This is a genomic window from Stenotrophomonas sp. STEN023 (assembly GCF_056760135.1).
The window spans coordinates 1-55,166 of the sequence record NZ_JBRREF010000008.1 but is presented as its reverse complement, the minus strand read 5'-3'; the positions used below and the strand labels follow the sequence as shown (position 1 = coordinate 55,166).

The 55,166-nt window shown below is 62.4% G+C and carries 62 protein-coding genes (1 of these 62 running past the window's edge); 10 read left to right on the top strand and 52 right to left on the bottom strand.

The window, feature by feature from the left end; translation table 11 throughout:
- Both ACVOLV_RS03825 and ACVOLV_RS03820 read right to left on the bottom strand, forming a co-directional pair.
- A protein-coding gene (locus tag ACVOLV_RS03825; protein WP_481553216.1) for a helicase HerA-like domain-containing protein crosses the window boundary here: on the bottom strand, positions 1-1,233 show its 5' portion. Its footprint begins 645 nt before the window's first position; only the first 1,233 of its 1,878 coding nucleotides appear in the window; its start codon is at positions 1,231-1,233; the stop codon falls past the left edge of the window.
- Complete coding sequence (locus ACVOLV_RS03820; RefSeq protein ID WP_481553215.1) at positions 1,211-1,975, bottom strand: ankyrin repeat domain-containing protein; 765 nt, start codon at positions 1,973-1,975, stop codon at positions 1,211-1,213. Before ACVOLV_RS03820 ends, ACVOLV_RS03825 begins: the two co-directional genes overlap by 23 nt.
- Positions 1,976-2,445: 470 nt before the next feature.
- Between ACVOLV_RS03820 and ACVOLV_RS03815 the strand changes: the two genes are divergently transcribed.
- Positions 2,446-4,734 carry an N-6 DNA methylase gene (locus tag ACVOLV_RS03815; RefSeq protein ID WP_481553214.1) on the top strand — a complete coding sequence of 763 codons (2,289 nt, stop codon included), beginning with the start codon at positions 2,446-2,448 and terminating at the stop codon, positions 4,732-4,734.
- Here the strand turns inward: ACVOLV_RS03815 and ACVOLV_RS03810 are convergent.
- From ACVOLV_RS03810 to ACVOLV_RS03775, 8 genes are all read right to left on the bottom strand, one after another.
- Positions 4,731-5,579, bottom strand: a complete 849-nt coding sequence (locus tag ACVOLV_RS03810) for a hypothetical protein (RefSeq protein WP_481553213.1) — start codon at positions 5,577-5,579, stop codon at positions 4,731-4,733. The two genes, ACVOLV_RS03815 and ACVOLV_RS03810, sit on opposite strands and share 4 nt — an antisense overlap.
- Positions 5,580-5,893: 314 nt before the next feature.
- A complete protein-coding gene (locus tag ACVOLV_RS03805) occupies positions 5,894-6,082 on the bottom strand; it encodes a hypothetical protein (protein WP_277434281.1) in 189 nt (62 codons plus the stop codon).
- A gap of 148 nt (positions 6,083-6,230) precedes the next feature.
- The gene (locus ACVOLV_RS03800) at positions 6,231-6,749 is read right to left on the bottom strand and encodes a hypothetical protein (protein ID WP_481553212.1); all 519 of its coding nucleotides are present in this window, start codon (positions 6,747-6,749) and stop codon (positions 6,231-6,233) included.
- An 88-nt stretch (positions 6,750-6,837) separates the two neighbouring features.
- Positions 6,838-9,789: a TraM recognition domain-containing protein gene (locus ACVOLV_RS03795; protein WP_481553211.1), complete on the bottom strand. Its 2,952-nt coding sequence runs from the start codon at positions 9,787-9,789 to the stop codon at positions 6,838-6,840.
- A 15-nt stretch (positions 9,790-9,804) separates the two neighbouring features.
- A complete protein-coding gene (locus ACVOLV_RS03790) occupies positions 9,805-10,140 on the bottom strand; it encodes a hypothetical protein (protein ID WP_481553210.1) in 336 nt (111 codons plus the stop codon).
- A 65-nt stretch (positions 10,141-10,205) separates the two neighbouring features.
- Positions 10,206-11,399, bottom strand: coding sequence for a hypothetical protein (locus tag ACVOLV_RS03785; RefSeq protein WP_481553209.1), 1,194 nt, complete (start codon positions 11,397-11,399; stop codon positions 10,206-10,208).
- 61 nt (positions 11,400-11,460) lie between these two features.
- Complete coding sequence (locus ACVOLV_RS03780) at positions 11,461-12,105, bottom strand: hypothetical protein (protein WP_481553208.1); 645 nt, start codon at positions 12,103-12,105, stop codon at positions 11,461-11,463.
- A gap of 28 nt (positions 12,106-12,133) precedes the next feature.
- Entirely contained in the window at positions 12,134-12,532 is a 399-nt protein-coding gene (locus ACVOLV_RS03775; RefSeq protein WP_481553207.1) for a hypothetical protein, read from the bottom strand.
- Positions 12,533-13,301: 769 nt separating this feature from the next.
- Between ACVOLV_RS03775 and ACVOLV_RS03770 the strand changes: the two genes are divergently transcribed.
- Together ACVOLV_RS03770 and ACVOLV_RS03765 are read left to right on the top strand one after the other, a co-directional pair.
- Positions 13,302-14,363, top strand: a complete 1,062-nt coding sequence (locus ACVOLV_RS03770; RefSeq protein WP_481553206.1) for a hypothetical protein — start codon at positions 13,302-13,304, stop codon at positions 14,361-14,363.
- Between the two features lie 6 nt (positions 14,364-14,369).
- The gene (locus tag ACVOLV_RS03765; RefSeq protein ID WP_481553205.1) at positions 14,370-15,299 is read left to right on the top strand and encodes an HNH endonuclease; all 930 of its coding nucleotides are present in this window, start codon (positions 14,370-14,372) and stop codon (positions 15,297-15,299) included.
- A 687-nt stretch (positions 15,300-15,986) separates the two neighbouring features.
- Here the strand turns inward: ACVOLV_RS03765 and ACVOLV_RS03760 are convergent.
- The 5 genes from ACVOLV_RS03760 to ACVOLV_RS03740 all read right to left on the bottom strand — a co-directional run bounded on the left by ACVOLV_RS03760 (position 15,987) and on the right by ACVOLV_RS03740 (position 18,921).
- The gene (locus tag ACVOLV_RS03760) at positions 15,987-16,340 is read right to left on the bottom strand and encodes a hypothetical protein (protein ID WP_481553204.1); all 354 of its coding nucleotides are present in this window, start codon (positions 16,338-16,340) and stop codon (positions 15,987-15,989) included.
- A gap of 157 nt (positions 16,341-16,497) precedes the next feature.
- Positions 16,498-16,830 (bottom strand): hypothetical protein, encoded by a 333-nt coding sequence (locus ACVOLV_RS03755; protein ID WP_481553203.1) that lies wholly within the window; start codon positions 16,828-16,830, stop codon positions 16,498-16,500.
- 272 nt (positions 16,831-17,102) lie between these two features.
- Complete coding sequence (locus ACVOLV_RS03750) at positions 17,103-17,672, bottom strand: hypothetical protein (protein ID WP_481553202.1); 570 nt, start codon at positions 17,670-17,672, stop codon at positions 17,103-17,105.
- A gap of 35 nt (positions 17,673-17,707) precedes the next feature.
- On the bottom strand, positions 17,708-18,304 hold the full coding sequence (locus ACVOLV_RS03745; protein WP_481553201.1) for a nucleotide-binding protein: 597 nt from the start codon (positions 18,302-18,304) through the stop codon (positions 17,708-17,710).
- A 98-nt stretch (positions 18,305-18,402) separates the two neighbouring features.
- Positions 18,403-18,921 carry a hypothetical protein gene (locus tag ACVOLV_RS03740; RefSeq protein ID WP_481553200.1) on the bottom strand — a complete coding sequence of 173 codons (519 nt, stop codon included), beginning with the start codon at positions 18,919-18,921 and terminating at the stop codon, positions 18,403-18,405.
- Positions 18,922-19,361: 440 nt separating this feature from the next.
- Between ACVOLV_RS03740 and ACVOLV_RS03735 the strand changes: the two genes are divergently transcribed.
- Positions 19,362-21,152, top strand: a complete 1,791-nt coding sequence (locus ACVOLV_RS03735) for a type 4 pilus major pilin (RefSeq protein WP_481553199.1) — start codon at positions 19,362-19,364, stop codon at positions 21,150-21,152.
- Between the two features lie 455 nt (positions 21,153-21,607).
- Here ACVOLV_RS03735 and ACVOLV_RS03730 read toward each other — a convergent pair whose 3' ends face one another.
- The 13 genes from ACVOLV_RS03730 to ACVOLV_RS03670 form a co-directional block, all read right to left on the bottom strand.
- Positions 21,608-22,372, bottom strand: a complete 765-nt coding sequence (locus ACVOLV_RS03730; RefSeq protein WP_282884374.1) for an AbiU2 domain-containing protein — start codon at positions 22,370-22,372, stop codon at positions 21,608-21,610.
- Entirely contained in the window at positions 22,369-23,283 is a 915-nt protein-coding gene (locus tag ACVOLV_RS03725; protein ID WP_282884373.1) for a hypothetical protein, read from the bottom strand. The genes ACVOLV_RS03730 and ACVOLV_RS03725 overlap by 4 nt, the downstream gene beginning before the upstream one ends.
- Positions 23,284-23,369: 86 nt before the next feature.
- Positions 23,370-23,810 carry a DUF6573 family protein gene (locus tag ACVOLV_RS03720; protein ID WP_282884372.1) on the bottom strand — a complete coding sequence of 147 codons (441 nt, stop codon included), beginning with the start codon at positions 23,808-23,810 and terminating at the stop codon, positions 23,370-23,372.
- Between the two features lie 259 nt (positions 23,811-24,069).
- On the bottom strand, positions 24,070-24,555 hold the full coding sequence (locus ACVOLV_RS03715; protein WP_279923487.1) for a hypothetical protein: 486 nt from the start codon (positions 24,553-24,555) through the stop codon (positions 24,070-24,072).
- Positions 24,556-24,598: 43 nt separating this feature from the next.
- Positions 24,599-24,829, bottom strand: coding sequence for a hypothetical protein (locus ACVOLV_RS03710; RefSeq protein ID WP_279923488.1), 231 nt, complete (start codon positions 24,827-24,829; stop codon positions 24,599-24,601).
- Positions 24,830-24,975: 146 nt separating this feature from the next.
- Positions 24,976-25,248, bottom strand: coding sequence for a hypothetical protein (locus tag ACVOLV_RS03705; protein ID WP_279923489.1), 273 nt, complete (start codon positions 25,246-25,248; stop codon positions 24,976-24,978).
- Between the two features lie 244 nt (positions 25,249-25,492).
- Positions 25,493-25,984 (bottom strand): hypothetical protein, encoded by a 492-nt coding sequence (locus tag ACVOLV_RS03700; RefSeq protein ID WP_279923490.1) that lies wholly within the window; start codon positions 25,982-25,984, stop codon positions 25,493-25,495.
- Positions 25,977-26,321, bottom strand: a complete 345-nt coding sequence (locus ACVOLV_RS03695) for a hypothetical protein (RefSeq protein ID WP_279923491.1) — start codon at positions 26,319-26,321, stop codon at positions 25,977-25,979. The genes ACVOLV_RS03700 and ACVOLV_RS03695 overlap by 8 nt, the downstream gene beginning before the upstream one ends.
- Before the next feature lie 10 nt (positions 26,322-26,331).
- Positions 26,332-26,535 carry a hypothetical protein gene (locus ACVOLV_RS03690; protein ID WP_481553198.1) on the bottom strand — a complete coding sequence of 68 codons (204 nt, stop codon included), beginning with the start codon at positions 26,533-26,535 and terminating at the stop codon, positions 26,332-26,334.
- A 32-nt stretch (positions 26,536-26,567) separates the two neighbouring features.
- Positions 26,568-27,152, bottom strand: a complete 585-nt coding sequence (locus tag ACVOLV_RS03685) for a hypothetical protein (protein WP_481553197.1) — start codon at positions 27,150-27,152, stop codon at positions 26,568-26,570.
- Between the two features lie 177 nt (positions 27,153-27,329).
- Positions 27,330-27,797 carry an ABC transporter permease gene (locus tag ACVOLV_RS03680; RefSeq protein WP_481553196.1) on the bottom strand — a complete coding sequence of 156 codons (468 nt, stop codon included), beginning with the start codon at positions 27,795-27,797 and terminating at the stop codon, positions 27,330-27,332.
- A gap of 61 nt (positions 27,798-27,858) precedes the next feature.
- Positions 27,859-28,221, bottom strand: coding sequence for a hypothetical protein (locus ACVOLV_RS03675; protein WP_481507569.1), 363 nt, complete (start codon positions 28,219-28,221; stop codon positions 27,859-27,861).
- Positions 28,218-29,075, bottom strand: coding sequence for a hypothetical protein (locus ACVOLV_RS03670; protein ID WP_481553195.1), 858 nt, complete (start codon positions 29,073-29,075; stop codon positions 28,218-28,220). The genes ACVOLV_RS03675 and ACVOLV_RS03670 overlap by 4 nt, the downstream gene beginning before the upstream one ends.
- Positions 29,076-29,218: 143 nt before the next feature.
- Here ACVOLV_RS03670 and ACVOLV_RS03665 point away from each other — a divergent pair, with 143 nt between their 5' ends.
- The gene (locus ACVOLV_RS03665; protein ID WP_481553194.1) at positions 29,219-29,569 is read left to right on the top strand and encodes a helix-turn-helix domain-containing protein; all 351 of its coding nucleotides are present in this window, start codon (positions 29,219-29,221) and stop codon (positions 29,567-29,569) included.
- Positions 29,570-29,871: 302 nt separating this feature from the next.
- Here the strand turns inward: ACVOLV_RS03665 and ACVOLV_RS03660 are convergent, their stop codons facing one another.
- Complete coding sequence (locus tag ACVOLV_RS03660; RefSeq protein WP_481553193.1) at positions 29,872-31,329, bottom strand: DUF6035 family protein; 1,458 nt, start codon at positions 31,327-31,329, stop codon at positions 29,872-29,874.
- A 363-nt stretch (positions 31,330-31,692) separates the two neighbouring features.
- Between ACVOLV_RS03660 and ACVOLV_RS03655 the strand changes: the two genes are divergently transcribed.
- Positions 31,693-32,694 (top strand): hypothetical protein, encoded by a 1,002-nt coding sequence (locus ACVOLV_RS03655; RefSeq protein WP_481553192.1) that lies wholly within the window; start codon positions 31,693-31,695, stop codon positions 32,692-32,694.
- 147 nt (positions 32,695-32,841) lie between these two features.
- Here the strand turns inward: ACVOLV_RS03655 and ACVOLV_RS03650 are convergent, their stop codons facing one another.
- From ACVOLV_RS03650 to ACVOLV_RS03630, 5 genes are all read right to left on the bottom strand, one after another.
- Complete coding sequence (locus ACVOLV_RS03650) at positions 32,842-33,033, bottom strand: hypothetical protein (RefSeq protein ID WP_481553191.1); 192 nt, start codon at positions 33,031-33,033, stop codon at positions 32,842-32,844.
- Positions 33,030-33,248, bottom strand: a complete 219-nt coding sequence (locus ACVOLV_RS03645; RefSeq protein WP_481553190.1) for a hypothetical protein — start codon at positions 33,246-33,248, stop codon at positions 33,030-33,032. Before ACVOLV_RS03645 ends, ACVOLV_RS03650 begins: the two co-directional genes overlap by 4 nt.
- Positions 33,229-33,600, bottom strand: coding sequence for a hypothetical protein (locus tag ACVOLV_RS03640; RefSeq protein ID WP_481553189.1), 372 nt, complete (start codon positions 33,598-33,600; stop codon positions 33,229-33,231). The genes ACVOLV_RS03645 and ACVOLV_RS03640 overlap by 20 nt, the downstream gene beginning before the upstream one ends.
- 187 nt (positions 33,601-33,787) lie before the next feature.
- The gene (locus tag ACVOLV_RS03635) at positions 33,788-33,979 is read right to left on the bottom strand and encodes a hypothetical protein (protein WP_481553188.1); all 192 of its coding nucleotides are present in this window, start codon (positions 33,977-33,979) and stop codon (positions 33,788-33,790) included.
- Positions 33,980-34,029: 50 nt separating this feature from the next.
- A complete protein-coding gene (locus ACVOLV_RS03630) occupies positions 34,030-34,236 on the bottom strand; it encodes a hypothetical protein (protein ID WP_481553187.1) in 207 nt (68 codons plus the stop codon).
- A 400-nt stretch (positions 34,237-34,636) separates the two neighbouring features.
- Between ACVOLV_RS03630 and ACVOLV_RS03625 the strand changes: the two genes are divergently transcribed.
- Positions 34,637-35,875 carry an HNH endonuclease gene (locus tag ACVOLV_RS03625; protein WP_481553186.1) on the top strand — a complete coding sequence of 413 codons (1,239 nt, stop codon included), beginning with the start codon at positions 34,637-34,639 and terminating at the stop codon, positions 35,873-35,875.
- A complete protein-coding gene (locus ACVOLV_RS03620; RefSeq protein WP_481553185.1) occupies positions 35,872-36,693 on the top strand; it encodes a GIY-YIG nuclease family protein in 822 nt (273 codons plus the stop codon). The genes ACVOLV_RS03625 and ACVOLV_RS03620 overlap by 4 nt, the downstream gene beginning before the upstream one ends.
- A 253-nt stretch (positions 36,694-36,946) precedes the next feature.
- Here ACVOLV_RS03620 and ACVOLV_RS03615 read toward each other — a convergent pair whose 3' ends face one another.
- From ACVOLV_RS03615 to ACVOLV_RS03595, 5 genes are all read right to left on the bottom strand, one after another.
- Entirely contained in the window at positions 36,947-37,579 is a 633-nt protein-coding gene (locus tag ACVOLV_RS03615) for an ankyrin repeat domain-containing protein (protein WP_277433447.1), read from the bottom strand.
- Positions 37,579-37,974 carry a hypothetical protein gene (locus ACVOLV_RS03610; RefSeq protein ID WP_481553184.1) on the bottom strand — a complete coding sequence of 132 codons (396 nt, stop codon included), beginning with the start codon at positions 37,972-37,974 and terminating at the stop codon, positions 37,579-37,581. The genes ACVOLV_RS03615 and ACVOLV_RS03610 overlap by 1 nt, the downstream gene beginning before the upstream one ends.
- A 2-nt stretch (positions 37,975-37,976) precedes the next feature.
- Positions 37,977-38,489 carry an H-NS family nucleoid-associated regulatory protein gene (locus ACVOLV_RS03605; protein ID WP_481553183.1) on the bottom strand — a complete coding sequence of 171 codons (513 nt, stop codon included), beginning with the start codon at positions 38,487-38,489 and terminating at the stop codon, positions 37,977-37,979.
- 99 nt (positions 38,490-38,588) lie between these two features.
- A complete protein-coding gene (locus tag ACVOLV_RS03600; RefSeq protein ID WP_481527125.1) occupies positions 38,589-38,876 on the bottom strand; it encodes a hypothetical protein in 288 nt (95 codons plus the stop codon).
- A 74-nt stretch (positions 38,877-38,950) separates the two neighbouring features.
- Positions 38,951-39,379, bottom strand: a complete 429-nt coding sequence (locus tag ACVOLV_RS03595) for a JAB domain-containing protein (RefSeq protein ID WP_481553182.1) — start codon at positions 39,377-39,379, stop codon at positions 38,951-38,953.
- A 272-nt stretch (positions 39,380-39,651) separates the two neighbouring features.
- On the opposite strand from ACVOLV_RS03595, the gene ACVOLV_RS03590 reads away from it, so the two are divergent.
- Positions 39,652-40,134 (top strand): GNAT family N-acetyltransferase, encoded by a 483-nt coding sequence (locus tag ACVOLV_RS03590; protein ID WP_481553181.1) that lies wholly within the window; start codon positions 39,652-39,654, stop codon positions 40,132-40,134.
- A 29-nt stretch (positions 40,135-40,163) separates the two neighbouring features.
- On the opposite strand, the gene ACVOLV_RS03585 is transcribed toward ACVOLV_RS03590, so the two are convergent.
- The 13 genes from ACVOLV_RS03585 to ACVOLV_RS03525 form a co-directional block, all read right to left on the bottom strand.
- Positions 40,164-40,451: a hypothetical protein gene (locus tag ACVOLV_RS03585; protein WP_481553180.1), complete on the bottom strand. Its 288-nt coding sequence runs from the start codon at positions 40,449-40,451 to the stop codon at positions 40,164-40,166.
- Entirely contained in the window at positions 40,448-40,954 is a 507-nt protein-coding gene (locus ACVOLV_RS03580; protein WP_481553179.1) for a hypothetical protein, read from the bottom strand. Before ACVOLV_RS03580 ends, ACVOLV_RS03585 begins: the two co-directional genes overlap by 4 nt.
- On the bottom strand, positions 40,951-41,280 hold the full coding sequence (locus ACVOLV_RS03575) for a hypothetical protein (protein ID WP_481553178.1): 330 nt from the start codon (positions 41,278-41,280) through the stop codon (positions 40,951-40,953). Before ACVOLV_RS03575 ends, ACVOLV_RS03580 begins: the two co-directional genes overlap by 4 nt.
- 654 nt (positions 41,281-41,934) lie before the next feature.
- On the bottom strand, positions 41,935-42,540 hold the full coding sequence (locus ACVOLV_RS03570) for a hypothetical protein (RefSeq protein ID WP_481553177.1): 606 nt from the start codon (positions 42,538-42,540) through the stop codon (positions 41,935-41,937).
- A 505-nt stretch (positions 42,541-43,045) separates the two neighbouring features.
- Positions 43,046-44,071 carry an ArdC family protein gene (locus ACVOLV_RS03565; protein ID WP_481553176.1) on the bottom strand — a complete coding sequence of 342 codons (1,026 nt, stop codon included), beginning with the start codon at positions 44,069-44,071 and terminating at the stop codon, positions 43,046-43,048.
- Between the two features lie 60 nt (positions 44,072-44,131).
- Positions 44,132-44,347, bottom strand: coding sequence for a hypothetical protein (locus tag ACVOLV_RS03560; RefSeq protein ID WP_481553175.1), 216 nt, complete (start codon positions 44,345-44,347; stop codon positions 44,132-44,134).
- Between the two features lie 41 nt (positions 44,348-44,388).
- Positions 44,389-45,498, bottom strand: a complete 1,110-nt coding sequence (locus ACVOLV_RS03555; RefSeq protein WP_481553174.1) for an ankyrin repeat domain-containing protein — start codon at positions 45,496-45,498, stop codon at positions 44,389-44,391.
- The gene (locus ACVOLV_RS03550; RefSeq protein ID WP_481553173.1) at positions 45,495-47,357 is read right to left on the bottom strand and encodes a DNA primase family protein; all 1,863 of its coding nucleotides are present in this window, start codon (positions 47,355-47,357) and stop codon (positions 45,495-45,497) included. Before ACVOLV_RS03550 ends, ACVOLV_RS03555 begins: the two co-directional genes overlap by 4 nt.
- 61 nt (positions 47,358-47,418) lie before the next feature.
- Positions 47,419-47,601, bottom strand: a complete 183-nt coding sequence (locus tag ACVOLV_RS03545) for a hypothetical protein (RefSeq protein WP_481553172.1) — start codon at positions 47,599-47,601, stop codon at positions 47,419-47,421.
- Positions 47,602-48,183: 582 nt separating this feature from the next.
- Positions 48,184-48,837: a DNA N-6-adenine-methyltransferase gene (locus ACVOLV_RS03540; protein WP_481553171.1), complete on the bottom strand. Its 654-nt coding sequence runs from the start codon at positions 48,835-48,837 to the stop codon at positions 48,184-48,186.
- 173 nt (positions 48,838-49,010) lie between these two features.
- On the bottom strand, positions 49,011-49,517 hold the full coding sequence (locus ACVOLV_RS03535; protein WP_481553170.1) for a hypothetical protein: 507 nt from the start codon (positions 49,515-49,517) through the stop codon (positions 49,011-49,013).
- A gap of 68 nt (positions 49,518-49,585) precedes the next feature.
- A complete protein-coding gene (locus tag ACVOLV_RS03530) occupies positions 49,586-50,365 on the bottom strand; it encodes a nucleotide-binding protein (protein WP_481553169.1) in 780 nt (259 codons plus the stop codon).
- Complete coding sequence (locus tag ACVOLV_RS03525) at positions 50,355-52,268, bottom strand: integrase (protein WP_481553168.1); 1,914 nt, start codon at positions 52,266-52,268, stop codon at positions 50,355-50,357. The genes ACVOLV_RS03530 and ACVOLV_RS03525 overlap by 11 nt, the downstream gene beginning before the upstream one ends.
- Positions 52,269-52,471: 203 nt before the next feature.
- Between ACVOLV_RS03525 and mutS the strand changes: the two genes are divergently transcribed.
- The gene (gene mutS / locus ACVOLV_RS03520) at positions 52,472-55,027 is read left to right on the top strand and encodes a DNA mismatch repair protein MutS (protein ID WP_481553167.1); all 2,556 of its coding nucleotides are present in this window, start codon (positions 52,472-52,474) and stop codon (positions 55,025-55,027) included.
- The last annotated feature ends 139 nt before the right edge of the window (positions 55,028-55,166 follow it).

Below are 55,166 nucleotides of genomic sequence, written 5' to 3'. Positions count from 1 at the left end.
ATTGTCCGGCAAGCCCGGCCCAATGAGATCCGGAACGGCCACGTTGATCATGGCGGCGATGTAGGCCTTGGTCAGCGTGGGATCAGGCCCCGATTGAACGATGATTTGCTTGCGGCCCGTGTAGTCGTCTCGAATCCATTCGGTCATCGAGAAGCGGCGTTTGCCCACCTTGGGCCAGGCGGTGGCCAGATCGTCGATGAGGCGGGTGAAGCCACCGAGGGTGGACAGCACGCTGGCGGTGGTCTGGCTCTCGGCATTGACGACCAGGGCTGCGCCTCGGGGATAGTGATAGCGCATGCCCTCGCACATGGCGACCGCTGGCCGCCGCAGCAGCTGGGCCAGCTCGGGGAAGCCCCAGGCGCTCGGCTGAGTGTTCTGCAGCTCACGCACGCACCCGATGAAGAGATCCTGGGCGGCCATGGTCCAGAACTTCGAGCTGCCCTCTCCTTCAGGAATGAGGGAAGCTGCGAAGGCAGCCGCCTGGGTGGGCGTGCGCACGTCTGCGGCCACGTCCCACACGTAGGACCGCGCGTCAAACGGCGACACGAGGATGGGCCGTTTGAAGATCGAGGTGAAATCCCCCTTGATGTCGTAGAGGAACAGCTTCGCGTCCTTCATCCGCGCCAGCTGTTCCAAGATGTGCTTAAGGATGACGCTCTTGCCCGAGCCCACCGAACCCGTGAGGAGCACGTGACGTGCCCACTGCTTCTTCGACAACATCAGGTCAGGATGCAACGACAAGGCGAACGGGTCGGCTTCAATCTCCTTGGGTGTGAGTGATCGGCGCCGTGCCTCGGCAATGGCCTCCTCGCCTTCCAGCATCTGCGCGCCTGCCAGGTGCCAGGTGTTGCTCACCGGCTTGGCCTCCTTCAGGAATACACGGACGGCCAAGTAACCCGCCAACGCAAGCGAAACCCCGATGCGTGTCCAGGTGGCCACCGGGTGGTGATAGGACACCAGCTCGATGAACTCCCGCGCGGGAGCACGAGCCGAAATGCCAGCGGTTAGGAAGTGGTAGCCAGTCACCAGGCCGCCTTGCAGGGCATCGCTGTAGCGGATGAGTTGGCCGTCCGGGTTGGGGATGAGCCAGGCAACGCCCATGGCGCTGACGTAGACCACCCCGAACACGAATCCACCGCCCAGCAAGGCGCGGTGCCAGTAGCGAACCGGTTGCGAAGGGGCGACGTTGCCGGGCACCTCGCCCAGGGCGTCATAGGGCTTGGGCTTGCTCATGCCGGTGTTGATGCTGGTGCATGCGCGTGGGGGTGCGTCCACGCCAGCCGGGCTGCTCAGGGTTAGCGCCGTGGGCCATCAGCTGCAGGCAGACGCGGGCGTGCTTGTGGAGCGATGCCAGGTGGAGCGGTGCCCAGCCCTGCCCGTTCAATGTCGAGACGTCCGCACCGGCTTCCACCAAGGGGCTGACCAGGTGGGCGTGTCCGAAACGGGCCGCGTGATGGAGCGGCGTGTTCCCGTTGGCATCGGGCATGCGCACGCTGGCGCCCATGCCAATGCAGGCCAACAGGGCGGCTTCATGGCCCGCTCGGGAGGCGCCGGTCAGCCACGCTTGCCAGGGGCCATGTTCCTGGAGGCTTTTCGCGTCGGCGCGAGCTGCGCGCGCTTCTTCAGCCGCCATGGACAGGTCATGGAACAACCCTGTGTGTTGTGCGGAGGTAAGGCGCGAGACGTGGTCGGCGATGGCACTGAACGCCATGGGCTCGTTCTTGTCGCCCAGCCGCCGCTCGAAGGCCCGGACCATGTCTAGGGTCGAGGCGTTCTCGGGAGCGTCGAAGGTCAAGCGGTGAAGCCCCCACCGGAGATCCACCTGGGGAGCTCGGTCGGCGTCGCCGTGGCACACCTGCCAGACCAGGTCGCCGCGTCGTCCCTCGACGGGGGCCAAGCTCAAAGCATGGGCGCGGGCCAGGACGACGGAAGCGTGCTGCGGCTCGTTGCCGAACTCACGCAGCAAGGCGTCCACCAGAACTTCCGTTCGGTGGAGGCCCAGGGGGCGCAGTTGGTGTTGAAAAGATTCACGGGGGTCCATCCCCATGGTTGTAAAGGCGAATTGCCGGACGTCAAGCGAATGGCAAACATGCCAGGGATGGTGGGTCAGGTAGGACTTGAACCTACAAGGGACATTGCCATCAGTTTTACAGACTGCCCCGGCTGCATTACCGGACTACTGACTACCTGGGCTACTTTGCGGCGCCTTGAGGACTTGACAACTCGCGGTTTTCGGCTTCCTTGTGTAGATGAAAACATCTGCACATATCCTCGGGGAATGCCCCAACCTTGACAGCACCGGAAACGGCTATTACATAAAGCCGCTCGCCGCTCGCCGCTCGCCGCTCGCCGCTCGCCGCTCGCCGCTCGCCGCTCGCCGAGAAGCCAGAACTATGCCCGTCGTTCTAATCTGACTGGTTCCGCCCACCTCTTCGGAGGTGTGGCGTGAGAAGCAAGCCCAGCGAAACCATCACTGAGAACTTGTTCCGCCAACATTGCGGAGTTGATTCATTCCTGGAGAAGTCGGCTACCCCAGCCGAGTGCGGGTTCCGCTCAAAGAAGGGAACCGACAATGTCGGCTTCCCTGACTTCTACTTGGACACTCCTGATTATGCCGTTGTGGTAGAGGCCAAGGCCGTCGACCACGCGGCCGCCGAAAGCGAGGCGTGTTTCTACGCCACCAACAACGCTGTTCGTAAGGACATCCTCGCCATCGCGGTATCGGGCCAGTCGATCGACAAGCTCAAGGTGTCCTATTTCTTCCGTGAGGCGGGATCTAATCAGGCCTTGGCGCTTCCTTCGCCAAAGGATGCCCTGCTGACCACCCAGGAATTAGGGCGGCTGTATTCGCGCACCAAATACGGCAATAGCACCACTACCGAAGCGCTGGTCTCGGTGCTAAAAAACTTGAACAAGAAATTCCACAAGGATGGAAAGGTGCGTGCCGTCGATCGCAGCCTGTTTTTCTCCGGGCTCATGATTGCGCTCAACAGCAAGAACTTCCGCGATACCTACAAGAACCTGGCTGCCCCGTCGGCCGAAGAGGTCGCCTCCACGCAAGCGGTTGTCCTGGAGGCCCACAACCTCAACGCCGCCATCATCAAGGCGATTTCGGTCCAACTCAACAGCAAGGTCAACAACCTGTCCAAGCAGTTCAGCTGGGAGGACAAGTTCTCGTTCATCAAGAACATCGACTATTCGCTCCACGACTACAAGGCCATCATCGAACTGGTCGAGGAACAAATTTTCAAGCCGTTCAAGAACGACGAGAAGCAGGACATCCTGGGTCGGGCCTACAAAATATTCCTGTCGCGCGCGGGCAAGGCGGAGAACAAGAACATCATCCTCACCCCGGACCACATCAAGGCCATGATGGTCAAACTCGCCGACCTGACCCAGGATGATGTAGTTCTGGATACCTGCACGGGATCGGGCGGCTTCCTGATGGAAGCCATGGAGACGATGACGGGCTTGGCCAATGGCAACCCGGCCAAAATTACCCACATCAAGGAACAGCAACTGATCGGGTTCGAGGTGGATTCGGTGCTGTTCGCTCTTGCCTGCTCAAACATGTTCTTGCATGGAGACGGCAAGACCAACCTGCTTTACCGCTCAAGCCTGCTGGACTCCCGTTCTGGGCCCGCGGTGAACAATACGGACGCAGACCTGCTGGCCTACATTCGGCGCCTGGGGCCCACCAAAGCCATCATCAACCCGCCTTACGAGAACAACAACTCGTTCAAGTTCACCCAGCAGGCGATCGAGTTCCTGGAACCCAATGGCCGACTGGTCATCATCATGCCAACGCCCACCCTGACTCAGAACGAAAAGAATGGTGGCGCCCAGGAACTTCTGAAGCACGCCCAACTCGATTTCGTCATAAGCATGCCCGACGGTTTGTTTTCCGAGCAGGGGCGAACTGTCCAGACATCGGTATTCGGGTTTACCAAGACACCGCACCGAAAAGGTAAGAAAGTATTGTTCTACAATCTTGTGGACGATGGGATGGTAAGCGTCCAACACAAGGGAAAGCTTGATTGCAACAACAAGTGGCCTGGCATTGAGAGACAGGTTATCGACGCCGTGAACAACCGGACCGTTTTGGCAGGCGTGTCCGAAATGCGGGACATCTTCAAGGAAGACGGCTCGGTGTTCTGCGCCGGGCTTACACCAAAAATGGAAAGCGTTCACGGCCGCGCCCTTGTGCGTATTGGCGACTTGTTCGACGTGGCAAGCGGATCGTTGGCTAGTGGAAAGGCTGTTTCCAGTGGAAATTATGACTTCATAACAGCCGCCGGTGAGTGGAAAAAGCACGACGCCTTTGATTACGACTGCGAGGCGCTTGTGTATGCCGTGGCCGCGTCTGGGTCCCTGGGACGGTGCCACTATGTCAATGGGAAGTTCACTGCCAGCAACTTGTGCCTGGTTCTGACGCCTAAGAATAATGGACAACTGCCTGTCAATCTGTCGTTCTATCAGAACTACTTCTCGGTTGCCCGGCCTAAAATCGTGAACTCTCTGGCGGAGGGGACATCCAAGAAGACCATAAACGCGGCCCGTCTCCAAGACTACCTGATCGAGTATGTGCCTTTGAGCGAACAAATTGGTTTCAGTTCAAGGCTGAATCTCCTAGACAGGGTTTTGAAGCGTGTGGAGGTGCGGATACAACGCGAGAAGGAACGGCAACAGCAGATGTTCCACTGCTTGCGATGTGCGCCCGACGACTGCGACTAGCGCAACCGATAGCCGTTCACCCATGCCACATACAGCCAGAGATGATTGCGGAGAGCCGCAATCGTCTTGCTCGTGGTCCAGGTCTTGCGTCCCAACCTCGCCAGGTCATTTCTCATCTTGGCGAACAGCACGTTGATAGCGAACAGCGGATCGTAGTCGGTGTTGCCGATGGGTGAGTGCTGAACCTTGTGCTGGACTGGTGCGCCTACGGTTCGCACCCACTTGGGATAGGACGAGGATCCATCGGTCGTCAGGGTGGCGCCTGGCTTGAAGGCCACACTGGCCGCGTGAATAACCCGCGGCACCACCTGGGGCCGATGGTCGATCGACCAGGCGTTATTCACTCGTGGCTGATTGGTGGGCTTCTGGCATACATCGAACGCCAGGATGTGCCCGTTCTTGGCCCGGATGACCACGGGCACGGCCACCTGCTTCCATCGGGCATGGATGAAGGTTTCCAGCTCGTCCATCATCGCGTGTGAGGTGTGGTTGCTCTTGTCCGCCAGGAAGGCCGTGTGGTGTTTCTGGGCCTCCTTTGCCAGATGGAGGATCTTGCGGGCGATCGTGCGCTTGCTCACGCCCAGCAGGCGCTCCATGCGCCTCATGGACACGCCAGAAACCGCCAAGGCGAACACCTGCTGATTGAGGTCTGGCCGATGGTGCTGGCGGATGGCCTTGGTCTGGGTGGCGCAAAAGTAGGTGCCGCAGGCCTTGCATTGGTAGCGAGGAACTGGCTTTCGGTTGTGCTTGGGCCGCCTGTAGCCTTTCTTCCGATAGAAGTCTGCCGGCGGCGCCAGATGGTGCTCGCAGTCCTCGTTGGGGCAGATGGGGCGGGGGTTCCTCATCCCTCGAATGTAGCCGAAGAGTGCGGATTTGGCCCCGATTTATCGGAATACCGATAGATGGTGGCCCCAGAGGCTAGACAGGTAGGCGGGATGGCGCCTCACGGGTGCCGTCAAGTAGCCCAGGTAGGACTACTGACCCTTATGAAGCTCTGCGGTTCTGCGCGATGATCAACCTGGGATGGGTGCCAAGATCATCCAGACAACCACCGTCAAAACCCAGAGAGGGTGAAGCCAGAACATGAACTCGTCCCCATCGAACCGGCGGATGCTCCGCCGGAGGTAGACACGCACTTGTCGGTAAGAACGACTCATGCTCAGTTGAACATGACCTCGACGCCCATGTAGATGACGCCTACGAAGAACAAGCCCACCAAAGCTGCCTTGGCCATAAATGGTGCCAAAGCGAAAGCGATAGCCAGAATGGCGACGGCAAAGAAAACTGCCAAGATGGCAAGGGCGGCGTTCTCTACGGCCCATTCGTAGAAGTTAGCGATGAAAGTCATGTCGGTCTCCTTGGTGATATTTATGAGTAGGTCGGTCTACTCTTGTTACACCTTCAGGAAACCACATCAGAACTGGGTGTCAAGTCGCAAAAAAGCCCGATTCTGTGAAGAACCGGGCAATTTTTGACTTTAGTCGGAATGGGCGGAGTTACTGACTGAAGACGTTCCGCTGGCGCTGCTTCTCGTGCTTGTCCCAGTCGAAGTTCTTCTCATACTCCTTCATGAAAGCAGCCTCCTTCGGGGCCGTGCGGGCATACTCGGCGTAGCCCAAGCGCCCCGGCCCGTTCTCCATCCGCTGCTCACGGGTCAGCATGGGAGGGCGCTGCTCTTCTCCCTGACGCTGCTGGCGCCACTGCTGGACGGTCTGAAAGGCGACCTGTTCGTGCTGGTTGTCGGGTTGGCTTTCGGCCTTGGCCTTGTCGGCCTCCTGAATCTTCTTCTGCAAGGCCTCGATCTGCTCCGGGCTGGCCTTCTCGGCCCAATCCAGCAATCGCTGCCGGCGCTCCTCAATGGCCTGCTGGTCCTTGCTCACGGACTGATCGTAGGCCGCCCTGGCCTCTTCCTTCTGGACGGGTGGTCGGTCGCCCAACAGCTTCTCGTTGCGTTGTGCCCGCAGGGTGCGCAGGTCGGTAAGGGTTTCCATGGGGTGGGTGAGGGTGTCACTCATGTGAGGGTTCTCCAGTAGGGATGGGATACATCGAGGCTTGATCAAATCGGCGGATTGGCAAGGGGGCGAACCCCCTCGCCGTTCTCCGTCAGTCCAGGTCAGGAACCAGCTCGGCCAGGTCGATGCGCTTGTGACCGGCGCGGTTCAAGGCAACGATGGCGTGACCGCGGGGCTCCAGCAGGGCCGGATACTCTTCCTTGCGGAACAGGGGTTGAACCTCGCGCTTGCCGCCCGTCGGCATGTCGATGTCACGCGCCAACTCTCCTTGCCCGATAACGTCTTCCCCGCCAATTCGCCACGTGTGACCCGTGGCTGGATCCACACGGAGAGCGGTTAGACGGCCCGCGCCTTCCAGACGCATCTTGTCGAAGACAGCCGCATGGGGGTGGTTCGGATCGTTGAGGACCGAGTGACGGTAGTTTTCCAACCCGCCCTTGTAGTCAATGCCACGCGTCTTCTGCTTGAACGTGGTCAGCATGGCTTCACCGAACCGCTTGATCAGATACTCCACCGTATTGAATGAGCACTTCAGCGCGACCAACGATTGCATGGTGTTGGCCATCAACTCTGCTCGCGTCCTGCTTCCGAACGCATCTTCCAAGCTCTCGAATCCTTGCGTTGCCAGCACTGGCATCAGCCCCAACGAACGCGAGATGGAGAACAACTTGGTGTCATCGGCGGTGATCAGTAGGTGCGCCTCGTCCATCATCAACATGACTTCCACCTGGCCAGGCAACGCTTCTCGCCACTTGTCGCCATACGCGCCGCGCGCCTGGACGCCATTCGTGACCCGCTGCTTCAGCAAGCGCATCATCATCTCGCCGGCTTCGCCGTATTGGGTAGGTGGCAGGAAGAGGCCCACCATCGCGCCATACAGTGCCTTGGACACGTCCACCTCGCCCTTCTCGATCGAGTGCCAGGGGATGTCATTGGCGTCACGCAGCTTCTCACCCCGCAACAGCTTTTCCAGCAAGCCGCGGGAGTTCAGCGTGAACGACTGCCGTTGTTCGGCGTTCATGGCCGGAACTTCCAGCAGCGCCCATTCCAGGGAGCTCTGAAGCTGCGACATGGGGCGTTTCAGGTCCGGGTGGATCGTTTGTGGCTCGTTCTGCTGGCGCTTCCGGTAAGCGTTCAGATAGGCGGCATGCGCAGCACGGCCTTCCTCGTCCAAGCTGTTGTCCGGCTCTTCCAGTCCCAGATACTTGATCACTTCCATGATCTTCGGGTTGGGCTTGGGGATCGTTCCGGTGGGAATCACGCGTTCGACGTTGGACAGAAGCTTGGCGTGATGCAGGGGGGTGTAGGCCCAGCCTCGATCGGAATCGACGACGCAGGAGTAGAGACCCATTTCCTGGACCACCTCCGCCAACCGTTCTTCCACTTCAGTGGTGTCCTGACCCAGCTTGCGGAGCTTGCGCTCTTCGAGCTTCAGGAGCAGGTGGGATTGCTCCAACCCATCGATCTTGGCCATGCACCAAGCGCGGTAAACCTTCTCGTGCTCGACCAGAGCCTTCAGGATGATCCCCGTGTGGTAGAGGAACGCGTCGCCACCGTCGGACCACAACTTGGACTTCTCGTCCACGACACCGCCGGACGCACCACGCAACGCCTTCACGATCTGATCCGGCTCCAAACCCTCGTAAGGGCCGACGGACAGGCCAGGCTTCACCACGATGTCGAACAGGCCCTCCAGGTCGGAGATGATCGCGCCGTCCTTACCGTCAGCGATGAGCGCCCCGCCTGCCATGCCCTTCCTGCCTTGTTTGCGAGCGATAGCCTCGGCTGCCCGGCGGTAACGCCGTGCCAGCGGGCGCATCAGGGCGTAGGACTTGCCCGAACCAATGGCCCCGAAAATGATCAATCCTTGAGTGAGGTCCCTCCACGACAGCATCATCACCGTGCCCAGGTCGGGCGAGTAGCCAAAGCCCTTGTCGGTCAGATGTCCCAGGGCACGGGCTATGGCCATCAGTGGGCTCGTGTCCTTCAGTGCGTTCTGAGCCTGCTGCTCACGTGCCTTGACGTGGGAGTTGACCAAGGCCCCTTGGGTGCCCAGGTTGTTGTCGTTGTTCTGCAGGCAGAGGCGCGCGCCGGTCTGGACGAAGTTGCCCTCGGTGAACTGCATGGCATACATGCAGGCCAGGACGAAGGGCACGGCATCGCCCAGGCCCCACGGCAGGATCTGGGACACCAGCAGCGCGACCACAATGATGCCCACCCACTTCATCGCCTGGATGAACCGGGCGGCGGTGCCACCGATGACGCCGCGGTGGGGATGGGAAGCGGCGGCCACCAGGCATACCACGAAGATCACACCCACCAGGCCAAAGCCGATGACCGCGGCCTTGGTGAAGAAAGCCATGTAAGCCTGGAGCCCAGCCGAACCCGCTGCCGCACCTCCGACTCCTAGAGCGCTGAACTTTGACATGCCCGCCATGCCCATCGGAATCCACTGGAGGAGCACCAAGGCCTTCAAGGCTTCCTTCATGCTCTCGCCCTGCTTCAGGGCGATAAAGTAGGGAATGGTCGTCAGCAGGAAGGCCCAGCCCGCCCAGCCGATCCACGAGACCAGGAACAAAGTCAGCGCTCCAATCGCAGGGAACGCGAGATACATCAGGGGAGTGGCAATGCTGTCATTGCCCTGCCCCATGTCGTTGCCCTGAAGGAAGCCTTCGGCCCGGCGGCCGTTCTTGGTGATGGTGATGCGGGACTGGCTGTCGCGCAGGTCCTCCGGGACCTTCGGCCACCACTCCTGAAAGTCGTCCTCGCTCATCCCTTCCGGCACAAGGAACGCGTTCTTCTCCTCGTTCCACACTGCGCCGCACTCTGCAGCCAGTTGGGTGTCCTCTGAAGGAACGTCCAGGACGCGGCTGCGCACCCGGTCGCTCAGATCGAAGCGCCCCACCAGGTTTTCGAACTGTGCGTTCGATTGAACGATGATGGTTTCGCGGATGGTTGAGGCCTCGCCTTCCCTACGGCGGAATTTGCGCCCCAGGCCGCTCGTCCAGTCGATGACGCTCAAAATGTTGATGTTCAAAGCCATGGCGTTGTTCCTCCCTTAGTTGCCAAGCCAGTGCGACAGGACGGCGAGCACCGCGCACAACGGCGCGATCGCCAGGAAGCCCGCCTGGGCCACCCAGCGCTCAGCCACCTGCTCCACCTGGCTCGCGTAGAGCCGATCCTTCGTCCAGGCTTCATAAGCCGCGTCGTTGTCCACCGGCGGCACGCGATCGGCGCGCAGGTAGTAGAACGAACGCCTCACGGCTTCCGTCAGGTGCCCCATGCCCAGCGACTCGGGGCTTCCGATGAGCAGTCGCCCGTGAAGGTTCATCCACTTCGAGCCGAAGTGAAGCTTTCCGGGTTCCCGGAATTGCGTGAATAGCGACTGGAACATGCTTCCCCCTTGATTGATGAGTAGGTCACTTCTTTCTAGATCGAATCCCCGAGTTGGCAAGGGGATCACTTGATGCCGGATTTCTCCGCCCAAGCGTCGAGGTCGTCGCTCGCCTTCTGCTGCCAATCGTTCTTCTGCTCGGCAGCTGGTGCGGGAGCCTTCTTCGGCAACGGGGGTGACGCACGTTTCGGCGAAGGCTTGGGTTGGGCCTCTTTCGGCGCTGTCGCCGCTCCCGCGGTGACGGCGTCAGGCTCGGGTTTCTCGATCGTGGGTTCTGGCTTGGACTGCTCTGGAAGCACTGCTGGAGCGGGCGCGACCACGTGAGCTTCCACCGCCTCGGGCACCTGTTCGGGAACCACCGGAGCGACAACTGGTGCCACGGGAGCTGACGCGCTCGGCGGCGGCTGCTCATTCTTCTCTTGCAGGAAGTGGAGCGCCCCAGCGACCAATGACACCGCCACCACGCCACCCAAGACCCAGGACCAACGGGTGCGGAGCCTTGACTGCAGGGACGTTTGCGGCCCCTCTGGTGCCGTGGCGTCCGGTGAGCGACCAGGTTCCTCTACAGCACCGGGAGCCAACCCGCTCTGCCCGATCGAAACGTCATCGGTCACCTGCGGCTCTTCGACACCATCTTCTGGCTCACAAGGAAGGGTCCCCACGTCCATTCCCAATCCAGGCACTTCCACGACCTGCAATTGTTCAGTCTGGTCTTCGACAAGAACCGCTTCGCCCACCTCAACCGCACCTGCGTCGCCGGGAATTGCGGCGGGCTCCTGGACGGACAGCGCTTCGACCACGTCCTCGGATTCCATTTCGTCGGTAGGTGCTTTGCCCTCACACACCTCCCCATCAACAAGCACAAGGTCCTGAGCCATTCCGTCTGTCACGAGAGAACCCGCCCGTTCGCTCTTCAAGAACTTAGTCGCCACCTCAACTTCAGCCGCTTGGACCGTCGGGGTGCTCGACCTACCTTCTTCCGTAGCTTCAACTCGTTCTTCCGCGGCCTTGGCTAGCCTGGCGTCAACGGTCGCCTTGACGTCCCTTGCCTTCTCCGCCGCGGCAGCCGCCCCTTTCTGGGTCAGCTCGGCGGCGCGCTTGCCGATGACCCCGGCCCAGTGACCGGCGGCTTTCAGGGTTTCCTTGGTGTTGTCGGACACCAGCTTTTCCTCCACCGATGGAACAGTGGTCTGGGCCGCGTTGGCACGCTTCAACAGTTCATCGCGCTTCCGCTTGCGGATCAGTTCTTCGGGGGTCATGGGTTCTCCTGGAAATGGGGGAAGGAAGCCCGGGCATCGCAAGACACCCGGGCAATCGGCGTCAGCGGACGTCAGGCACCGGGGTCACGATGATCACGTGCTCGCCCTTGCCGCAGCGGTCATCCACCGTCACCTTCGACAAAGCACCGCGCTTGGCCAGCTCAACAATGGGCACCTGGCAGGCGACCTTGTCGGCGCCCTGGAACACGACCGTGAGCCCGTTTGTCGACTTGGTCAGCAAGCCGGCGAACTTGTCCAGGAACGCCTGGGTGTCGCTGTCCAGCCGCTTCATGTCGGCGGGGTTGTAGTTCAAGCGCAGCGAATCCAGGACGGCTTCCTGCTTGCCTTCGACCGTCTCGGTCCTCGTGACGACTTCTGCCTTCATGCCAGCCGCTCGTGCAGCATCCGCCGCCTCTTCGGCGCGCTCGCGCTGCTGCTTCATGTATGAGGCCGTGGCGCCTACGGCCGCACCCGCAGCGCACGCGGCAACGGCACGGTCCTTCTTGCCGGTCAGGTAGGCCAGGGCGCCACCGGCGACGCAGCCGATGCCACCGGCCTTGAAGACGCGCTTCTTGTCGGTCTTGGGCTTCGCCTCGGCAGAAGTGGATTGCGCGGACGTGCTGGACTGGGCCATGACCTGCAGCGGCATTGCCATCGGCAGGCAGGCGATCAGGCAAAGGGTGATGGGGAGGGTGGAGCGTTTCATGGGATGGATCTCCTATACGTGGGGGAAGTCAGGCGCGGGGGGCGAGCATGGGATTGGGTGCGGGCGCCTTGGCCGCACCGGTGCTCTTGGCTGGATGCTGGGAGAGAGATGTCAGAACACGACGCAACACGTCTTCGTAGTTCTGGATGGCCTGGGCTTGCTCGGCCTTCATTTCGTCGCGCAGCCGCTTCTGGTCTTCCTGGAGAGACCGGCGCAAGGTCGCGTTCTCCTCGCGCAGCTGATCGAGAAGAAACTCCAGGTGGGCGTTCGAGTTCTCCAGCGCCGCCGTCAAGGTGACGCCCGCGTTGTGGCGCTCCACTGCATCGCGAACGTATGCGTTGAACGGAACACCGCTCTCGCGAGCAAGACGGCGAGCCAGTTTCAATTGCTCGTTGTCGAGGTTTACGTTTTGACGAACGAACGCCATCGGTTGAGTAACTCCATTTCGGGCTTACTCCACCGATACCTGGAATCCGCGAGTTGGCAAGGCCCCACCGCACGAGCCTGAAAAACATGGGCGAAACGCCCTAACAAGCTCCGACGCTGTCTCCATTGACTGGTGACAAGGTCAGGCCTTGATTGCATTGAGCTTTCGCCGTTCGTGACGCAGATTTTGGGCGCGAAGCGCACACCCACTTCAGTGCGTCATGTGTATGACGAGTCCAGGGCACCCTCCAGGCTTCTGCTTCGGTGCCTGGGCCGACACTGCTTCAACCGACGCGGAGCTGTTGCCGTTGCATTTCGCCACCCCTTGCGATTCCCCAGTGCAGAGGTATTGGTAGTTCATCCCCAAACCGGTTCATCTCTTCCCACGTTCACGCCATGCCTTCCCAGACCCCACGCTCCCCCGCCCCTCTCGCCTTCCGTCGCCCCTCGCACGGAAAGCCAGTTGCGTTCGTTCGGCCACCCGTTTCTTCTCGCCGGCCAACCCTCGTCCGTGACCACCGCAACCCATCGGCGCCGCACTCGAAAACCGTTGAGGCATTCGTTTTAGTCAAACCAGTTGGGGGACGCTGGATGCACGGTGCGGGTCGCTTTAGTCAAATGGGAGCAGTCACCCTCGCAAACCGACTCGTGGCCCGAACTTCCGTGCGCCATTTCGTTTTAGTCAATCCGGTGAGGGGGCTGTTGAAGTGCTTGCGCCCCATCCATGACACCCCATTCCGAAGCGCTTGCCATTCGCTTGAGGCCACCCCATGACCACCTCAAACTTCCAGGCATTCGTCCAACGGCTGCTGGAGAAACACCGCGCCCGTGCTGCCGATAACCCCCGGTGGGCGCTCGACCTGCTGCGGCGACAAGACAACCCGACGTGTGCGTTCTGCTGCTCGCCCATCGACGTGAGCCGGTGGCAGTCGTGGGGTCTGTCACCCCTCGTTCCGTTCAACCAGGGCGGCCCCGTCGAACCGTCGAACCTACGGATGGCCTGCAAGAAGTGCGCGGTCGAACGCGGCGCGCGCGACCTTCTGGCCTGGGAAGAGCTGGCTGCAAAGGTGCCTGCCGAACACCTGAACCCGCTGAAGGAAGCCCGGTTGGGAGTGTTGCAACGCTCGGACAATCACCTGACCTCTGTGGGTCGCTACGCGAAAGACGGAACCGTGCTGGACCTGCTCCGTGAGCGCTGGAAGCATCCCCGCTTTCTCGTCTACGTCGAACGCCATGAGAACGGATGGTTCGTGGGTTGGCCGGTGGGCCAGCGGACCCTCACGACCCGCAACGAAGCCGCCGCCCTGCTGCGCCAGGTGCACCAAGCCCGATGGGTGGAGCACGGGGAGGTGGTGGGCTTCGACGTATCGGAAGAAGTTTTTCAAACCGCTGTCTGGCAGCTCATCGAGTTCCATGCCCTGGTCATCGACCTGAGCCCAGACGAAGCCGCCCACCGCGAGCGGACCGGTAAGAACAGCTGGATGGCGCGGTATCCGACCTTGCGCCAGATCCGCCAGCGGCGCAAAGGCGCCCACGAAACACCCTGGCCACTTGCCGTCAATGGACAGATCAGGGCATACAGCGAGAAGGCTGGCTCAGTGCGCATGCGGGAGAAGCGGCGAGCGTCAAGGGAGGCGGAAACGAAAGCGAGGTGGCTGGAAGCCAGGCACCGGCTGGAACACCGGGACGCCGCGGTGGAAGCTGGCCAGGTCCGGGAATGGCTTCCTGGGGAGCGGGCAGCCCTGCAGGCCGACGTGGACGATCTGGCGCAGGCCTGGTTGAAAGCCCGCAAGCGTGTGAGCCTGGACCAACCCTCACGGCCTGAGGAGTAAGCCAGCTTGACTTCTACTACCATGGGACGGCTTTCAATCCTCGGCCCGGGCATGGACAACGAAAAGGAACGGATCGCGAAGTGGCGCGCCGAACGGCGACAGAGCCGTGAAGATCAGCGGAAAGCCAATCAACGGCCCTACAGCAGCCTCTTCACCATCGACTCTAGCGAGGTGACGGATCCACCGGAGCTCCAGGAATACTTGGTGCGGCTGAACCTGGCGAAGGGAAATCGCGCACGCCGGATGAGCAGTGGTGAAGTCCGCCTGGCGCTCACCACCTGGAGCTTGGATGAACTGAACCAGCTCTGGGGCATGCGCCGCGAAAAGCTCACTTATCTTGAAGATGCCGCCCTGCTGTTGGCGGAGATACGCCACCGGTCCGGAATCGATCACGAGTTGCGGCCAGCGTCCGAACTCATCTCCTACGAGGCCATCCAAGCTCTCCAGGGAGTGCTGGAAGAGAACGGGCGGCTGACGGTGGAGGAGTCATTCTCCCCGACCGTGGAAGCCGTGGTGGCCGAAGGAAAGCGTGTGGAGCAAGTCCTGCGGGTGATCCGGGAAGGACAAGCGGAGTTCCGAAAGCGCCTGGTCGCCCACTACGGGGCGGTGTGCATGGTGACGGGGACAGCCCATGCCAGCGTCATCGACGCCGCCCATATCGTTCCCTACAACGGAGCTTCCACCAACGCCTTAAACAACGGCTTGCTGCTGAGGAAGGATATCCACGCCCTGTTCGACGCCGGGCTGCTGACCATCGGGCCTGACCTGGTCGTTTACGTGAGCGCGGGGGTGGACGATCCGTTCTACCGTTCCCTCGATGGGAAGGAATTGACGCTGACGGCCCCGCCCAGGATGTCCAGGCAAGCCCTGAAACAACGCGTCACCGGAAATGAATCGTCCGAGCTGGGGGTTGCTGGCGATGCCAGCACCGGTTGAAACCTGCGTTTCTCAGTGAACCTGCACCAGGCACCGATCCACGAGTTGACGTAGGGCTTCTGTCAACGAGACGCCCGCGGCCTGAGCGTCGGCACGCAACGCGTCGCCGGCCTTCACCGACACCCGGCAATCCGGAAGAGCGGCCGTGAACCTCGCTGATTCACCTTGGGCCTTCCGAATGCGGGGCGACAACGGTTGGCGGACTTGGGCATGAGTGTTGACCAACGCGGCCAATGCCGCCGTGGTCGAGAGCCCTTTGCGTCGCGCCAGTTTCCTGAATGAGGCAGCCTTGTCAGGATCTAGGCGCACCATGGGCAGCCGGTGCTCGCCCTGGGGTTTTGAGGGAATGGCGTAGGAGTTAGTCACGGAAAGGACGTCACATGTCGTATTCGTCAAAAGCGCATTCGCCGCATAGCCCACCCATCGCGGCGTGAAACGAGCAGTCCACTGCACGCCGTCCGCATTGCGAGCAGGAGCCTGTCTGGGCTCGCGCAATCCTCGATCGAGAGGTCCGGCAGAGGGCTACGTCCGCTCCCTGCCAAACAATGCCATCGACCTGTGCCTCCCAGGTGTTGCCATTCTTCGCAACCACTGTCAGCTGATCGCCGACGCCCACCTTGGGGGCTAGGACCCGGGCGCCCCACTCGCCCGATTTGAGCAGAGTGGGGGTAGCTTGATGGTGAGCCATCAGTGTTTCACCAGGGCTTTGAGGTGGCTGATCGAATCGCCTTCCACTTCCGTCGCGCCTTCGCCTGCTTGGGCTTCCAGCTGGCGCTTAATTTCAGCAAAGGCCTTACCAAAGCCGGACGCGGGGCCAGCGTTGCGCACGTCCACTTCGATATCTTCGAGCACTTCAAACGACTTCTCCCAGCGATGGCCGGTCTTGCTCAACTCGTCGGCCACTTTCTCAGCCGCCGCCACGTCGAACCGGATGAGACGCAATTTCCTCCAAATTCCCCAGGCGCGGGCTCCTCCCGTTCCTTGCGCTTCAGTGATGGCGAAAGCCTGCTTGTTGTTGTGGGTGATGGCGTGGATATACATGTCAGTTCCTTGGTGTTGGTTGGCAGGATTGCCTCCCTCAAATCCAAGTTACGACAGCGCATAAAAAGCGCAATAGTTTTTCCATCACTTTTTACGACTAAATGCAATTTCTGCGGCCAGATAAAGCATTTATTACTTACATAAAGCCCTCCGCGCATCAGGAATATCTCTCATTCTCCTGTTCGTATTTCCAACAACGGGCGGCGGCCTCGGCTTCGCTCTGCATTTCTCGCCACTTCAAGAGCAACTCCTTCTTTGACTTCGGACGCCCCTTCTGCACGACCACCCTTCTGCCATCGACCACGATCCACTCCCCCATCGGATGCGAGTAAGCTCGATGCCGAGCGCACCAAGTGTCCGCCCAACCCCAATTCTCCTCGTATCGAAACCCAACCGGTTCCAGGGAAACTTGCGAATACCCCTCCACCATTCCCGCGTTGAGCCCCATCACTTTCATCAGTTCCTCATCGTTGGTTGCATTCTCATTCATGTGATCTCCTCGGTAGCTTGAGGGCATCATCGCCACTCAAACCCAAGTTACGACCCCAACCCGAGAGCGCAACCGATGAAGCTCTACTCGAACGTTCACTTATTAAACGTATTGGGGTCTTAGTCGACTCAACGGACGTTAAAGCGCCGTAGGCGTGTGCCTTTCCCCGCCAGGGGATGCTTTTCAGCCGCTGTTGCTTTTCCTCCGGCACGAAACCCGGGCACAAAAAAAGCGGCCGTAGCCGCTTTCTTCGTCACCCCTGTTTGCCGTGGTCAGTAGATCTTGCCGTTCCTTGCCTTGCCCCGATTCCGCACGGCCACCCTAGCGGCTTTCCGTTCCTCGGCGTGCGCGTCTGCCGGCGAGCTCACGACCAACAGAGTCTTCTCCTTGATGAGCGTCGCGGCGGCATAGTCCGCCAGCGCCACCATGGCCGTGGTCAGGGCCACTTCCCGGCCGGCGTCTTCGGAATCCTCGTAGCCGAACAGCTTAGCGATGTTCTCCCGAAGCTTGGGCGGGATGGTCACCATGGCCCGGTGATGGCGCAGGCCGTCCTCCCGCCGACGGTAGTCGTGGAGGGTGACCGACCGCGGCATGACCATGTGAACGCGCTTGCCACCCACCGTGCCCGCCCGCTGGCTGTCGTCGTAGTCGAAGTAAGACTTCCGCTCCGGGTAGTCGCCCGGCCCCAGCAGGACGTGCTCGGGAATGCGCCCGATAGCCGGCTCGGCCTTCGCGCTCTGGCGCGACGCCTTGGTATGAGTGACGTTCTTCACGTCGTCCAGCGTGCGTTTGGCAGTCTTCTTCGTCACCGCCTTCTTGGCGGGAGCTTTGCGAGTGGCCATGGGTAGGTCTGGGAGGGAAACCAGTGGAAGGTCAATCATGCCGCAGCCCTCCCCTTGCCGTCACGCTTGAGGGTGTGGCGCACCTTCACGGCCAACCCGTGGATCTCTTCCTGGGCTTTCAGTGCCCACCTATCGGCGGCGTCGAACACCGTCTGGCCCTGCTCGTAGCAGTCCGCGATCAGTGCCCGGTCGCGCACAAGAACCGCCCCAGCCATCTTGGGGTGCTCCAGCCGGCGACGGTGAGAAGACCGCTTTTCGTTGGCCCGATTGGCGATGGGCAGATAGCGCTTGCCCTTCTTCTCCAGCACCTCCACCGTCCGAAGGAAGATGAGGAAGCTGGCCCCGTCCAGCAGCGTGGGAACCAAGTAGAGATCGGCCTCGGGGATCATTTCGTTGTCCGGCAACCGGGGCGGGGTGTCAGTGATCTCAATCTGAAACCCTGGGGAACGCGAGCGGCCCACCGAGAATGGGGTTTCGTCGGACAGGGCCGCGAAGGCGCTGGCACCCCCCTGGGGGTCCCGGTCATTGACCAGCACACGTAGCCTGGGGTCGCGGGCGTAGCACCCGGCCAGGTTGAGGGCCAACGTGGTGCGGCCGACACCGCCCTTCAGGGAGAAGCAGCACAAGCGCATTGAAAACTCCGTCTATATGAGTAGGTAGGGGTAGCCCAACCGACTCTACAGAGAGCCAATCTCAACGCAAGTGCATGTTTTTGCAAACCTTTTAGCCGTTAAGCCGCCAGACTCTTTTCTTTGAACTCGGCGCACCGTTGGGACGACCTCAAGCCGCCCTTGATGGGGGGAAGCGTCCGCTTGGTAATCATGGCTTCGGACGGCGACACGTGGAGGTCGAACGATTGCTTAGCCATCCAGTCTTTCAGCGAGGGTGGAATCTCACACCCAAGCTCTTCGAAAATGGTCCGGCTCTGCTTGCCGATACGGTATTCGGCGAATGGGTCCGCGCCCGCGGCGGCCAGGATGAGGGCCATCTGGTCGAACCCATAGGCCAGGTGCGGACTGTCCCGATACGCCTTCCACCCCATGCAGGCCAAGTGGAAAGCGGTGATGCCCTGCAGGCTCACCGGGGCATCAAGGGACGGGAAGATGGCGTTGTCGTCCCCTGAGGTCCAGGCGTCGATGCGGGCCTGATGGATGCGGCGCACCAGGTGGCGCAGCAGAAACGGGTTGTTGGCCTGGACCGCGGCGTGGAGCTCGCGGGCGAAGCGCTCTTTGGGGTTGAGGGCGCTCATTTCCACTTGGCCTCCTTTCGGCTCTTCTGCTCGAAGTGGGCTTTCTCTTTCGCCAGGCGAACCAGCCGATGTCGTTTCGAGTTGGGGATGTGGGCGGCTTCAACGAAGCCTCGGCAAGGCTCGTTGGCGGCGTTCATGAACAAGCCCGAGCGGGGTTGGAGCACGGTCAATGAGATTTGGTGCATGGGGGTGATTCCTGTCGGTTGAGGTTGGGCCTTTTATGAGTAGGTCATCCCACTCCTTTAATCGGCTTAACCCCATGCAACCACACCGACAGGTCGAGTCAAGGGGGTAAATTGCAGAAAGTCTGACTAAAACAGGGGCTTGCCAAACCACCTTTGCATCGCATGCTGAAATGCATGACGACATTTCCTTCTCTGCGCAGACATCCCTCCCCCTCTCGCCTTACCAGCGGAGTTCGCTCTGCGCTGGGCTTCGGCATGGTGGAGACCTTGCTAACCCTGGCCGGGCTGACCGTGCTCTCTGTCGTGGCGTTCGCGAGCTACTCGCACGTGTCCGCGAAGTCCAAGGTGTCGAGCGAGAGCGACAACCTGCGCGAGCTGTCCACCAAGGTGGAGAACTCCTTCGGATTGCTGGGCACCTTCGCGGGCGTCAGCGCCGACGCGCTCGCTCGCGATGGCCTCGCCCCCGACCGGTTGACCCGCGGGGAAGGTCTGCTGACCAACGCCTGGGGCGGCTCGGTCAACGTGGAGCCGTATACGGTCACCCGATTCGGGGATGGGTTTTCAATCGTCCATCACCAGGTTCCCGCCCGCTCCTGCGCCGACTTCGTGGCCGCCAACGCTCGGGATCCATGGGACATCCAGGTGTCGGACGTGTCGGTGATTCGCAACCACGGCGGCCAACTCAACGTAGAAGCATTGGCGGACGCGTGCGCCGAGGGCGATGGCCGGGTGGAGTTCGTCTACCACACGGGGTTGGTGGCGGGGGCTGCAGTAACGGCTTCTCCGCTGCAGCTTCCCCACACCCCGACCTCAATCACTCCTCCCGGCTCTCCTCCTCTGGGCGGTCCCGTGGGTCCTGCTGGGCCAGTGGGCCCCGCCGCTCCCGTGGGCCCAGTAGATCCAGCCACCCCGGCGACCCCGGCACCCGTGCCAGCGGCACCCACGCCACCGGCTACGCCGATCACGCCGACCACACCTCCAACATCGCCCCCGCCGACCACGCCCCTGCCCTCGACGGTGCCCGCGTGCGCTGTTCCGTCTCCGGAGAGCCGCAGCCTGGCAACCTGTCCTGCGGGCACCTGGGGGGTTTCCCGGCAGACGCGCCAATGGTGGTGCGGGGACGTGGGTGGGGTCTACGAAGCATGGGCCACTGCCCAGCCGGGTGCCTGGACCACCACCGGCAACACCTGCGCCGCGTGCCCGGGTTCGACAGCCGAACCTCAAACCCGCTGGGAGACCACTTCCAGCGCTTGCCCTTCGGGACAAGTGGGCCTCATCACCTGGGACTACGAGCAGGCCCGCAGCCGTTTGGTGTCCTACAACTGCCCGGCGGGCACCGCCAGCCTGCCGGGTCCTACCTACGGAGCCTGGTCGTCGTGGAGCAACACCGGACAAACCCGTAGCCGCCTCAGCACTTGTGCGCCCGCGTGTTCAGCGCCTGCGGCGGCGTCGGTTGCCATCAGCCGGAGCTTGCTCAATCAGAGCCAAACAGTGGCTTGTCCCAGCGGTCAAAGTGGGACCCAAACGCAAACCCGCACAGTGACCGAAGGCGGCACCCGCACGACCACATGGACATGCCCCGGCCCGACCTCCAGCACCAGCGACGTATGGAGTAGCAGCTACAGCTATGGCGCATGGACCACGACCAGCAGCAATTGCGTCACTCGACCGGCTGATTGGAGCGCGCTGCGCGTGACGTGTGAAGCCAAAGCTTTCGGCGGCACGTATTCGGACAGCAAAGATCGGCCTTTTACGGCCGGGGCCACGCTACGCTGCGAAGCTGACTGCAAAACGTCGGGATCCAGCGTCAACACATGCCGGGACTTCAGCAACACCAACGCCGTTTTCCGCTGGGAAGTGCTGGCTTCCACCGACTATCAGGTCATTTGGGCTGGAGACTGCGCAGGCACTACTGGCAATCGCTGTTCCATTTCATTGAGCGGACGACGCGGCTCAAGGTCCGGCACATTCACCGTGGTTCACATGCCGACCGGCGAGCAAAGAAGCATGAATTTCTCAGGCTCCTACGAAGCCCAGGAAAAGTAGTCACTTCACCTCGCGGGCGGTCCCGTTCCCCTGGAAGAAGACACGTCCATCCTCGCCGGCTAGGTAGCCGGCCCCACTACGGCGGTCTGCATCGCTGAACGCGTTGAGCGCCTGTCCGTGGACCACGGCCAACGACGGACGACCGCCGGCAAACGTCTCGCCCATCAGCAGCAAGTCTGTCTTGGACGGATGAAAGCGCCCCTGCTTGCCCTGGCTGTGGATGGTGGCCCCCGCATGGCGGATGCGGCGCCCAAGGCGGTGGCAGCGGGGGCACCATCTGCGTCAGCTCTCAAGGCGATGGCAACGGCTACGGTTGCGGTGGCCAGGTGTGCGACGCGGCCCATGACGGGGTCACCTACGCCAGCGGTTACGCCGAGCGGTGGGACGCACCCTGGCCGGATTGCGACTACCAGGTTTTCACCTGCATGGTAGTGAACCCATAACGGATCGGCTGGCTACTTGAGGCCTGCGAGGGTTCGCCACATGGCCTTGCCGTTCTTTTCGTGGACGGATGCAAACTGCTTCGGATCCCAGTTCGTTCCGGTCAAGAGCAAGCCCAGCTCTGCCACCATCGCCTGGCATTCGTCGCTGAAGTCCAGCAGTTCCGTGAACGTCAGCCCGATGGTGCTGATGTCGAAAGCGCGGGGCTCCTCATCTAACTTGCTCATCTCCAGGTGCGCATGATGCTTGTCGCGCATGGTCTTGATCTTGATGACCACCGGGTGCGTTCTCAGCGCCTCCATGTCGGCCTCCAGCTTCGACCAACGCTCATCAAATTGCGCGTAGTTCCTAACCCTGTCCTGTTCCCTGAACTTCTCCTGAAAAATGGCGGACATCTCCGGTGGCAAATCGCCGATAGGGGCGTCGTGGAGGTGATCGAACATTCGTCCGTAGAGGTCCCGAAAGTGCTCCTTGATACCCGGAGCCGCGTGGACCTTGCGCCAGAGGTTGGCCAAGCTCCCCGACCTTGGATCGTTGTCGAGAAACAGTCGCGACAAGTCGCGGACCAAATCTTGTCCCAGCAAAGGCGCCAGATGGTTCCAGGCGTTCGCGCCGGGAGTCTTGTCCAGCTTGGCCTTCAGGCCCGCCTGGATCTCCGGGTCTTGGATGAGGGGCGATAGGATGTGCCGGCGTTCGTCCAGGATGTGGCACTCCTGCGTCAGCACTCGAATGAACCCGTCGATCTGCCTGACCCGCTGTTCCAGTTCTTCGTGCGTCATGACTGCTCCGCTTCCAGCGGGACCTGCTGAAACCTGACCTGCAGGCGCTTGATCAGAGCCCTGGTTTCCGCGTTGGGCGCGCGCGTGCACACCAGGACCGCTTCTCCGTTGGGCACGTAACGCATGGCTTTCTGCTCCGCCCGAACGATGGCGCGATACTTCACTGCCTGATAGACACCTCGCTGCAGTTCGTCCTCACTGCATCGGCTGGTTTTCACTTCAACCGCCAGACGCTGCTTGCCGTTGTCGAAATGAGCGTCCAGCCGATCGCCCGAACTGAGCAACTTCTCGTTTGTGCCCGTCTTGAAATCACCGTAGTCCATGAACTCCTGGGGATGGCCGGCCACCCACCGCTTGAGCGCTTGGTGTTCGGCGCTCTCTGGACCGCCTCCCTGCTGGACTTTCGGGAGGGGAATGACACGCTTCGTGTGGTCCTGGGGTTTCTCTCCAGCGTCAGGCTCCACAATGGGAGCACCTAGGGCGCGGGCCACCCTGTCCCAGTGGGGGTAGGTGAAGACATCCTGCTTGGCTTCTTCGAACTGCGCCTTGCGATCTTCTTCCGTCGCCATGGGCTTGCCATCGAAATAAGCTGGAACGATGGTCACCGCACCGTCACCTGGAACACCGCTGTTCTTGTTGATGACAATTGCATGCAGGGGAGGAATGGGCTCCCCCCATTGTTTGCTCAACCACTCGATGGCCTGGGCCACCCCACCCGCCACCCGTCCGTAGTTCAGGACGTGCTTGATTGAGTGGCCGTTGCGGTCGTGGAGCTCACGTGCCAGATCGGTGTAGGTGTGGTCATCGCCTTCCTTGGCCCATCGCAGCAGGATAGGCAGTGCGTCAGGCACCAGCGGTCCCAGCTTCTCGCTCTGCGCCAACGGAATCAGTTTCCAGCTGAACTTCTCCATCCCCAACCCCTCCCTTGTCCTGCCTTCATGGTAGCCGCGGGGCCAGGCCGGGAAAACGATGAGGGCCGGTTGCCCGGCCCCTCTCGTCAATCCTCGTTCGGCAGCATGATCGTCACCACCGGTTCTAGGTTGTCCCCCGGCCCACACACGGCTTTCAAGGTAACAAGCCGGTGCGTCGACCGGGTCAAGCCCGAGCGATCATCCGGAATCGCTTCGTTCACCTGCCAGTCGCCCACATCGGGCATGGCCACCAAGAGTTGGTAGTGGATCTCGGACATGTTGCCGCTCTCCCGCTGGATCGCCACGTGGAGCATGAAGAGCACGTCCCACAAACGCCCCTCCACGGATTGCCCACGCATCTCCAGTCCCGCGGGCACTTCGACGTAGCGTGCCCACGCGGCGCGCGTGATGGCCACGGGCAGCTTGAACCCTGCTTCCTTGGCTACGTCTGAGACGTCCACCAGGACGCCGTCCTCGATTGCCTGGGCCCGGGCGTAGGAATGGATGAGGTCGGAATGCTCGAACATGTTGTCTCCTCGCTTGGTGAGTAATGGCCCGCCCAGAGCATCCGGTCGGGATGTCCTGGAATGGGAAACCCACCGCCCCACCGCCTGGCGCGGTCAAGGGAGGAAATTGAAGGGCTGGCGCGGCCCGCAGCGAAGCGAGGACACGGGCCCTGGAATGGCCCTTGACCGGAGAAGCCGGGAGATGGGGCCGCGCGTAGCGCAAGGGGCTCCAATGGCGTGCCGAACGGCACACCGATACGCGGTTGGAATGCGAAAAACGTCAGACCTGGGTGCAGATCAAAGGCACCCGGTCCATCCAGGCGCTTTGCCCAGCGGAGGCCTGCGCTGTGAGCGGGCCCAATCCGGGAATGAAGCGAAGGGACGCCAGTTGGACGTCGTCCTGGGGCCAATACTGACCGTCGGGGGAAAAGACGAAGTGATCGCCCTGAAGCGCGCCGCACGTGGTGCAGTGGTGGGCCAAGTAGATCTGGCCGGAAGTGCGAGTGGACGCGTAGCGAAGCCAGGGGGCGTGGCCAGTCACGAAAGCGGCGGCGCATTCATCCAGGTGCTCGATGTAGCGCAGCAAGGCGCCCTCGCCCTGGTCCACCACGCCCTCGTCGTCGCGCTCCTCAAACGAGGGCACCCACACCGCCGCCGTGGGCGTCTGGGCGTGGCAGAAATGGCAGCTGGTCTGACCAAGCAGCAGACCGTAGGCAGGCGCATGGAGGAAGACGTTGTCGGTTTCGGGGGAAGCGGACTGATTCATGGCGCCATTTTGCCTTGCGCGTGTGTCAGTCAGTGAGACAACATCAGGCAGTTGTTGCGGCGGCACGCCTGGCGATCGGGCGGTTCGTGCCCAGCCACCCCATCGCTTTGTATTGCTCGGGTGTCAGCAGCTTGCTCACGCCCAGCCATTGGGTCAGGTGGTAATGGCCGATGGTGTGGGGGTAACGCTGGATGCCCTCGTGCAGAGGCTTGGGCAGGTAGCACACCTCGCCATCGGTGCGCTCATAAGCGAAGTAGTAGTGCCGTGCTGCCATGGTGACCTCAGATGGCCCAGGTGGCACTTTCGATGGCGTCGGAGATGCGAGCCCCGAGCAGAACGCTCAGGGGAAGCACAATGGGGGCAAGCGTCGCGAGGATTGAAAGGGTCATGGCTGTCGGTCCGATGAGGTGGGGTTGGTGATCAGGCGTTGGCGAGAACGTCGATCAGATTCTCATCGTCTACACCGTAAATTGGCTGCACCTGGCCGTCATCGGTGGTCAGCCAGAATGGTGCTTTCGTGAAGTCGTTCTTCTTAGCGCCGTCTTCGTCACTCAAGTTGGCTTGGTCCGCCACAATGCTTTCCTGGGAGTTCAAATAGACGCCTGCCGAGACTTCGACGGAGCCATTATCCTGGGCGACTTTGAGAGCAGCAGCACGAATGGCTTCGGCGGGGGTGTAGGTGTTGTTGTTCATGATGATCTTCCTTCTAAGTTTGGCTGGCGGGTTGCCTTCCACAACTTCAAGGTAGATCGCCATAGAAATATGTCCATGCCTGCAATGGATCTTTTCAAGACTAAAATCAAAAACTGCGAATTTTCACGCAAATATTCCTAACAACGAATTCGCGCCGAAGGCGTTGTTGCTCTTCTTCCATCGGGTGCTTTTCAGAATGCCGGTCGCGCTGCGGCCGGTGGCGGCGTTGTGCGGTTGCTCTTGCTCAAAGACGCGGTCGGCTCGCCGTCGGCGTTCTGTCCACGGCCACCAACCGGCGCTGCAGAAACGCAGCCCGCTGCTCGGCCTCCACTTCCGCCACCACCTGGGGCATTGCATCGCGCAAGGTGCCGGTCCGCCAGAAGGGGCTGGCGCGGTGAGCGTTGCCGCCAAGCCTCATCAGCAGACGCGCGGTCTGCTCCATCCGCTCCCGCTCCACGGGATGCTCGCTGGACTGGTAGTCCGACGCGAGCTTCTCCAGCGGCCTCTCGCTCCAGAAGTTGCGCGCGTGCGGTTCCGCGCCCGCTTCGATCAGGGCTTCAACGATGCGCGGCCAGGCCAGCGCAGAGTGAATGGCCGGGCCCTCGTTCTCTCGCCACGCGTTGGGGTTGGCCCCCTCCCGAAGCGCCTGCAGCACCCCCACCAGGTTGCCCTCAACGCACGCATGGATGAGCTCAGCGCTGGGGCTACCGGGCGGTGGCGGGGTGCGGTCAATCATAGCCACGGCGTTTCCTCAGCGTGCCCCGGATGATCTGGCGCAACACTTCGCCGCGGGTCACGCCTAGGGTCGTCGCCAACAGTTCTATGCCTTCCACGATGTGGCGTGGAGCCACCATCTCGGGCAGCCGATCCGTCTTACTGTCGCCCATTCGCTTGCTGGACAGCGGGAAAGGTTGGCGGAAGTAGAGCGCCAGGATTTGCCGCACGGCTTCGTTGAACGGAATACCGTGCTTCTCGGCCAACTGGCGGACCTCGTCGGCATCGCGGGCGTTGACGAAGGAAGTCGGCAGACGCCCCATAGGGTTGTCCAGGCGGGGGTTGCGCAGGGGCAGCATCAACCGCTCCTCAGATCGCTGCCGCTTCGCGCACGGTGGCGATGGCCTTCCAACGGTTGATGGCGGCGCCCGCGTAGTAGAGCGCGTCCACCAGTTCTTCTGCCGCACCCTTGGCGCTCAACACGGCGTTGCCGCGGGCGAAGCCGGCCAGGATGGCGTAGCGCTCCTGGTCATCGGTGGCGTTGTTCATCGATTGGGCGATTTGGACGTTCATGTGGGTTCTCCTGATTGGGGTGGTGGATGCGGTTAGAAGCGCATGCGGTGCTGGGGGATTTCCTGACTGGCCACTGGCGTTTCCTTCTGCGCTTCTTCGCGTGGGCTCCACACCTGGCCACCGATGACCATGCTCGGACCACTGGTGGCAGGAAGTGCTTGCGAAAGCGTGGCCTGCTTCGTCATTGCCTTGAGCGCACCCAGGGTGCCCTCCCCCATGTCTTTGGCTTCGTAGGTCACCGCCCCCTTCAGGTGGTCCGGCGCCTCGTCCACCAGCGCGGCGAGGGTTCGACCGAACTTCGAATTCGGACCCTGATTGCGAGCATCGGCGTCCCAGCGCTCGATCACTTCAAACGACTTCTCGAGACGGTGGCCAGACTTGTTGAGCTCTTGGAACACCGCTTCAGCGTCTTTCACATTGAAGCGAATCGTGGAGAGCTTCACCGGGTGAGCGTAACCACCGCCACTCGATGCAGATTGGGTGATGGCGACCGCTTGGATTCCGTCGCTGACGAGGTGATGAATTTTCATATCGATTTCCTTGATGGTTCGGAAGGCGCGATTGCCTCTCCACAATTTCAAGGTAGATCGCCATGCGATTTTGTCCATGCGATCCATGGATCTTTTCTTGACTAAAGTGCAAATCTGCGGCCTTGGGAAGCAGATATTCCTAACATCGAACCCGCGCCGAAGGCGATGTGCCTCCCACCGCCAGGTGGTGCTTTTCAGATGCTTTTCGCTGGGCACAAAAAAGCCCCCTTTCGGGGGCTTCAACTTGCTCACTGGCTCTTCTTCTCAGATGCGCGTGGCCCGCACGAAGCGAGTCATGAAGCCGGACACCAGGGGCACGACGGTGTAGAGGACCGCAAACGGAAGCAGCGCGATGGACGCGATGGCCTTCACCGCTTCTGGTGCTGCAGGCGTGAACGCCGCGAAGAACAGCGCCACGTGGACCCCGAAGACACCCAGCAGCCCTAACAGGAAACCTTTGAAGAAGCCGCCCTTCTGGCCGGTCTGGTCATACAGTCCCCAGCGTGAGGCACGGAAGCGCGCGGCCCGCCAGTTCATCCAGGTCAGTAGTGCCAGCAATCCGACCAGGGCTACGCTCGCGAGCAGGGCCAGAACCACCATGAAAGGATGGCCGTTGTTCTGGTGGATCTCCTGCGCCCCGGCAAGCATCACCAAGGAAGCACCGCCCAAGATGACGTAGGCGGGAGCCAAGGCACCCCAATTCATGTGCTGCGACGGCGATTTCATGTTCATGTGGACCTCCGTGATGAGCTGCTTCCCCTACTCATAACGCTTTTCGGCGAGCTGGCAAGGGTCAGCCCTTCTTCTGCGCACTGATCGGCACCCAAGCGTTGTCTTGCTTTGCAAAAGTGAAGTCGAATTCCGACCGCACCGGAACCGGCTCCGGCTTCAACTGCTTGCCACCATGGAAACCCACCATGTCCACGGTCCCACCGGTCACGCAGGTGACCCGCTCGGGGCCGCTTGCACTGCAGTCCACCTCCAGGTCGTCCCAGCCGCGAATCTCAATCCGCTGCCCAAGCTCCGGAACAAGGTTGGCATTCATGTGCATCTCGTAGGCCTTGGCCACCTGCTCTGCCGTGGGCATGTCTGCCTTGCCCCCGCACGCTGCCAGCGTGAGCGTCAAAACTGCCAGTGCGATTGCTGCGTTCTTCATGCGCCTTCTCCTTGCTTGTTGGTGAGATCCACTTCGATCGTTTCGTTGCGGTAGCCGACGCGCACCCGCTCGACCGTCACGTCCATCTTCGGAACCTTGTTCTCGACCCACACCCGGTTGACCGTGAAGACGACCAGGTCATCGCGGGCATCGCGGCCTTGCCGGGCAAGGTTGGCCGCCTCCGCCGAATCCATCTTGATCAAGAGCTGATATCGGCCGGCCCACTTTGGACTGAATACCACCCTGTCGGTTCGCTGGAACCACGGCACGAATCCCTTGCCAGTCACGGACAGACCACCGGCGGAGATTTCCGGCAGGGGAACGTAGACCTCCATGGCGCCGCGAGCAGCGTTGTATTCGACCCCGCCCCAGGATACAAAATTGGGCCGCACGGCGAAGCGGCGCGTGGACTTGAACTTCTCCAGCCGTGCATCGAAGGCCGGCCCATAGTGCCGTTCGATGGCGTCTGTTTGTGTCCTATCGATCCCGTTGGCCCCATTGATCTTGGTGTCGGCCACCCACCACTGGTAGAGGCACCATTGCCGATCCTTGGCATCCAGGCGGTAGCTGGAGTGCGCCATCGCAAGCAGCTTCATGTCGCACATGTCCGAACCACCGCTGGCGGTCGCGGTCAGGCCCACCCGCAAGTGCTGCGCCCCCTCCAGCGTTTCCTGGTCCAGATCCCAGTAGGTTCCCGCCGGGTCGAGGTAGGGACTGCGCACCTTCTCCGCCGCCACCCGAGGCGTGTTGCCCAGGGCCCGCCCAATTGTCTCCAGCAACCCCTTCCCGTCCCCGGCCTGGGCCTGGAACGCCAAGGCCAGCGCCAGCGCGCCGGCCCACCCTTTGCTTGCCATAGAACCCCCTGTCGGCTCCTTGCCACGGACTTACGTGGTGCGTAGAGTCTACCCGGGGCGGTGGCCGCGGGTCATGCTTGCAGCATGTCTGCATTGCGTCTGTTCAGCAAGTGAGCACTCCCCCGCCGGTCCCTCGGGCTGTCGTGGCGGCGCGCCTGCGGCAAGCCCGCCAGCTGCGAGGCCTGAGCCAACGCGAGGTCGGGGTGCGCATGGGGTTGGACAAGGACACCGCGTCCGCGCGGATCAGCCGTTACGAAAGCGAGAGCATGGCCATCAGCCTGGAATCGCTGTTCGAGCTGGCCCAGGCCTTGGACGTTCCACCGGCCTACCTGCTGGCCACCACCCCGGCCATGGCCAACGCCATCTTGGCCCTGGGCAGTGAAAGTGAGGCGCAGAAAGTCCGCTTGGCGGAGATCTTGGAGAAGCTTTCAGGGTTGCCTCTGAAAAAGCGGAATCTGCTCATTGAGCAGTTGTCACATCTCACCAAGGAATAGCAGTCACAACTAAGGAATGATCCCGATGTGGAAATGGATTTCCCGTCTGCTGAGCCCCACCCCCACCGATCAGGCGCCCCCCTCCCCCAGGGTCGATCTCGCCGCACTCGTTTATCTGAACATGGTCGAGCTCAATGCGGCCGAAGCCCGGGCATTGCTCGCCCAGGACCTCGCGTTGCCGGACCGGCTCCGTCAGCGCCTCGTTGTGTTTTCAAGCACCGCTGACGCGCTCCTGGACAAAGCACGGACGATCCCTGCGCAGGCCCCCGACTGGGAGGCCATTCGGCGAACAGCCCGCTTACTCAACGGCGAGTTTGAGCTTCTGCGAAGCGATCTTCACCGCTCCCTTCGACAACTCGCTTTCTAGCGCCCTGCGAGGGCGGTAGGCGCAACACTGCTTTGGCGACGTGCGAAGGATCGGCCTGCCATACGTCCGCCACCTCGGGGAACAGGCGTAGCAGCAATCCATCCCATGTGCGATCGGGCTGAAAGCTGCTCTCGCCCTTGGCCAGGCTGGACAACACGTCCTTCATCTTGCCCTGGAGCTTTCTGGTTCGGTCCTGCTCCAGCACGGTCATCAACTGGCCGTGCGCGCGGAGCATGCAGCGGTAGAACCAGAGCGTCTTGGGCCACACCTTGTGGATGTGATGTCCGAGTTCGGCCAAGGTCTCGAACCCGATGCCGATGGGTTTTCCTTCACCGTGCTTGGCCGAGTAGCCGGCCACCAACAGCCGGTCCAGCTCTCCTTGCCCCTTGGCGTATTGAGGCAGGGTGATTCCCACCTGCGCGAACGAGCGGCGCAGCTCGTCCCACCGCCGATCCCGCTCCTTGTAGTCGTCGATCTCGCCCCGGAGCATGGCCACGTAGAACGTCTCGAAGGCCTCCCGTCGCTTGGCCCACACCTGCTCCTCCCGCCAAGCCTCACGGGCTTGCTCGGCAAGTGCCTTCTGCGTCTCGTAGTCGAAGGCGTAGGCCCTGGGAATGCCGCGGCTGCAGGTGTCGAATGTCAGCTCGTCGAAGGCCACCTCCCGGCGCACCTCCACATCCTCCACCACCCCGTTTGTAAGGCGGGGCTCGAGCCAGGCGCCCTCCAGGTAGAAGCGCCCTTCCCGCTGGGACCGTGCCACCGTTTGCGGGGTGACACGAAAGGCATTGCGGTTGTTCGAGTAGAACAGATCGTCTTCCGCTAGCCGGAACTTCGACAGGTCCAGATCCTTGAACAGCCAGAGCATGTGCCCGGTGTTCTCGCGGTAGAACTTCATGCGTTCGGCGATGACGTGCACGAAAGTGGTGGAGAGCTGTATTTCGATGGCCCACCGCTGACCGTTCCGTTGGGTCTGGATGTCGGGCTGGCGCCACTTCCCGCCGTCCACGTCCCACCACCGCCGCTCCACTTCGGTGTTTGAGAACGACGGGTCGGCATCCAGGCTGTCCCTCACCCACTGCTTGAAGGCTTTGTGGAGGGAGCCCTCTTTGTGCAGCCCGAACTTGCGGGCCAGGATGGCCTTGGGGGAGTGGCCCTTGCGGCCGGTGCAGCTCTCCCGCAACCGCGCCGTGAGGTGATCGAAGTAGAACCGGATTTCCGTGCGCGCCCGAATCGCCTTGGACCTGACCCCCATCGCATCCTTGCAGTGAGGGCAGACGTAGCGCGGCGTTCCGTCGAGCAGCTCAAGCTCCGCAGCCAGACGACCATCCCGGACGACCTCCCCATAGTCCCGGCCTTCCATGAAGTCGTCGAGGGTGAGGGTGTCACCGCTCACCCGGTCCCAGACAAGGTCATGGGAACGCTTCGAGGCAGGAACGTATCGGACGGGACTTTCCATTCCACAACGCTACCGTGCATCCGTCGCAAAAGATGAGACATGCTCGCGCCCACTTCGCCAGCTTGTCGAGACCCGTTCTCATCGCCTAAAAACTGCCTAAAGAAAACGGTTGCCGTCGCACATTCCGTGGTCTAACTATAGGGCCCTTCGAAATACCAAACGGGGGCGATAATGACGACACAACACGGCTGGCAGCCATGCAGGGCGTGCCACCACCCAGGGCAAGACATTCGCATTGAAGGGGATTGGCACCTGCGGGCCAACCCCGGCTATTGGGGCGCTCAAGCCCCCCGAGTTCTCGTGCTGGGTTTCTCCAAGGGCGCCACGCAGATCGCTGCCGCCGCGGGAGGTCAGTTCGATGCGGTGGCTTTCGCGGGGATGCGCCCCCGCTTGAAGGCGGTGTTGGACGGGCTTGGCCTGGATCTCGATGGTCAGAGCATGGACGAAGCATTGTCAGCGGGTGGGCGCGCCTTAGGCGCTGCATCGCTGATCCGTTGCGGGCTCTCCGTGATGGAAAACGGGCAGCTCAAGAGCAGTGGCACGATCATGCCCAAGGCAGCCAAGGCCCCGTTTCCACTCCAGGCCATGAAGACGTGCATCGGCCGGCACCTGAATCCTCTTCCCGAAAGCGTTGAAACGGTGGTCATGCTGGGCACCACCGACGCTTACGTGAAGGGGGTGAAAGGCCTGATGCGAGAACAGTTCTCCGACTACCAAGACGTCAACGAGGTGGCCTTTCGCGCGCAGGGTCGCACCTGGGTGTTCGCATCGCACCCCAGCGGGGCCAACGGCACGTTCGGGGAATGGGTGGCCGGCAACGAGTCGACCGAGTCGGGCCGCAAGCGCTTGTTGGCGCTCGCCGCGCTCGGCAAACCGTCTGACGCCGCCCCATCCCGTGCGTCAGCTCCTGCGCGCGTTTCAGTGACAGACAACCGACCTGTCACCACTCCCCCACCAGTTCGCCCCACACCTCCTAAGCCCACCTCGTCTGCATCCCAGGCAGCGGCTTCCACCCGCCTGGATGCGCGCTTCGCCCAGACCTTTCATCTGGTCAGCAACGAGGGCCGTAAGGTGGTGCCGGTGCGCATGAAGAATCAGGACACCGGCTTGGTCGCTTTTCGCCTGGCGAAGATGGGCAACACCAAGGATGGCCAGCGGGAAGTGACGGACGAAGCCGAACTGCTGCGGTTGTGCGAGACCGGGCAATACCAGGTCAGGGCGCAGCCGTTGGACAAGTCGGGTCCCGCGAACTTCGTTCGCCCCCTGCTCAACCACCGGATCGTGAAGGCACCGGCGGCTTGATGGGGGCTCCCCTGTCCTTCATGCCCTCCGTCAGAAGCTCACGGACGAGCTCACTGACGTGCTTGCTCTGCTCGGCTGCCAGCTGCTCCATCCGCGCCTTCAGGTCCCTGGGCACGCGCACGGCCATTTGAACGTAGGCCGGCCGGGTCATGGCAACGCCAAGGACAGCACCACCGCCACCGCCAGGCCCGCGATGATCGCGGCTCTCAGCAGCGAGCGGCGGCGGGCATTTCCTGTCTGTCGCTTCGCGCTCTTCCAGTGAATGCCAGCGATGCAGAAGACGATGAAGAGGAAGAGGACCACCCAGGCGGTGGTGACGAAGGCACCGAAGGTGATCATGCGGCACCTGCCAAAATCATTGTCGGGAACACAATCCAGGAGGCGATGACGACGAAAGCACCAACCAGACCCAGCGATGCGTCACGCCGCTGGAAAAATGGGGCCTGCTTGTTTGCAACGGTGTGCCCACACCAAGTCAGCAGCGCCCAGCCTTCCGAAGGAATGGACCACCACGGCTTCGCTGAAGGCTTGTGTTCATTCGGCATAACGGTCATAGGGACTCTCCATCTGTTGGGCGGCGCCGTAAGGCAAGGGTTGATCAGGGGTGGTGGACGCGTCAGCCATTCCAGCCACGCTCTTGAACACGTCCAGCAGCGACCGGCTGTTGTCCGCATCGGCCTCCGCGCGCGCCACGAACTCGTCCAACTCGCTGGGCAAGGTGGCGCGCATGTCAGTGACGACATCGCGCACCCCACTTGAACCGGGCATGCTCGCGCCGGTCACGCGATTCCAGTCGCTGGAGAAGCGATCGACCCCGTCCATTCCCATGAAGAACAGCCGGGCCAAGATGGCTGCGACGATGATGTTGACGACCCAACGGCGCGTCACTCTGAAACCGATGAACATGTCTTTTCTCCCCTAGCGTTTCGTTTGTCGGTGTATGACGCTCGCCTTTCGCTCGTCATACCTCTGGGATACATCTGCACGACAAATGCGCAAGGGGACATTGCAGACTAAAGTTGAAAATCGCGAAGCGCCGCTCGCTTCTTAGTTAGGCAAGGAAACGAAGAGGGCCCGAAGCCCCCCGTGGGTATCAGCGCCAACCCCGGTCGACCCGGTCCAGGTCGTAGTCGTCGCCGAACTGCAGGGCGGCTTCTTTCGGTTCCAGATCCGCGTAGCGGGACAGCTCGGTGTCGGTCAGTCCAGCGTCGCCGATGGTGATGGCGAAGTGCGCTTGAAGAGTGGCGTTGAAGGCGTCACGCCAGGTCGCGGTGATATTCGTCATGGGCGTTCTCCCAGTGAAAAAGAAAGGGGCCCCGAAGGGCCCCGTGGCGGTTAGTCTTCCTTGGGTTCGGGCAGGCGCAGGACCACCACGCCGTTCACCGGCACCGCGTTGAGGACGAGGCGGTAACCCTTGCCGTCCTGGTGCGGCCAGGCCGCACCGATCTTCGACCAGTTGCTGCGCTTCTCGCCCTGGACTTCGTATTCCTCGACCAGCAAGGCATCGAGGCGGTCGTTGGCGGGCTGGTTTTTCTTGGCCATGGTCTTTCTCCGTTTGGGTTCGAGCGGATTGCTCGCGAACCGGTGAAGGGAGCCGTTCAGGCCTTGCAGCACCCCGGCAGCGACGCAGCGGAAGCGCAGGAGCCCAGAGGGGCCGCAACGCAGGGGAGGAGTGCGACGCACTTGCGCAGGGACGAGGCGACCGATCCTGTCGCGATGAAGCAACCGCGCCCAACGGAGCCATGCAATGGCCCTTCCCACCTGCCCTCGCCTCGCTCTGCAGTCGGCGGAAGGTCCAGGCGAATCAGCGTTCGAAATCAGGATGGCCGAACCAGACGAGGGCTGCCTTGGCCCCGCGGTTCGCACACGGTTTGGCCTGCGCTTTGCCGATGGAAGACACCCCGGGACATTGCGATACTTGAGTGACAGGATGGGGGAATACATGGGTATCGAACGGGAGTTTCAGAGCTACGGCGCGCAGCTCGTCAATCGCGCATGGGCGGTTTCCGCGATCACCGGCGATCCACGCGAAGTGGTGGTGAGCATCTGGCAGCACAACATCGCCGAGCGCGATGGCCGGTGGATCTACGATGACTCCCTCGCGCGGTGGAACGGCGCGGGCAAGAACTTGCTCAAGGAGCACCTCGGTGTGGCCTACCGCGAAGGGCTGCGGTTGCGCGCCGTCGTCGCCACCCAACACAACCGCGCCGAACGCGAGCGAAACCCGGACAAGGCCCCGCGCAACACGTTCAAGGCCCGCCCCGACTGGGTGGGCCGTGTGGAGTTGCTGGACGGCGACCACTTCGTGTTGGTGTTCGAGCACGTCGGCGAGCTGGCCACCGCCCCGACCGGTGCCAAGTATTGGCGGGTTGCCGAAGCGGTGGAAGCAATGGGTGGCGGCACGCTGGCCGAAGTGGGCGAGTGGCTGGAGACCCACTTTCCTTCCGACCCCATCGCCGACTTGCGCGCCAACCTGGAGCACCTGACGGTGAACTCCCCCAGCCGGCCCCACTACAACTACAGCCGATCCGATTGGCGCACCGACCGCGGCCACCCCCACGACCGGCTGTTCAAGATCGTGGACGCCGGTCCGCCCAGGCGCACCCGCTACGTGCCGTTCAACCCAGCCGTCCATGGCCACCTGGATCTGCAGAAAGGCGACGATGGAAAGTGGGTGGTCGTGCCGTTGCCTCAGGACGATCAAACGCGGGCGGAAGCGCAAGGCCAGGCCGACGCGTTCGACCATGCGCCACCGCTCGACAACGAGCACGACGCTCGGGTGTGGGCCATGCGCGCCGTCGCGCAACGCCGCGGCCAACCCCTGTTTCGCGCCCGCTTGCTCGACGCCTACGATCGCCAGTGTGCCATCACGGGGTGTTCGGCCTTGGAAGTGCTGGAGGCGGCGCACGTGCTGCCCTACAAGGGCGACCACACCAACCGCGTGGACAACGGCCTGCTGCTTCGCGCCGATCTCCACACCCTGTTCGATTGCCAGTTGCTCTGGATCACGGAGGAGAACATGGTTGCCCTCGCCCCCGCACTCTTGGCCACCGACTACGCGTCGCTTCAAGGCCAAGCGCTTCGTCTGCCGGCGTCCCGAGCGAACCACCCCAACCCGGCTCACCTGGCCGAACATGCGGCGGCGTGCGTGGCCCGTCATACCCAAGGTTCGCACCCATGAGATTGTTCGACCTGATCAAGGTGTGGGAACCCACCTTCGAGGCCCAAAAAGCGAAGGTCCACCTGGCGCGCTACAACGGCAACGAGCGCCCACTGGACGTGTTCCTGGAGGGTCAGTTCGACGAATGGCAGCGCTGGCAGAGCAAGCGCAACTTCCAGCGCGAGTTTGTCGTGTCCTTGATCAGCGCGGGCTCGCCCACCCGCTGGCTCTATGCGGGTCTTTTCCGCTCCCTTGACCATGTCGAGGAGGGCGATCCCAAGCCTCATTACTACTACACGTTGGAACGGGTGTCCTCGTGCGAGGAATGGGTGGGCCGCCTCTTCCTGGAAAGCCGATACACCGAGCGCCACTCCTACCCCAAGGGGGAAACACTGGCCGAGGACCTGACGGTGACTGAGCTGTTGGCCGAACGGCTGTCCATCTCAGACTTCCCAGGATTCAAGGCGGTAAACCTGACCAAGGCACAATTGGACATCGTTGTGCGCCAGCAAACCGCGGCATGGCGCGCGGCCTTGTCCTCCGTGAAGGGAATCTACGTCATCACCGACACGACCACCGGCCAGCTCTACGTCGGCAAGGCCTCTGGGGCCGACGGGATCTGGGGACGCTGGTGCGCGTATGCGGCCAATGGGCACGGCGGCAACGTGGCGTTGCGCAAGGAATTCGGCATCGAGGCCAAGGAAGAACGCCGGCACGCGTTGCGCTTCGCTGTCCTGGAAATCGCTGACCTGTCCGCCACCGAGGACGACTTGTGCGAGCGGGAAAGCCACTGGAAATCCGTGCTGCTGTCGCGCGAACACGGCTACAACCGCAATTGAAAAGCCCCGGCCTGACCGGGGCTGTCGCTCCTGCGCTTCGTGGCGGGATCTCCCTACCGCCGGCCCCCTTCCCGGCCGTGCCTGACTTGCGAGCAAGTCGGCCGCGGTGCTTCCGTTCTGATTACGCGTTTTGCGGGTGCAATGGCTTGGGCGACGGGGACAGAATACACAGAAGCCCAAGGCCGGAAAATCGGCGTGGAGCGCGGCTTGGGGTCAGGAAACCCCCGCGTTTCCGCTCGGACTTCTCCGACATTCAAAGGTCTATCCAGTCTCCCAAGGTTTCCCCGCGCGCTTGCACCACCAGCTCAAAGGTGTCTTTCGAAGGTGCTTCGTCCATCAACGTCTCAGGGTTTACCAGGTGCGGGTCGGCACCATTGGCCAACAGCCACTGGCACACCTCATAGTCGTATCCACCACGCACTGCTGCAGCCAGCACGGTATCGCCCTCATCGTTCATCGCGTTGAAGTCGGCGCCGTGCCGTTTCAGCAACGCCATCTGTTCTTCGGTCATCAAAGCTTCGTGGGAAGGCGTGTCCCCCATGTAACCTGCGGCGTTGACATTGGCACCGGCAAGCAACAGCAGCTCGGCTACCGCCAAGTGCTGCTGTTGCAAGGCCGCGTGCAGCGGCCGATCTCCAGGCTTATCCATCGAATGGTGCCAATGGCTTTCGCTCTCCACCTTGGCGCCAGCAGAGAGCAACGCCACACAAGCTTCCAGGTGCCCGTGCTGCGCCGATCGATGCAACGGCATCTCGACGCCGACAAACCAGGTGTCTTCCACCTCAACGGCGACGTTGGGATCCGCGCCCCGACGGAGGAGTTTCCGAATCTCCTCCGCCCGCCCGGATTTGGCCGCGTCGAAAAGCTGTTCTTGCAGATTGCGCACTATCCTCCCCCTCTCTGTTCAGCCAACCATTGATCAGCTGTCTTCCCCTTCAGCTCCTCTGCCAGGTGGCTGGCACACAGCATGGTGCCGTCGGAACGCAAGTTGGCGACCGTGTGGGCAGCCAAAACCGACGCAGCGAAGGCATGGCGCTTGGTTCGCCCTTGCTCTTCCCAACCGGCGGGCAGCGACTCAATCGCAGCCAGTGCTTCCTTGCCCGAGAGATACTGCATGCAAGTCAGAAACGACCAATTGAGCCCCACCTGCTCCCGGAGCCTGGCCACTGCAGCCTTCTCGTCCATTTTTCCCTCGACGGTGTCGAGTAGGGCATGCACCGCTGCAACAGCCTTGCCCTGCACCGTCAGCTTGCTCTTCCTCTTCGGGAACAGTCCACGCACGGTCAGGCCTTTTTCGCCGCTTTCTTCGCTGCATTCTTCGCGGGCTTCTTCACCGCTTTGCCGGTTGCCTTCTTCGCCCCCTTGGCCACCTTCTGGGTCGCCTTCGCGGGCGCCTTCATCGCCCCACTGGCCGGCGGGAACTTCGCGCCGGGGTTGGCCTGGGCCCAGGCCTTGCCCTCGGCGGACTTCGCCCACGCGGCAAACGCCTTGGGGGTCAGCCCGCGGCCCGCCCAGGTTTCCCCGGACGGCAGTCGATACTTCGGGGCCACCTTGCCGAGCTTGCGGCCCTTGCGGGAGGCAGGAGCGGCCTTGGGCGCGCGCGCCGGCTTGTCGTCGAGCGTTTCACCGATGAGCTTGGCCACCTGGCGACGCTGGGCGGGGCTCAACACCTTGGCGAACTTCTGGAGCACGGCCAGCGCCTTGGGCACTTCGCCGTCGCGCTTCTCGACCAGCTTACGCTGGGCTTCCAGCTGTTTGATTTCCGCGTTGATGGACTGAAGGGTGGTCAGGGCCAAGGGGCATCTCCGTTACGAGGAACCATGGGTTATAGCCCATAAGTCTAGATTTCGGCCACATAGTGGCCAAAATCTAGAGTAATCCCCGGCCCCTTCCGATCAATCGCGCTCGACCACGACCGTCCACGCGAAACTGGCCTGCGGCAACCCGGTGTTCGGGTCCGTCCCCATGGTGGCCTGCGGCAAGACGCTGATGACCCGCCACCCCTGGGCGTAGAGCTGCGGGATGGTGAGCGAGCCGGCGGTCTTGCACTCGAACACGGTGTCGTTGGTGAGGGTTCCGTCCTTGAGCACGGGCTTCGAAGAGCAGACCTCTCCTTGCTTGGCGAGAACGGTGGTGGACGCGGCCAACAGCACGGCGGCCAGACCCAGCTTTTTCAGGTGCATAGGCAATCCCCTGTAGACCGCCTTCCTGGCGGCCTTTGAACGATAGCAACAAATGGCGTGGCCATGAATCACGCCTACGCGGCTTCCTTGACCAACTCGTAGTAGGGGTGGCGCTTGTCGTCGAAGATCGCGAACAGCGCGTCCAGATTGCTGGGATCCGGGTTTCCGCTTGGGTGGTTGTGAAAGAAGATGACCGCGGCAGCGTTGTGGTCCAAGGCCTGCTTGGCCACGATGCGGGGGTGAACTTCGCAGCCATCGATGGTGCCCTGAAAGAGGTGCTCGGTCGCGATGATCCGATGGCGGGTATCCAGGAAGACCACGCCGAACACTTCGTGCGGCAAGCCGGCGCAGCGGGCCTTGAGGAAGTCGGCGGCGTCGTTGGGGTCGGTGATGGCGCCTTGGCGCTGCAGGCGGCGCTCCAGGATTTGCGACGCGGCCAGGAGGATGCCCTCCTCGTCCATTGCCAGTTGGTATTGGGCCCGGATGTCGTTCGCTCGCTTCATCTGCTTTCTCCACCGGCGCGGGATGCGCCTCTGGGGACCGATGGGCGAAGCGATCAGCCCTTCCCGCACCCGGTAGCGAGCACCGTCAGGCGCGCAGCGGAGGGCCGAAACACCGTGGAGGAGGCCTGCCCTTGCGGGAGAGGCAAGCGGAGCCAGGATTCCCAGAGAAGAGGCCACTGCCCGGTGGACCATTGAAGCGAGCCGCTGGCTTGAGGAACTGGCTTGGAAGGGCGAGGATGGGCTGGCCTGCATACTCATGGACGGATGCCGCCTTGTCACAGATGACCGACCCCACCAACGCCCTTGTGTCATTCCAGGAAGCGCTGTCCGCTGGGAAGCTCCGCTTGGAGCGTGGACGAGTGGATCCGAACGTCTATCTGCACGTGGACCAGGCCCAGGGCCAACCCCGATTCACCTACGTGCAGCTCGAGGGCCAGATCGTGACGGCGTTCGTGAGCTTCGTCATCAACGGGACGATCGAAGGCCATCCAAATCTTGCTGCGGGCTACGCCGTTCCAGAACCCTTTCGCAATCAAGGGAAGGCCAAGGCCACCCTTGCGGCGGGCATAGCAGAGATGCAGAACGGTTTTCGCGGCCACCCACCTTTCTACATTGAAGCGGTGGTGAGCGAGAAGAACGTTGCTTCATTGAAAGTGGCCGAAGCCGTGCTCGGAGGCGAGGCCGAACGGATCAAGGATTCCCACTCGGGGGAGCCAGCGGTTCGATACGCGAGGAAGTTCGAAACCAAGGCCTGAGATCAAGCCAAGGCAATCATTCGTCGATCTCACCTATTGAGCATGAAATGAAACGGAACGGCCAACATGGCTATGGCGAAAAGTAGGGAAGAACCGAGGATGATCAGAAGCATCAGGCGGAGAACTTCCGTGCCAGTCCAACTCCGGTGAATCCAGCCCTGCCATTTATTTCGGATAAGCGTTAGCCCATCACTCGACGTCCGTCGCTCCGCGATTTCCCGAAGCCGTTCATCCAGCGCCTTCTGAAGGGAGGGGCTGAAGATGGCTTGATTATGGCGTGAGTTCCACCAGGACGCGGCGCTACGAATGAGGTTCATGGGGAGCTCCCAGGCAACCCATAGGGATCGTCCGCCACCGCTTCCCACAAGGCCTCATAGGCAGCTCGGGCTTCCGGCCCCAAGCGAGCCATGTCCGCCGTCATCGCGGCCAGGCGACGTTGAACTCGACCCCGCGCAAGCATGTCGGCGGGGAGATCCCCGGCCTCGACCAGGACGTGGCAGTCGGCTTTGATGGTGTGAACAGGGACCCTCAATCGCTCGGCCAGGGACTGGACCGACTCCCCCGCGAGCACGCCCTTCTTGACCTCCATTCGGCGAGCCTTGGTCATCGCCCTCACCCTTTCGGTGCCCGATTCGGGCTTGAGCCCGAGCGCCTTCAGATCGGAATGAATGGTGGTGTCCGTGAAGCTGTAGCCCAGTTCCATGGCGAGCGCGTGCGATGCCTCAATGGCCGTCATCCCGGAACGGAATACCTTGGCCAACGTTTGGCGCCGCAGTGCTCGCATGTCGTTCACAGCCACACGGTAGGCAGACAGGCTCATGCATCACTCCCCGCTGTCTGCGAGCACAGAGTGCGCTCCCGCAGGGTGACCGGGCTCCATGCGCGGTGTTCCTCCAGGTAGCGCTGCAGGCCCGCATCCACCATCACGTCGCCGCTCAACATCGGCAGTGGTCGATCGTGCTGGTTGTCCCTGAGCATGGCGTAGGCCACCTGCTCCGGTTCGCCGTAGGCCAATCGGTGGGCGTCCAGCAGGCGGTCGATGGCGTCCACGTCCCGGCGGTTGACCAGCGATTCCGTGTAGAGGGCCTGGAGCAGTGGGTCGCGCTGCCCGTCGGCCAGGAAAAGGAGATCCGAAGCGTCTCGCACGTTGACTGGACCGGGGCTGGAAAGACCGTGGGAGGTGGAGCTTTTCCTTTGTATGGTCATCGGGGCCACCGGTCCGAGCGTCCACGGCCAACCATGGGACGAAGAATGCCGGCCGACATGCCCGGCGACGAAGGAGCATCCGGCACGAAAGGACAAGGACGGGTAGGCGATATGGGGACGACCTTCAACTTCAATGGCATGTCGTTATTACCGGCAGCGGTATCCTTCCGCCGGAAAAGACGTTGCCACCAAGCCGTCGCCGGCTCGGAACCTACTTGAATACCCCACCCCTTGCTCTTTCGCAGGCGTTCAATCTGATCCACCGCCTCGGGCGACAGTCCGACGTAACCGTGTTCGTCCATCACCACTGCCCCGGGCGCACGCTTGAAAGATTCAAGCGTTACTGGAGGTGTGGCTTCCTTTCGTAGAAATGAATTGAGTAGGTGGCGGATGCTCATACGCTCCTCCCACCCAGACACCATGCAAGCACGCCAATTACAAGCATGCCCACTGGTGTCCCTACGCAAATCCCCGCCCAGAAACGCTGATGTAGCTCTTCTCGGTGCCGCGCATGAAGCTCTCGAATGGCAGCAAGAATGATCTCATGCCGTCGTTTTACAGACTCCATTTCATCTTCATAGGTGGGAGCGTCCATCAGTAAGTGTCCTGATGAGAGGTGCTCAGGGTCGTTCCATTCCACGGGCCGTCTTCTGCTTTGCTGTTCGAGCACCCACCCCACCCACAGGCCACCTTAGGTAGTTCATCGCGACCGGGAACCGAAGTCATGGTTGTCCGCGGAATCGGCACCACCCGGGTCTTGCTGCCCTTCCCCACCAGGAACACCTGATCCCCCTGACGCACGTCCGAGTCGGCGTCCTGGACGATCGCAATCACACGTTGGCGGTTGTCGCCGAGCTCACGCACGTAGATCTCCACGGCACGGCGGCCGGAGAAGCCGTTCTGGATGGCCGTGCCGGCCACGCCTCCGATGACACCACCGGCCACACGGGCGGCGTTGCGGTAGTCACCGTCCACCTTGCGGGATGCTCCGTAGCCCACCGCGGCTCCGATGGCCGAACCGGCGTTGACCTTCTTGTCGCTCTTGAGCTGGACAGGACGCACCATCAGCACCTCGCCCAATCGGGCGTCCTGAACGGACAAGGCTTCGGAGGTGCCGTAGCGGCGTGAGGAGGTGTTGTCGGCAGCAAAGGCCGAGGGGACGAGGGCGGCCAGTGCGATGGCGAGAGCGATGGACTTCAAAGGACACCTCCATTTCGTGAGTAGGTATCCCTATGCATAACTCGAATTGGGAAACCCGCAAGGGGATCGATATTTCTAACAGATGGATTTTTACGGGCTTACGAACGTGTAAATGCGAGGTTGTGTGCCCGCAATGGGAGCAGAGTCATCGCTGGACCACCTGGTGGGGACACGGCGAGAGGGCGGCAAGAATCGTTCGAATGGTAGATCGGCAGCGTGGCGCATCAGCATGCTTCCAGGGCTGGTTTCGGCCTGGGTTCGGACTCGATCACCCACGAGAGCCATTTGGACTTTCAAGGAAGGCTGGATAGTGACCTGGAAATCAAGGTGCGCGGAGACCTGCGACGCTTCCCCGCCAGAAAACTGCGATCCAGCGTGAGTCATAGGGGTTGCACCCATGCCCATCGCCAGCATGATCCATGCGCCAAACTTGCTAGCCATTCGCTCTCCTTTGTGAGTGGGTTACTCCACTCCTATCAAAGAACCGGCAGCTGGCAAGGGGGAGTCAGACCACCATCACGTGTTCCCGCTTCTTGGTCCGCGCCCGCCCATTGGTGCGAGCCATTTCGACGTTAGGTTTTTCAAGTTCCTGCTGGTTGGCCACGACCGGCTGCCGCTCCTGCTCCATCTTCGGGAGCGGTTCGTGGACGAGCTCAGGGACCTTCAGGAACTCCACCACCCGTTCGGCTGCTGCCGCGGCGCGGAAGAGCTCCCGGGGATCGTTGCGGAGGATCTGGATCCAGTGTTGGATGTAGGCCGCGTGCTGGGTGGGGTCGTGGCCGATGCCTAGGCGCTCGCCCATCAGCATGCTGGAGACCTCCGCCACCAGTTCTTCCTTGGCGTAGTCCACGGAGCCGAAGCCGCCCTTCATGGGACGATTCAAGCGTGAGGGGAAGCCGGTCCAGTGGCCCAGTTCGTGGAGGGCGGTAGCGTAGTAGCCACTGGCGTGGTGAAACGCATTCCGTTCGGGCAAGTGGATGCTGTCGGTCATTGGGCGGTAGAACGCCTGGTTGCCCCCGTCGTGGTGGATCTTGGCCCCACTGTCCTGGATGACCTTCTCGCACGCCTGGTGGATTTCCGGCTCGGGCCGCTGCTCCGGCAGGACCAGTTCCGGCAACCCGTCGATCTGAGAGGCGTTGAACACCCGGGGGAAGAACACCTTGGGGTGCGCCTTGGCAATGAGCTCGGGGTCGCCACTCTTCTTGGCTTCTTCGACCGGTGACCAGTCCCAGAACTCGATGACGCTGGCCTTCTCGCCCTTGCGGACCTGCGCACCGACGGCCGTGGCCTGCTTGTAGGTCATCCACCGGTTGTCCCTCACGTCCCAGGCGGTCTGCAGGGCCCAGAGATGCAGGAGATTGCCGCCTTTGTAGGTCTTACCGGTCGTGGGGTTCATCGGCAGCCCCAGATCCATGCGGGCATCCCAGGGCTGGACAAAGGGTCCGGTGCCCTCCTCCATCTGGCGGATCAGGCGTTCGACGACGTCGCGCGAGTGGCGCTGGAGGAAGCTTTCGCTGGCTGAATCGGACACGACAGGGATCTCCGGGGAGGAAGAGGCACCCTGTCGGCGGTGCGGCTGGTGGCAGGTGGGTTAATCGTGGAGGGTAACGGCTCGGCCTTGCTCCAACGCACTCTCCAGCAATGCCATCGCTCGGTCGATGGTCAGCCGGGTGTCCGGGTTACCGTCGTCGTCCTGCAACTGGAGGCGGATGCCGTTGGGGGTCTTCAGGACCACGAAACGGGGGGACGCTGCCAGGGCGTCCTGGTGGTCGAGGGCGGTTACGTGGAGGGCGTCGGAATGGTCCATGGCTTCAGCATGCGACGGCGTCGGATTTTGGCAAGCCCCGGTTACAAACGCAGCCGCTGACGGGGGGCTTGCTGAGCAGCGACTAGCTCGCCCTGGACGTCGTCACGGGCGTTCCAGACGGCACCGGCGATCACCATGGAAGGCGTGGAGGGGCTGCTTGCATGGGGAGCCGCGGGGGGGGCCTGGTTCAACCGTTCTTCCAAGTGCTGCTGCCGTTCGGTGGCGCGCATCTCGTGGGCCCGATGGTGGACCGCCCCCTCTTCCACGGCCGCCTTCGCCATGACCACCCGATCGCGGTCGTTCGGCTCATAGCCTTGGTTCAACAGAAAGGCCGCGATGTCCATGCCTTGCTGGCCCTTGAGCACACCCACTGCGCTGGCGAAGGGTGAGTGGGAGGCGTTCAACGGGGAACCGTGAGCGACGAGCAGCTTGGCCATGTCCAGCGTGCCGGCGTAGTTGAGGGGGATCAGAGCGGTAGCCGAATGAAGCACGTCCCCGGTGGGAAACAGGTTCTTCAGCGTTTCCGTGGTTCGATCCTTGGCGCCCACGTCGGCCCCTGCGGCCAGCAAGCGTTCGGCGCACCCAAGGTGGTCCGGACGGTTGGGCGTTGAGCAGTTCGTTCCGGCTTGAGCGGCGAGGTGAAGCGCCGTCGTGCCGCTGAACTTGGTCTCAACCGCCACACCGATGTCGAGCTTCAGATAGCCCAGCTTCTTGCCGGACTCGCTCCTGCTGGTGACGTGTTCGATTCGGGCGTTCACGTCGGCGCCGACGTCGATCAAGGCCTCCAGTGCATCTTTTGACCCGTAGAGCGCGGCCTGGCACAGCGGAGTCCGACTTTCGAAGGCTGGACGCTCCAGCTCTGCCCCTGCCTTCACCAAGGTGCGCACCACGTCGGGATGGTTGAACCGTGCGGCTTCGTGAAGAGGCGTGTTGTTCGTCTTGTCGACCGCGTCCAGTGGGGCGCCCGCTTCGATGAGCAAGGCGCACACGGCCGGATGACCTCCTTGAGCCGCCTCGTGCAGCGGGGTGAACTTGTCAGCATCAGCGAAGGCGGGATCGGCGCCCGCTGCCAGCAGCCGGCGGCATTCATCGAAGTCACCCTGATTGGCGGCCAGGGCTAGGAGGGGTTGAAGGTCAGGGGAAATTGTCATGGCGCCTCCACTTCAACGGATGCCACTGACGTTTCGTCCTCGGCCACCTCGGGGTAGAAGAGCCGATGCACCGCGGCATCGATCTTCCGGCGTTCCTCATGGGTGGCGTCTTCGATCAGCGCTTGACCGTAGAGCATGGCAAGCTCCCTGCTCCGCTCGTCCGTGCTCAATGCATCCCACTTCCTTTCCAGGGCTTGCTGGTGCTCGCCCTTCTTTCTCTCACTGAGCTTAGGGTCGGTTCCCCAGGGGCCACAGATGGTGGGACCCACGCCCGGAACCGGCATCACGGTGACGCTGGCGGAGGGTTTGGTGACAGCGGCCTGCAAGACCGCTCCGTTGATCCGCAACCGAACGCATTCTTCCTGCTTGCCGTTGACGCGGCGGTTGGAGCGCACCCCGTCGTCCAGGCCCATCTCCTTCAGGCCACGCCAGAACTGGCGACCGGTGAGGAGATCGATGTCGGCCAGCCCTTGGCGGTAGCCCCAGTTCTTGTAGTTCTCGTAGACCTCGCGCATCGGCAGCGTGCATTCGTCGGTTTCCACACGCACCACGCGCTCGGCTTGCGCCCAGGCCATGACCTGGTCACTGCCGTGGCGGGCGGCCAGCTTGGCGGCGCGCACTGCCTCAGGCATGTCCGCATCATTCTCCGACAGAGCGCGGCCACGGGCCACGATGCGGCGGGCGCCTTCGAGCATCCAATCCAGCACCAGCTGCCCTTCCTCGGCCAGGATCTTCTTGACCAGGTCAGGGTCGTGCTCGTGCTGGGGCACCGCCTTTTTCCAGTGGACCACGGTCAGGCGGCGCCACACACCGTTGCTCTTGTCCCGGATGAAAGGCGCCGAGTTGGACGTGATGATCCACTTCGCCGTGGAGTGGTAGCTCGCCAGCTGCTTCTGGTTCTTGCGGTCGATGCCAATGCCATTGCCAGACACCATGGTCTTGAACCGGCCTTCGGCCCACTTCTCGCACTCCACTTCGTCCACCAGGATGAGGCTGGCACCGATGAGGGGTTCAAGGCTGAAGCGGTCGCCCAGGGTTTCCAGGTTGCAGCGCGCCACCTGGCGATGCATGGCTTCCACGATTTCCGCCAGGGTGGATTTTCCGGATCCTGCGACACCGTGCCACCAGGCGGCCTGACTGTAGACGCCCGGCAACAGGGTCATGCCGCACTGCTCTTGCAGCAACGCGATCACGTTAGGGTCGTCGTGGGCCTGGCTGAGGAACTTGGCAAAGCGCGAGTCAGCCGGCAAGGTCTTAGGCTTGTAGGCTTGGCCCTCCTTGCCACCACACGCCACTTTGACCGCGTGTGTCATGCCCAAGGCCGGGTCGGGTGCGAGCACGTGGAAGCCATCACGGAGGATTTCCACGTAGCCATCGGCCACCGGCACGATGGCCCGCTTGGCTTGGGTCGGCATGGGGTTTTTCTGGCGCAGCCGCAGGGCAGCCATGTCCCAGCAGTCCTTGGCGAGCTTGGGGCTGCCGGCAAAATCGGCGTTGCGGTCGATCCAGTCGGATGCCACGCCCACGCCTTCCGCATCGCTGATCGCCTGCCAGTAGGTGCCGTTCCAGTGGTGGACGATCTCGCCCGTCCCGCTGGTGGCTTGGCACGCCCACAAACGATCGACGCATTCGGTGGTGCGGCGGGCAAAAAGGATGGGGAGAGACGGTGGCTTGCGCTGCCCCTCTCGATCGACCGAGTGGCGGTAGAGCTGCTTGTCCTCTTCGACCTGGATCTTCTGCTTCCTTTGCGACGCGTCAGCACCGAGGAAGCGAGTCGCATCGAAAGGCACGACGTTGGACGAATCGGCGGACGGAGGGTTGACAGCATCCCCATTCGGAGACAAATTGTTGGTAGACATGTTGTGGTTCCTTTCAAACCCTCACCCTGGCCGGTGGGGGTTTGCTGTTTTGGGGGAAGGGTTACGCTGCGCGGGGGAGCGCTTTTTCCAGCACGCGCCGGATGAATTCGCTCTCCGTCATTTCTTCTTCCTCCGCCGCACGACGAAGGCGCTCTGCCAGCGGACGCTTGATGCGAACGTGCTTCTTTACGCTCGCTCGAATGCTGTAAGACGCTGGGGTCGATGGCTGGGGAACGGTGTTCACGGTGACAGCTCCGAGAGGTTGAGGGTTTTGGCGTGTCCCACCTGGGGGACACTTCCAATCAACCACGCGTTGAAACTTCCGCAAGCCCCAACTTCTGACTAAAAGCAAAATCTGCGGCCTCTTCACGCAAATATTCCTAACAATGCGAGTGCTGGCTTTCCTCGTGCTGCTGGCTTTCCATTAGCCAGCAGAGATCGAAGACCAGCAGGAAAACCAGCAGCTGCAACCTCTTGAATCCACATGCTTTGCAGCTCAGAGAAACCCCTCTGCTGGGCTGCTGGGTCAAAATTGAATCGATTTCAAATGCTGAAAAAATGCTGAGACTGTTAGGAATAATTTTCAGTGCATGGAGGAGTCGGAAGTTTGGGCCAGCAGGCCAGCAACGCCCTCCTTGGCGATGCAAAGCATTTAGGAATCAAGCACTTTGCACTGCTGGCTTCCCTGCTGGCTAACGTCTGCTGCTGGCTAAGGGGAAGACCAGCATCTGCGCTCTCCTGCCACCTTCGCCGCCTTATGCGGTTCCAAGCCCACAATCTCCACCAACGTTCCCGGACAAGAAGATGCACGACCCCTTGCGCCTGATCACTCATCGTTGGCACTCCGCTGGTTGGCATAAGCCACCTTCGTCACCCGCTGGATGGCAAAGAACTTCCCGCGCAGCACATCACTCGCCTGCGCCTGCTTGAGATTGCGTGCAGCACGCTGGCCGTAGGCCACGAACACCGAACCAGTCGGCGCCGCCGTGCCAGTGCTTCCATCGGGACGCATGAACTTCAGGCGGCCACGGGTGAGGAGGATCGCGGTGGTGTTGGGGTGGTTGAGCACGAACTCGTGCATCCATGCCGGATCCATGTGCGCCGGCACCAGCGCGACGCCGCCACCGGGATGGTTGGCCAGCTTGGCCATCCACTTGTCCATCCCCTTGCCGTAGGGCGGGTTCAACCACACGAAGGCTCGCGGCCACCACGGTGTGGTCAAGCCATCCTGGCTGGGCGTGATCATCCGACGGGCCGTGCGTGCCGGCAGCCGTGAGGGGTCTTCCGGCGTGCAAGGATCAAGGTCAAATCCTTCCGGTCCGCCCAGCGCCTCCACGATGGCCGGCGGGGTATACCAATCGACGGTCGAGTGGTCCTTGTCGCAGGCCTTGTAGCAAGTGATGGTGAGCCGGGTGGCCTTGGGCGCTGAGAGGCGCTTGTGGCGCAATTCCGGTTTGAACTGAAGAACGTTGGACTGCATGTCGATCTCGCATGTCGTTCCCGATCGGAACGGACACGAGATTGCAGTTCTGAGCCTGTAGGCCTTCCACGCGAAAACGCCGCTTTATCGGGACAACTGTCCCGATAACGGCCGGGAAGCATTGGTGCGCTTCGCTTGAGCGTTTCCCGTTAAAAAAGATCGGGATGTGGGAATTAGCCGGCGGCTTGAACGGCGCGTTCGGCGGAGGCCTGAAGGACGCCCATGGCCCAGTCGTGGAATGGTTGGCGCGCCTCACTGCTGACCCACGGGGCATCAAGGGCTTCAATAACCGTGAGGGCACGCGCTGGCAGTTGGGGATGAAGCGACGCAAATCCCACCAGGCGATCGGCGGAGTTGTAGGCCCAGGGAAGGTCCTGCTCCAGGCCTTCAAGGCCACGTTTCTTCAGCGCGGCCACGATGTCCTCCAGGCGCTGAGCCAAGACGTCGGATTGAATGCGTTCGGCACCGGCGCATCGCACCACCGATGACCACCGGTATTGCGCGCCCTGGCGATTGCTTTTCGCTTGCCGATGCTCCGGGATCAACCCTTCGTTGCGTTGACGACGTTTCTTCAGTGCATCCTTGGAGATGCCCAGCATGTAGGCCGCGACCCCTGGCCCCACCCATTCGCGCGCGCCTGCTTTCGCTTTGGCCAGCTCTTCTTCTTCGGTGACGGTCAACGCAAGGGGGCCAGGCGCCTTAGGCGGACGGCCAGGCCGTCCACCCATGAGGTCATTTTCGCGAGTGCTCAAAGCCGACCGCTCCCTTTCTCAAACGGCCGGACCGCGTTGCCTTCCACCACATTGCCGCTCAACCGCTCTTCCAGGTCACTGGCACGCTGGCGCGACCGCGCCGCCTCGATGGCATGCTGGGTTGCGGCGAGGACGCCCAGGAACGCGTCCTGGTAGGGCTGTCGGCTCTCGGTGTTGATCCACGGCTGGCCCAAGGCATCTTCTACTGTGCCCTCCCATACTCCGCCCTCGGCCAAGGCCTGAGCGAGCGTGGCGTCGTCCACGGCCAGGACATGGCCCGCAATGCGATCCCCAAGCAGCGCCCAGTCGTGCGAGACCACCGCCACGTCCGAAAGGGTGGCCAGGTTCGCGATGCGGCCCAGCTTCTTCTGGAGCTTGGCCAGTTCTTCCTTTGCCTGGCGGAGGGAAAGCTCCAGTTCCAGCTCGCGCACGCGCTGCTGCGCCAGATCCAGGTCGTTCTGCAGGCGGCGTTCTTTCGGTGACTTGCCAATACGGGCCTGCTGCCACTCCACCAGGTCGCTGTAGAGGTAGCGCACGTGCTGGTTCAGCCCACCCCCAACCTGCCCCGCCCCTTTCTGGAAGGGAGGACCCAGTGGGGGCGAGCGCCGCCGCCATTCACCCAGGGTATCGAAGTGGACGCCCAGGAACTTGGCCGCGGCCTTGGTGCTCACCGTAGGAGGCGGCAGGCCAGCCGCGGCCCGTTCCAACTCCCGGTCTACCGCCGTGGCCTGCAGCGCCAGGTATTGTTCTTCGGTGCGTTGAAGTTCAATCGTCATCCAGCGCCGTGATCTGGTTGCGGGGAGCAAAGATGGTAACCGGTTCGTCCCGCGACTCGTCCAGCCGGGGCTTGTCCACGCCCTTGAGCCGGTTCCAGACCCGGGGGCTACTGGCGACCATCAACTCCTCCACCTCGGAGAACGCCTCGCGCAGACGCTTCCACTCCTGGTCGGTGTAACGCAAGCTCACATCCGACATGCCCTTATCGTCCGGCTGTGACACGTGGTGGTGGAGCATCTGGGAGACCACCCGGCTGTCTCCCAGGTGGAGGCCGGCGTAGCGTCCTAAGGTCCGGCGCAGATCGTGGGTGGTCAGGCCTTGGTCGACTTCGTCCCGAAGGTCAATGAGCCCGGCATCCCGGCGCACATTGGCCAGGATCGACTTGCTATCGGAGTAGTGCCCGGACTTGCTTCGGCTGGAGCGGGCGGGAAACACATATTTCGTTCGCTGAACCTCTAGCTCCGCCTTTTCCACGGCCTCCTGGAGCCCCGCGATCACGGCCTTGCTCGCACCACTCTTGCGCGCTGACTCCAGCAGTTGCCGAGCGGCGGCTAATTCCTTCTTGGCCGTGGTGTCGTCCAAACGGCCTTCGAAGCGACGGCGCAGGATCCGCTCCGCAAAGTAGGTCACGGGCAAGAATCGGCTCTCGCCCGATTTGGTGTCGCTCATGAACACCTGCGGGCCGGTTCGGCCGGTGTAGGGATTCACCGCATCCGCTGCACCCAGCCAGACCCAGGAAACTTCACGCTGGGACAGCTCGCCCTTGGAACAGCGATCGAACCAGCGCAGTTGCACCGCTTCGCTGCGGCGCGATCCCCAGAGCAGCGTCAGCAGCAGATAGTCCGAAGCGGCGGCATTGTGACCACCCTGCTCGTCTCGTCGGGCCACAATTGCCTTGAGCACCTTGGGGAGGCTGTTGTCATCGAGAGGATTACGGACTTCAGCCCGTTCGTAGTGTTTCCGCAGTTCCCTCGCGCCTCGCACCAGCTTCTTGCTGAAGACGACTGAGAACGGGTTAAAGGACAGAACGAGGGGACGCCCCTCGATGCTGGCCAACTCCAGCTCCTTGCGCAGTATGTGCTTCACGCCCCGGTAGGCGTCGGTGAAGGTGTGCTCTGCCGCGGCCACCCCGGCGGCTTTCACCCGCTGGATGTATTTGCCCGTGATGCCCAACGATTCGAGCTTGGCGGTGTCGAGCTCCGCCCAGTCCTCATAGCCCTTGAGGACGGCTTTCATGTGAGTGGGGACGCGGTTGGAGCGTTCCATGGCACTCCTCCGCATCTTACTGTAGGCGGCCGTGATGTCCTTCTCGCGCAGCTCCTTGACGACCCGGTCGGCCATGGCCACCTCCGGCCTGTCCAACCGCGCGATGCTGTCCCGGTAGGCCTCCACGCTGTTCGGCTTGACCTGCCCCAACGCCATTCGCTCTTCCATGTCCGCCAGGTAGGCATCCATGCACTCGCGAACGGTGATGTTTGCCAGCCGTTTGATGCTCTGGGCTGCCTCCCTAGCCTTGGCCTGGTGGACCTTGGGGTTCTCGCCCGTGCTCAGCAGAATCGCCACCTGCTCCCGCGCTTTTTCGTGGGCCTCGGCCAGGCCCATGTCCGTCACGTTGCCCAAGGCGAAGCGGCGCACCCCGTTGGGGCCGCGGCGGACCATCTCGTAGGTCACCTTCGTCTTGCCCACGTAGAAGCCGAAACCCACGGGGGCGCCCTGACTGGCGTCCACGATCCGGTAGGGCTTGCCCAGGTCGGCCTTGGGACGGGAAACCAACTTGATCCGCCCGCCCCCAACGACCTCCGGCACGACGCTGGTGGAAAGCTGCATCACCTGCGCGTGGGTCAGACTAAACTTGAAGCCCGCTCGGCGGGCACCTGCCTTCGTCGCAACACCGTTGGCCATCGCCGAAACCCCGATCCTTGTCGTCGCAACAGGATTCTGGCCTCAACCGGAACCCGTCGCAACATGATCGCAACAAAAAACCCCGTTACTCGCCGTTTCTGGCCGGTATCGACCGCTACAAACCGAGGCAGATTATTTTGCAAGCCACTGATTCCAATAAAACAAGCAAGTCCAGCAAGGGTGGCGCAGAACACACGCCTTTAATGAAGCAGTTCTTCGCAGCAAAGTCCGAGTACCCGGACCTGCTGCTGTTCTTCCGGATGGGCGATTTCTACGAACTGTTCTATGACGACGCGCGCAAGGCCGCGCGCCTGCTCGATATCACCCTGACCCAGCGCGGCAGCTCCGGCGGCGCGCCGATCCCAATGGCTGGCGTGCCGGTACACGCCTTCGAAGGCTACCTGGCACGGCTGGTGGCGGTCGGCGAATCGGTGGCGATCTGCGAGCAGATCGGTGACCCGGCGCTGGCCAAGGGCCTGGTCGAGCGCAAGGTGGTGCGCGTGGTCACGCCCGGCACGGTCACCGACGAAGCGCTGTTGGACGAGCGCCGCGACACCTTGCTGATGGCGCTGTCGCGCAGCAAGGCCGGCTATGGTCTTGCCTGGGCCGATCTGGCCGGTGGTCGTTTCCTGGTCAACGAAGTCGATACCGACGACGCGCTGGAGGCCGAGCTGGCCCGGCTGGAACCGGCCGAGCTGCTGGTCCCGGACGAGGAGAACTGGCCCGAGTTCCTGCGCCATCGCAATGGCGTGCGTTGCCGCGCGCCGTGGCTGTTCGATGCCGACAGTGGCCGCCGCCACCTGCTAAACTTCTTCAAATTGCACGACCTCAGCGGTTTCGGCATCGACGACAAGCCGCGCGCCACCGGCGCTGCCGGTGCCCTGCTCGGCTATGTCGAGGAAACCCAGAAACAGCGCCTGCCGCACCTGACCTCCATCGCCATGGAGAACGCCGGCGAAGCGATCGCGATGAACGCCGCCACCCGCCGTCATCTGGAACTGGATACGCGCGTTGATGGCGACACCCGCAACACCTTGCTCGGCGTGCTCGACAGCACTGTCTCGCCGATGGGCGGACGCCTGCTGCGACGCTGGCTGCACCGCCCGCTGCGCCTGCGTAACGTGCTGCAACAGCGCCATCATGCGGTGGCCACGCTGATCGACCGCGGCACCGATGCCGACCTGCGCGACAGCTTCCGCGCACTCGGCGACATCGAACGCATCCTCACCCGCATGGCGCTGCGCTCGGCACGGCCGCGCGACTTCTCCACCCTGCGTGATGGCCTGGGTTTACTGCCTGCCATCACCGCGCAACTGGATACGCTGGATTCACCGCGCCTGCAGCAGCTGCGTGCCGAGCTTGGCTCGCACGACGAAAGCGCACATCTGCTGGCCAGCGCCATCGCCGAACAGCCGCCGCTGAAGTTGTCCGATGGCGGCGTGATCGCCGAAGGCTATGACGCCGAGCTCGACGAACTGCGCCGCCTGTCCACCCACGCCGACCAGTTCCTGATCGACCTTGAAGCACGCGAGCGCCAGGCCAGCGGCATTGCCACCTTGAAGGTCGGCTACAACCGCGTGCATGGCTATTACATCGAGATCAGCAAGGGCCAGTCCGACAAGGCGCCGGTGCACTACACCCGCCGCCAGACCCTGACCAATGCCGAGCGCTACATCACCGAGGAGTTGAAGAACTTCGAGGACAAGGTGCTGTCGGCCCGCGAGCGCTCGCTCAGCCGCGAAAAACTGTTGTACGAAGGTCTACTCGATATCGTTGGCCAGCATCTGGAACCGCTGAAACGCTGTGCCGGCGCCTTGAGCGAACTCGACGTGCTGGCTGCATTCGCCGAGCGCGCACAGGCGCTGGACTGGGCACAGCCGGAGCTGCAGGAAGAAGCCTGCCTGCGCATCGAACGCGGTCGCCACCCGGTGGTCGAGGCGGTACGCGATACCCCGTTCGAGCCCAATGACCTGGACCTGCACCCGGACCGCCGCATGCTGGTCATCACCGGTCCGAACATGGGCGGTAAGTCCACCTACATGCGGCAGAACGCGCTGATCGTGCTGCTCGCCCATATCGGCAGCTTCGTGCCGGCCAGCCGCGCAGTGATCGGCCCGATCGACCGCATCCTGACCCGCATCGGCGCTGGCGACGATCTGGCCAAGGGCCAATCGACCTTCATGGTTGAGATGGCCGAAACCAGCTACATCCTGCACCACGCCACCGAACACTCGCTGGTATTGATGGACGAAATCGGCCGCGGCACCTCGACCTACGACGGCCTCGCTCTGGCCGATGCGGTCGCGCGCCATCTGGCCTACCAGAACCGCTGCTACACCTTGTTCGCCACTCACTACTTCGAACTGACCGCATTGGCGGACGAAAGCCATGAAGGCGGCGCCAGCGGCATCGCCAACGTGCATCTGGATGCGGTGGAACACGGCGACACGCTGGTGTTCATGCATGCAGTGAAGGATGGCCCCGCCAACCGCAGTTTTGGTTTGCAGGTGGCGGCCTTGGCTGGCCTGCCCAAGTCCACCGTCGCCCAGGCGCGTCGCCGTCTGGCGGAGCTGGAACAGCGTGGTGGTGAAACCCAGAGTGCTGCGATGGCACCGCAGGCTTTGGATGCGCCGCAGCAGTTTGGTCTGTTTGCCGCGCCGAGCTCAGCAGCACTGGATGCGCTGCAGGCGATTGATCCGGATGAGCTGACCCCGAAGCAGGCCTTGGAAGCCTTGTATCGGGTCAAGTCGCTGATCTGACGCAGCACCCTGTAGTGGGGGGGGGGGGGGGGGGGGGGGGGGGGGGGGGGGGGGGGGGGGGGGGGGGGGGGGGGGGGGGGGGGGGCGGGGGCGCCGGGGCGCGCGGGGGGGGGGGGGGGGGGGGGGGGGGGGGGGGGGG

Coding starts and splice junctions, on each gene's coding strand:
- ACVOLV_RS03810 (WP_481553213.1), bottom strand. CDS start 5,579: ATGAGGAACCCCCGCCCCATCTGCCCCAACGAGGACTGCGAGCACCAT.
- ACVOLV_RS03805 (WP_277434281.1), bottom strand. CDS start 6,082: ATGACTTTCATCGCTAACTTCTACGAATGGGCCGTAGAGAACGCCGCC.
- ACVOLV_RS03800 (WP_481553212.1), bottom strand. CDS start 6,749: ATGAGTGACACCCTCACCCACCCCATGGAAACCCTTACCGACCTGCGC.
- ACVOLV_RS03795 (WP_481553211.1), bottom strand. CDS start 9,789: ATGGCTTTGAACATCAACATTTTGAGCGTCATCGACTGGACGAGCGGC.
- ACVOLV_RS03790 (WP_481553210.1), bottom strand. CDS start 10,140: ATGTTCCAGTCGCTATTCACGCAATTCCGGGAACCCGGAAAGCTTCAC.
- ACVOLV_RS03785 (WP_481553209.1), bottom strand. CDS start 11,399: ATGACCCCCGAAGAACTGATCCGCAAGCGGAAGCGCGATGAACTGTTG.
- ACVOLV_RS03780 (WP_481553208.1), bottom strand. CDS start 12,105: ATGAAACGCTCCACCCTCCCCATCACCCTTTGCCTGATCGCCTGCCTG.
- ACVOLV_RS03775 (WP_481553207.1), bottom strand. CDS start 12,532: ATGGCGTTCGTTCGTCAAAACGTAAACCTCGACAACGAGCAATTGAAA.
- ACVOLV_RS03770 (WP_481553206.1), top strand. CDS start 13,302: ATGACCACCTCAAACTTCCAGGCATTCGTCCAACGGCTGCTGGAGAAA.
- ACVOLV_RS03760 (WP_481553204.1), bottom strand. CDS start 16,340: ATGTATATCCACGCCATCACCCACAACAACAAGCAGGCTTTCGCCATC.
- ACVOLV_RS03755 (WP_481553203.1), bottom strand. CDS start 16,830: ATGAATGAGAATGCAACCAACGATGAGGAACTGATGAAAGTGATGGGG.
- ACVOLV_RS03750 (WP_481553202.1), bottom strand. CDS start 17,672: ATGGCCACTCGCAAAGCTCCCGCCAAGAAGGCGGTGACGAAGAAGACT.
- ACVOLV_RS03745 (WP_481553201.1), bottom strand. CDS start 18,304: ATGCGCTTGTGCTGCTTCTCCCTGAAGGGCGGTGTCGGCCGCACCACG.
- ACVOLV_RS03740 (WP_481553200.1), bottom strand. CDS start 18,921: ATGAGCGCCCTCAACCCCAAAGAGCGCTTCGCCCGCGAGCTCCACGCC.
- ACVOLV_RS03735 (WP_481553199.1), top strand. CDS start 19,362: ATGGTGGAGACCTTGCTAACCCTGGCCGGGCTGACCGTGCTCTCTGTC.
- ACVOLV_RS03730 (WP_282884374.1), bottom strand. CDS start 22,372: ATGACGCACGAAGAACTGGAACAGCGGGTCAGGCAGATCGACGGGTTC.
- ACVOLV_RS03725 (WP_282884373.1), bottom strand. CDS start 23,283: ATGGAGAAGTTCAGCTGGAAACTGATTCCGTTGGCGCAGAGCGAGAAG.
- ACVOLV_RS03720 (WP_282884372.1), bottom strand. CDS start 23,810: ATGTTCGAGCATTCCGACCTCATCCATTCCTACGCCCGGGCCCAGGCA.
- ACVOLV_RS03715 (WP_279923487.1), bottom strand. CDS start 24,555: ATGAATCAGTCCGCTTCCCCCGAAACCGACAACGTCTTCCTCCATGCG.
- ACVOLV_RS03710 (WP_279923488.1), bottom strand. CDS start 24,829: ATGGCAGCACGGCACTACTACTTCGCTTATGAGCGCACCGATGGCGAG.
- ACVOLV_RS03705 (WP_279923489.1), bottom strand. CDS start 25,248: ATGAACAACAACACCTACACCCCCGCCGAAGCCATTCGTGCTGCTGCT.
- ACVOLV_RS03700 (WP_279923490.1), bottom strand. CDS start 25,984: ATGATTGACCGCACCCCGCCACCGCCCGGTAGCCCCAGCGCTGAGCTC.
- ACVOLV_RS03695 (WP_279923491.1), bottom strand. CDS start 26,321: ATGCTGCCCCTGCGCAACCCCCGCCTGGACAACCCTATGGGGCGTCTG.
- ACVOLV_RS03690 (WP_481553198.1), bottom strand. CDS start 26,535: ATGAACGTCCAAATCGCCCAATCGATGAACAACGCCACCGATGACCAG.
- ACVOLV_RS03685 (WP_481553197.1), bottom strand. CDS start 27,152: ATGGATCGCATGGACAAAATCGCATGGCGATCTACCTTGAAATTGTGG.
- ACVOLV_RS03680 (WP_481553196.1), bottom strand. CDS start 27,797: ATGAACATGAAATCGCCGTCGCAGCACATGAATTGGGGTGCCTTGGCT.
- ACVOLV_RS03675 (WP_481507569.1), bottom strand. CDS start 28,221: ATGAAGAACGCAGCAATCGCACTGGCAGTTTTGACGCTCACGCTGGCA.
- ACVOLV_RS03670 (WP_481553195.1), bottom strand. CDS start 29,075: ATGGCAAGCAAAGGGTGGGCCGGCGCGCTGGCGCTGGCCTTGGCGTTC.
- ACVOLV_RS03650 (WP_481553191.1), bottom strand. CDS start 33,033: ATGATCACCTTCGGTGCCTTCGTCACCACCGCCTGGGTGGTCCTCTTC.
- ACVOLV_RS03645 (WP_481553190.1), bottom strand. CDS start 33,248: ATGACCGTTATGCCGAATGAACACAAGCCTTCAGCGAAGCCGTGGTGG.
- ACVOLV_RS03640 (WP_481553189.1), bottom strand. CDS start 33,600: ATGTTCATCGGTTTCAGAGTGACGCGCCGTTGGGTCGTCAACATCATC.
- ACVOLV_RS03635 (WP_481553188.1), bottom strand. CDS start 33,979: ATGACGAATATCACCGCGACCTGGCGTGACGCCTTCAACGCCACTCTT.
- ACVOLV_RS03630 (WP_481553187.1), bottom strand. CDS start 34,236: ATGGCCAAGAAAAACCAGCCCGCCAACGACCGCCTCGATGCCTTGCTG.
- ACVOLV_RS03625 (WP_481553186.1), top strand. CDS start 34,637: ATGGGTATCGAACGGGAGTTTCAGAGCTACGGCGCGCAGCTCGTCAAT.
- ACVOLV_RS03620 (WP_481553185.1), top strand. CDS start 35,872: ATGAGATTGTTCGACCTGATCAAGGTGTGGGAACCCACCTTCGAGGCC.
- ACVOLV_RS03600 (WP_481527125.1), bottom strand. CDS start 38,876: ATGCACCTGAAAAAGCTGGGTCTGGCCGCCGTGCTGTTGGCCGCGTCC.
- ACVOLV_RS03595 (WP_481553182.1), bottom strand. CDS start 39,379: ATGAAGCGAGCGAACGACATCCGGGCCCAATACCAACTGGCAATGGAC.
- ACVOLV_RS03585 (WP_481553180.1), bottom strand. CDS start 40,451: ATGAACCTCATTCGTAGCGCCGCGTCCTGGTGGAACTCACGCCATAAT.
- ACVOLV_RS03580 (WP_481553179.1), bottom strand. CDS start 40,954: ATGAGCCTGTCTGCCTACCGTGTGGCTGTGAACGACATGCGAGCACTG.
- ACVOLV_RS03560 (WP_481553175.1), bottom strand. CDS start 44,347: ATGGACCATTCCGACGCCCTCCACGTAACCGCCCTCGACCACCAGGAC.
- ACVOLV_RS03555 (WP_481553174.1), bottom strand. CDS start 45,498: ATGACAATTTCCCCTGACCTTCAACCCCTCCTAGCCCTGGCCGCCAAT.
- ACVOLV_RS03550 (WP_481553173.1), bottom strand. CDS start 47,357: ATGTCTACCAACAATTTGTCTCCGAATGGGGATGCTGTCAACCCTCCG.
- ACVOLV_RS03540 (WP_481553171.1), bottom strand. CDS start 48,837: ATGCAGTCCAACGTTCTTCAGTTCAAACCGGAATTGCGCCACAAGCGC.
- ACVOLV_RS03530 (WP_481553169.1), bottom strand. CDS start 50,365: ATGACGATTGAACTTCAACGCACCGAAGAACAATACCTGGCGCTGCAG.
- ACVOLV_RS03525 (WP_481553168.1), bottom strand. CDS start 52,268: ATGGCCAACGGTGTTGCGACGAAGGCAGGTGCCCGCCGAGCGGGCTTC.
- mutS (WP_481553167.1), top strand. CDS start 52,472: ATGAAGCAGTTCTTCGCAGCAAAGTCCGAGTACCCGGACCTGCTGCTG.